We start from the raw sequence: 56841 nt of genomic DNA, 5'->3' as shown, positions 1-56841 counted from the left end.
GATGACCGCGATCAGCGTCAACGCCCATGCTCTGGCGCGTTATGCCGCGCTGTGCCAGGCCGCGCAGATCGTGCCGATCGTCGAGCCGGAAGTGCTGATGGACGGCGACCACGACATCGATCGCTGTTATGAGGTGACGACCCGCGTGCTCAACAAGACGTTCCAGGAATTGCGGGTGCAGCGCGTCGCGCTCGAAGGCATGGTGCTGAAGCCGAACATGGCCATCTCGGGCAAGAAGTGCCCGAAGCAGGCCTCCGTCGAGGACGTCGCAGAGAAGACAATCCGACTGTTGAAGGCCTGCGTGCCGGCGGCGGTGCCCGGCATCGCCTTCCTCTCCGGCGGCCAGTCGGACGAGGAGGCGACCGCGCATCTCAACGCCATGCACAAGCTCGGCCCGTTGCCCTGGGGCCTGACCTTCTCCTATGGCCGCGCGCTGCAGGCGGCGCCGCAGAAGGCCTGGTCGGGCAAGGCGGAAAACGTCACGGCCGGACAAAACGCATTCAGCCACCGCGCGCGCATGAACGGCCTCGCCTCGAAGGGCGAATGGCAAAGTAGCCTGGAACAGAAGGCAGCCTAGATCTTGTCGAACAAATCGCCTCCGCCGCGCCCGCCGCCGCGGCTCTATCTCGCGACGCCGCTGGTCGATGATCCCGCTTCGCTCGTCGCGGAATTGCCGGGCCTGCTCGCTTCCGCCGATGTCGCGGCCGTGCTGCTGCAGCTCAAGGAGACGGACCAGCGCACCATGATCTCGCGCATCAAGGCGCTGGCGCCGGTCGTGCAGAATGCGGGCGCCGCGCTGCTCGTCGACGGTCATCCCGACATCGTCGCGCGCGGCGGCGCCGACGGTGCACATCTCGCAAACATCGCCGCGCTGGAAGACGCGATGCCGACGCTCAAGCCCGATCGCATCGCCGGTGTCGGCGGGCTGGAGACGCGACACGAGTCCATGAGCGCCGGTGAGACTGGCGCAGACTATGTGCTGTTCGGTGAGCCCGATGCCAAGGGGCAGCGGCCGTCGTCGCAAGCCATCGCCGAACGGCTGGACTGGTGGGCGGAACTGTTCGAGCCGCCCTGCGTCGGCTTTGCTACCTCGTTCGAGGAAGCCCACGACTTCGCCGCCAGCGGCGCCGATTTCGTGCTGGTCGGCGCGTTCATCTGGGCCGATCCGCGCGGGCCCAAGGCCGCCCTGATCGAGGCCGACGCTGCGATCAAGAACGGCTATGCAGCCCTTCCCGCGGGCCAGGGCTAGCGCCCGAGATGAAATTATCGCGCATCACGCTTCTTGCAACGCTGCTCTTGACCGCGCCCGTGGCGGCACAGCTCCAGATCACGCCCCCGGTCGCGACGCCGAGCCCATCGGCTGAAAAGGCCAAGGCCAAGCCCGCAACCAAGCCGCACACCATCACCAAGAAGAAGGAAGCCGCACCGGCGCCCAAGCCGTCGGCCTCGCCGACCCCGGCGCTGCCTGCGACTGTGATCCCCGCGCCTCCGGCCGACAATTCCAACGTCGATCTGGTGTTCGGCGCCTATCAGCGCGGCCAGTACAAGACGGCGTTCGAGCTCGCCACTGCGCGCGCCAAGACCGGCGATGCCAAGGCCATGACCATGCTGGGCGAGCTCTATTCCAACGCCATGGGCATCAAGCGCGACTACGCCAAGGCGGCCGAATGGTACAAGCGCGCGTCCGAGGCCGGCGACCGCGAGGCGATGTTCGCGCTCGCGATGCTGCGCATCGCCGGCCGCGGCGGCCCGATCGACAAGGGCGAGGCCGTCAAGCTGATGGCGTCCGCCGCCAAGCTCGGCGAGCCCAAGGCCGCCTATAATCTCGCGCTGCTTTATCTTGACGGCCAGACCCTGCCGCAGGACGTCAAACGCTCCGCGGAGCTGTTGCGCCAGGCCGCGGACGCCGGCCTGCCCGAGGCGCAGTACGCGCTGGCGACGTTCTACAAGGAAGGCACCGGCGTGCCGAAGGACCCCGAAAGAGCGGTGCGGCTGCTTCAGGCGGCAACGCTGACCGACAATGTCGATGCCGAGGTCGAATATGCCATTGCGCTGTTCAACGGCACCGGCACGCCGAAGAACCAGCCGGCGGCCGTGGCGTTGCTGCGCAAGGCCTCCCGCCAGGGCAGTGCGATCGCGCAGAACCGGCTGGCCTGGGTCCTGATCAACGGCATGGGCGCGCCCGTGGACAAGGTCGAGGGGTTCAAATGGCACCTGGTGGCAAAAACCGCCGGCAAGGGCGATCCGGAGCTGGACAAGCAGCTGGCCGATCTGCCTGCCGACGACCGCGCCAAGGCGGAAGCTGCCGCGAGGAAATGGCTCGGGAGCAAATGACTTGACGTTGCGGCCCTCGCAGGGCACCCAATCCCATCAAATGGCGCGGGTTTGCGTCCCTTTCCCCGATCAAGACCAGAGCTCATGCTGTATTCCGCCACTATCAACGTCATGGTCAAGGCGGCGCGCCGCGCCGGCCGCAGCCTCAAGCGCGATCTCGGCGAGATCGAGCATCTCCAGGTATCGCTGAAGGGGCCGGCGAACTTCGTCTCGCTCGCCGACAAGCGTGCCGAAGAGATCCTCTACCAGGACCTCGCCAAGGCGCGGCCCGGCTACGGCTTCGTCGGCGAGGAAGGCGGCACGCGCGAGGGCAGCGACAAGAGCCACACCTGGATCGTCGATCCGCTCGACGGCACCACCAACTTCCTGCACGGCATCCCGCAATTCGCGATCTCGATCGGCCTCGTCCGCGAGGGCACGGTGATCGCAGGCGTGATCTACAACCCCGCCAATGACGAGCTCTACATCGCCGAGCGCGGCAAGGGCGCCTTCCTCAACGACCAGCGCCTGCGGGTCGCGGGACGCCGCCAGCTCAACGAATGCGTGGTGGCCTGCGGGCTGCCGCATATCGGCCGCGGCGACCACGAGGAATTCCGCCGCGAGATGACCGCGATCCAGGACCGCGTCGCAGGCCTGCGCCGCTTCGGCGCCGCCTCGCTCGATTTAGCCTTCGTCGCGGCCGGCCGCCTCGACGGCTATTGGGAACGCAATCTGTCCCCCTGGGACATCGCCGCCGGCCAGATCATGGTGCGCGAGGCGGGCGGAACGGTGAGCGACATCGACACACCAGGCGACGCGCTGGTCACCGGGCACGTCGTGTGCGGCAACGAGTTCGTGCACGGGGAGCTGGCGAAGGTGTTGCGGAAGTAGGGCGCCGTCGCAGGACGGGTCGATGCGCCACGGCTAAGAATCGTCGTCGTCCGCTTCCTCGTCCCGATATTCACCGGCGATGGTCAGGCCCTCGATGGTGGTGGCACCTTTCGGCTTGATTACGCGGCGAAGCGGGACCGAACTCTCGGTTCGCAAGGCCTCCATCAGTTGTTCCGAATGCGTGACAATCCAGATGTCTGCGCGGCGTGACGCCTTGGCGACCAGCCGCGCCAATGGCGCGAGCAGCGAGGGATGCAGGCTGGTCTCCGGTTCGTTCAGCGCGATGAAGGGCGGCAGCCGATAGCCCATGAACACTGCGAGCAGGCAGATGTATTTCAGCGTGCCGTCGGACAATTCGTGGGCCCTGAACGGCCGCGGCATATCCGCCAGCTGCAAATCAAATTCGCACCAACCATTTTCTTGCCATGCGCGGAGCTCAGCGCCAGGGAATGCATCCTGGATCGCCTCCTGCAAGTCGGTGGCATCTTCGCGAATCGAATAGAGCGTCGCCAGGGCGGCAGCCAAATCGGTTCCGTCGGCACTGAGCGAGGGCGTGGTGATCGCCAGACACGGCTTTCGGATCGGCGACGCCGGATCGGTGCGAAAATCATGATAGGACCGCCAGCCCAGCATCGCGTTTCTGATCAGGTCGATCTCAGGGCATTCCTTGCCACCGGAAAAATCCGCAAGTGCCGTCTCTGACGGCAGCAACGCATCCTTGTGGCTGATCCAGGCGCCGCTCTCGCCGCGGACACTGACGAGCGAATTCGTTCGCGCCATCAGCTGAACCTTGCGTTTGCCCTGTGTCGTCTCGATACTTTCAGCCTTGATCATCGGCTCGCCGGAAAATGCCGCCTCGACCGGGCTCGGAAATCCAAGCTCAATGGAATATCTGAGAGTATCGAATTCGACCGACAAACGCAGTCGCCCATCTTCTCCTCGCTTGCGAAGGCCGGACCAGCACACGGAATTCAATCCGCCTTCCTCGGCGATCGTGCGAGTGATTCGACCTGCCGCGGCGTCGCGCAACAGCGACAGGGACTTGTAGAGATTGGATTTGCCGACACCATTCTCACCCACAAACACCGACAAGGGGTGGATGGGCATCGAGAGCTGCCGAATAGAGCGATAGTTGGAAATCGCAACATCGGTCGGACGCATCACACGCTCTCAATCGGCAGGTTGGCTATGCATTCGCGCTAGGGTGCGAATACATCTTCGTTCAATCCAGAGCTGTATTCTGGATGGACAATCCCGAGAAAGCAAGCCGACTCGGCCTCTCCCGCTTGCGGGAGAGGCCGACGAGCCCCGGGCGATGCGAAGCATCGTCCCGCGCGCGGCGGGTGAGGGCTCTCACCACGCAGCGACAATCTCCGCAATTCTCGACAATCCCGACGCGGAGATACCCTCTCCCCAACCCTCTCCCGCAAGCGGGAGAGGGAGCCCACTGCCGATGCCGCCCCATCGTGCACGCCGTAGGCGATGACCCTGTTCAGTGGCCGGCCGTCGCCGGCGCGGGTGGCCCATAGATCTCGGCCTTGTTCTCTGCCTGCTGCTCCCGATCCCCCGCCAACACCCGCTGCACCGAGACGAAGAACACTGGCACCATCAAGAGCGCCAGGATCACCACCGCGATCATGCCGCCCATCACGACGGTACCGAGCGATTGCTGGCTGGCGCCGCCGGCGCCATGCGCGATCGCCATCGGCAGCACGCCGCAGATGAAGGCGAGGCCGGTCATCAGGATCGGGCGAAAACGGAGACGGCAGGCCTCGATCGTGGCGTCGACCAGTGGCTTGCCCTCCTTGCGCAGGTCCCTGGCGAACTCGATGATCAGGATCGCGTCCTTGGCCGCAAGTCCGATGATGGTGATCAGGCCGACGGTGAAATAGACGTCGTTGGGCAGCCCGCGCAGCATCGCCGCGACCACGGCACCGACGATGCCGAGCGGCACCGTGAGCAGCACCGCGAGCGGAATGGTCCAGCTCTCGTACAGCGCGGCGAGACACAGGAACACCACGAGCACCGACAGCGCCAGCAGGAACGGCGCCTGCGAGCCCGAGAGCTTCTCCTGAAGCGATTGTCCGGTCCATTCATAGCCGAAGCCGCGCGGCAATTTGCCCGCAAGCTTCTCCATCTCGGCGATCGCATCGCCCGAGGTAAAGCCGGGCTTGGCTTCGCCGGAGACGCGCACCGCCGGATAGTAGTTGAAGCCCGCGATCTGCGTCGGCCCGCGCGCCCACTCGATGGTCGCGAAGGACGAGAACGGCACCAGCTGGCCGTGGCTGTTCTTGACGTTGTAGTTGAGGATGTCCTCGGTCCGCATGCGGTCGCGGCTGTCCGCCTGCACCACGACGCGCTGCATGCGGCCGCGATTGGGGAAGTCGTTGATGTAGTTCGAGCCGAGATTGGTCGAGATCGTGTTGTTGATGTCCTCGAAGGTGACGCCGAACGCGCCGGCCTTCTCGCGGTCGATCACGAGATTGACCACGCCCGCCTCGGGCAGGCCTTCGACATAGACCTTCTGCAACACGGAACTCGCATTTGCGTCCGCGATCAATTGGTCGGCGGCGCGCATCAGGGCCGGATAGCCCTTCTGGCCCCGGTCCTGGAGCCTGAAGGAGAAGCCCGAGGAGTTGCCGAGATTGTCGATCGGCGGCGGCTGCAGCGCGGAAATCTTGGCGTCGCGGATCGACGACGACAGATCGCGATTGATGTCGGCGACGACAGCGGCGGCGGACTCCTTCGGGCCGCGCTCCGACCAGTCCTTCAGCGTGATGAAGGCCTGCGCGGTGTTCATGCCCTGGCCGGAGAAGCTGAAGCCGGTGAGGAAGGTGACGTTGTCCACGCCCGGCCGCTGCGCCAGGTAGTTTTCGACCTTCTCGATCACGGCCTTGGTGCGGCCATAGGACGAATCCGACGGCGTCTGCACGTCAGTGGTGACAAAGCCCTGGTCGTCGACCGGCAGGAAGCCGCCGGGCAAATTGACGAACGCCCAAGACAGGCCGGCGAGCAGCGCGAGATAGACCAGCATCAGCCGTCCGGTGCGCTTCAGCGAAAAGCCGACGGTGCGGGAATAGCCTTCCTTGCCGCCTTCGAGCATGCGGTTGAACCAGCCGAACACACCCCTCTTCGCATGGCCGTGGCCGGCTGCGACCGGCTTGAGCAAGGTCGCGCACAGCGCCGGCGTCAGCGACAGCGCCAGGAAGGCGGAGAAGCCGATCGCGGCGACCATGGTCACGGAGAACTGGCGGTAGATGATGCCGACCGAGCCCGGGAAGAACGCCATCGGCACGAACACCGCCATCAGCACCAGCGTGATGCCAATGATGGCGCCGGTGATCTGCGACATCGCTTTCCGCGTCGCTTCCTTCGGTGGCAGGCCCTCCTCCGCCATGATGCGCTCGACGTTCTCGACCACGACGATGGCGTCGTCGACGAGGATGCCGACCGCAAGCACCATGCCGAACATCGAGAGGATGTTGATGGAGTAGCCGGCGAGCAGCAGCGTGGTGCAGGCGCCCAACAGCGCCACCGGCACCACGATGGTCGGGATGATAGTGTAGCGAATGTTCTGCAAGAACAGGAACATCACGACGAACACCAGCACCACCGCTTCGAGCAGCGTCGTCAGCACCTTCTTGATCGACGCCTCGACCACCGGCGTGATATTGTAGGGGATCTCGTAGGAAATATTCGCCGGGAAGAAGCGCGATAGCTCCTTCATCTTCGCTTCGACCGCGCCCGCGGTCGCCAGCGCATTGCCGGTCGGCGACATCAGCACGGAGAGACCGGCGGTCGGCTTGCCGTTGAGACGGGTGTTGAACTGGTAACTGAGGCCGCCGACCTCGATGCGCGCGACATCGCGCAGCCGCACGGTCGAGCCATCCGCATTGGCGCGCAGGATGATCGAGCCGAACTCATCCGGCGAGGACAACTGGCCCTTGACCAGCACCAGCGCGGAGGTGCGCTGGCTGCCGGTCGACGGCTCGGCGCCGATGCTGCCCGAGGCAACCTGGGCGTTCTGCGCCGCGATCGCCTTGTTGACGTCGTCGGCGGTAAGCCCGTAGCCGACCAGCTTGGCCGGATCGACCCAGACGCGCAGCGAACGTTCGGTCGAATAGAGCGTGGCGCGGCCGACGCCGGGGATGCGGCGGATCTCGCCGAGCACGTTGCGGATCATGAAGTCGCCGAGCCCGACCTCGTCCAGACTGCCATCGGTCGAATTCAGCGTGATGATCTGGAGTACGGCGCTGGAGGCTTCCTCGATCAGGATGCCCTGCTGGATCACCGCGCGCGGCAAACGGGCTTCGACCCGCTTGATGCGGTTCTGCACCTCGACGGAAGCTGCACTCGTATCGGTACCCGGCACGAAATTGGCCGTGATCTCGACCTGGCCGAGCGAGTCGCTGGTCGATTCGAAATTGAGAATGCCGGAGGCGCCGTTGAGCTCCTCCTCGATCAGCCGGGTGACGCTGTTGTAGAGATTTTCCGGCGACGCGCCGGGATAGCTGGTCGAGATCGAGATCGAGGGCGGCGCAATGATCGGATATTGCGCGATCGGCAACAGCGGGATCGAGATCGCACCGATCAGACAGATGAACAGCGCGACGACCCAGGCGAAGATCGGCCTGTCGATGAAGAAGCTCGCCATCGCGCTTTACCGGGTCAACTGGGCGCGTTGGGCGTCCGCGGTCGCGTCGGCTTCGGCCCAGGATTGCGGCTTGACCTTGTCGCCGGCCGCGAACTTCTGGAAGCCTTCGACCACGACCTTGTCGCCGGCCTTCAGGCCCTCGGTGACGAACCAGACTCCGTCCTGCACCGAGCCGGTGCGCACCGGCTGCACCGCGATGCGGTTGTCGTCCTTGACGACGAACACCTCGCTGCCGCCGCCGCCATTGCGCTGGACCGCCTGCTGAGGCACCGCGATCGCGTCGGAGTCCAGCCCCTGGTCGATTCGCACGCGGACATACATGCCCGGCAGCAGCTCGCGCTTCGGATTTGGAAACTCGCCGCGCAGCGTCACCTGCCCGGTCTGGGCGTCGACCTTGGCGTCGGAGAACAGCAGCTTGCCGTCGAGCGAATAGATCGAGTTGTCGTCGAGCACGAGCCGCACCTTGGCGGCATCGGCCGCGATGCGCTCGAGGTCGCCGCTCTCGAAGGCGCGGCGGAGCTGGTTGAGCTCGGTCACCGACTGGGTGAAATCGGCATAGATCGGATCGAGCTGCTGGACGGTGGCGAGATTGGTCTCGTTTTGCACGACCAGCGCGCCTTCGCTGACCAGGGCCGCACCGACCACGCCGTCGATCGGCGCGCGTACGGTCGCATAGTCGAGATTGAGTTTGGCGCGCGCGAGATCGGCCTTGCGGCCCTCGAGTTCGGCCCGGGCCTGGCGTTCGGCCGCGATGGTCTTCTCGTTCTCGGCCTCCGGCGCGGCGCGCTGGCTGGTGAGCGTGGCGATACGGCGCGCCTGCTGCTGCGCCTGCATCAACGCAGCCTCGGCCTTGTCGACCGCGGCGTCGTTGGCCATGACCTCGACCTCGAACGGCCGCGGATCGATGCGGTAGAGCGCATCGCCCGCCTTCACCTCGCTGCCTTGGCGGAACAGGCGCTCGACCACGATGCCCGACACGCGAGGGCGCACTTCAGCGACGCGGGTCGGCGCGATCCGGCCGGGCAGCTCGCGCACCACGGCACGGGCTTGCTGCCTGACGGTGACGACGCTGACATCGGGTTCGGAGGGTTGGGCGGCGGAGACGGCGGAGCTGGATTGATCACAAGCCCCCAGCAGCGGCGCAACGGCCGCGAGCATGATTGCAACGCATGCCGATCGCGCGTGAAGTCCTGACATGAAGTGGAGTGCCCCGATGTTGTTGAAACTGGTCGCGCTCCGCGCGGCGCCCGTCCTGGACAATTCCGCGCGGATGATGGCGTCAAAATAGAATGGACTCGCTGCGGCGCAACGCGTGGCCCGGGCGGCTCAATGTCACACGCGTCTATCTGACTGAGCGCACGACACTTTCGCGAACTCACCGGATCGTGAGTCGGGTTCCGCGGGTGCGTACTGCGACAGAACATCGCGATGGTGATGAACGCCTCGCCTGACCTTGGGTCCGTCCGCCGTCAGCCGCCTTATGTACACTTTTGGACAATTGATGGAACCGAGCGCGTCCGAGTCGCTTAGCTCACCGGAGCACTGCAAGGCGGCAGCAGGGGAGAAGGTGAAGTGAGTGACTCCGTCACGGTGCTGGTCGTCGAGGACGACGGGCTCATTCAGGTTATGATCCAAGAGGCCCTTTCGGCTGGCGGTTTTGAGTCAACTGTTACGGGCTCGGGCGAAGAAGCGATGACGTTTCTTCAAACCAACACGACACAATTTCGAGCGATCGTGACCGACATCAATCTGAGCGGAAAGTGCGACGGATGGGAGGTCGCCCAGCGCTCACGCGAGCTCGACCCCGCCATGCCGGTGATCTATATGACAGGCACCCACGCCGAAGATTGGGCGTCGAGGGGCGTGCCGAACAGCGTGCTGTTGACCAAGCCATTCGCGCCGGCGCAGCTTGTGACGGCGCTTTCCAATCTGCTCAATGCGGCCACCCCGCCGAGCGCATCAACCGAATAAACTGTCTCGGCGAGCGGCGGGATGGCGAGCGAACCTATCGCTTGGCAGGCGGACCGCTCTTGTTGCCCGGCAATCCCTTGACGTTCGCCGGATCCTGCTCCTGCACCGATTGATTTTGCGACGCCGAGCCGACCGTACCGCTATGAGCCGGAGGCCCGTTCTTGTTGCCGGGAGCACCCGCAATTCCCGCGCCGGAGTTTTGCGCGCTCGGCGCCGTTGCCGCGCTGTCCGTCGCCGCGCGAGCAGGGTTACCCGGGATATGAGAGGCCGAGCCGGGCTTGTCCTGCTCGGAGACGTATCCCGACGCACCGGAGTTCTCGGTCTTGATGCCTTTGTCGGCTTCGTTTTGAAGGTTGTGCGATGGCGAAGCCTGCTGCGCCATCGCCGGTGCCGTCAGGCCGGCCACCACGGCAATTGCTGTGAGCGCGAGATACCGCATGGTGTTTCCTCCTTGGGTTAACCGGCGATAACAAAGCAGGAGCCCGACGTTTCCGATGGCCACGGGAATTCTTTGTCAGCCGGTCCACTCCTCCTCGGATTCCTTTGTCCTACGCGGCCGTTGCTGCGGCAGTATGAGCCAATTGGAACTGTTGCCTTCCCGACATCGTCGTGTAGAAGGCTCCCGGGTGCTCGCTGCAAGGAGCAGTGACAGGTCAAGCGATGGTCGGGCCGCCACGCAGAAAGCGCGTGCCCATGAACGATCAGCTGCCAGGCAGAGACCTGTCCAAATCCAAGCTCGCCAAGCGTGCGATTGGAACGATCCAGCATTACCTGCATGTCGAAGCCGTCAGCGGCGCCGTGTTGCTAGTGGCCGCAATGGCCGCAATGCTGTGGGCGAACTCGCCTTTTGCCCACGCGTATCATGATTTCTGGAACCATCCCGTCGTGTTGGGATCAGGCGACTTCGCCTTCACCACATCCTTGCACTTCTGGATCAATGACGCGCTGATGACGATCTTCTTCCTGGTCGTGGGCCTGGAGATTCGTCGCGAGCTCCATGAGGGTGCACTCAGCAAATTCGACCAGGCCGTGCTCCCGGTTGTGGCGGCTCTCGGCGGCATTGCCGTTCCCGCCCTGATTTATCTGGGCTTCAACAGCGTGGCGGGACGCGGCCATGGCTGGGCAATACCCACGGCCACAGACATCGCGTTCGCCGTCGGCGTGCTCGCACTGCTCGGACGTTCGATCCCCGCCAATGTCCGGGTCTTTCTGCTCGCACTGGCCATCATCGACGACATCGTTGCGGTTCTGATCATCGCCATGTTCTACACGAGCGGGCTCGATCTCAGCGGCTTCATCATCGCAGCGGCCGGCATGCTGATGGTTCTCTGGTTCCAGCGGCTCGGCTTTCCCTCTGCATTCGCCTACATCCTTCCGGCTGTCATCGTCTGGACCGGCCTGCTCAAGGCCGGCATTCACCCGACGCTTGCAGGCGTGGTGCTCGGCTTGATGACGCCGGCCCGATCTGAGCAGGAGACATCTCCGCCTGTCGTTCGTGTTCAGACCGCACTTCATCCCTGGGTCGCCTACGGAATTATGCCGCTGTTCGCGCTTGCGAATGCGGGGGTCAGCTTCACCGGCACGGAACTCTCGGGCGGGGCTCAGTTCGTGACGCTCGGCGTCGGACTTGCACTGTGCGCGGGAAAGCCGATCGGCGTGATCGCCGCGACGTGGCTCGCGGTGCGCACGGGCTGGTGTCGGCTGGCTCCCGGCGTGTCCTGGGGCGGGGTCTGCCTGATCGGCCTGTTGGCCGGTATCGGCTTCACGATGTCGATCTTCATCGCCATGCTGGCGTTCACCGACGACAAGCTGCTGGATGCAGCGAAGCTCGGCGTCGTGCTCGGCTCTCTCGTCTCCGTCACCCTCGGCCTCGGATGGGGAGCGGAATACGCGCACCGGCAGCGAAGAAAATCAGTGGAACGATAACGCCCCTACCCCGCCGCCTTCATCCGGTAGTGGCTCACGCCCCATTCGCTGCCGTCGGCGTGGCCGAACAGCCCGGCGGTGGCGAGGAAGAACCAGCGCCAGCGCCGCATCCACAAGGCCGTGTCCTCGCCATAGACGGGAAGCAAGGACGCTTCGATTGCATCGCGATGCGCATCGAAATTGGCGAGCCAGTCATGGGCCGTGTGCTGATAATGCGTGCCGCTCCAGCGCCATTCCTTCTCGATTGTAAAGATGTCGTCATATTGCCGGACCAGCTGATGGCTCGGCATCACGCCGCCGGTGAAAAAGTGCTGCGCGATCCAATCCTCGCGATTGGCGCGCTCGAACAGATAGGAGCCGGAGCGATGGGTGAAGACGTGCATGAAGAAGCGTCCCTCGGGCGCGAGCCATGCATGCACGCGCGTCATCAGCTTGCGCCAGTTCATCATGTGCTCGAACATCTCGACCGAGACGATGCGGTCGAACCGGCCGTCCGGCGTAAACATGTTCATGTCGGCGGTGACGACGCGCAGATTGAGCAGCCCGCGTAACCGCGCCTCCTGCTCGATATAGGCACGCTGCGACTGCGAGTTCGACACCGCCATCACCCTGGCATGCGGAAACTGCCGGGCCATCCACAGCGACAGCGAGCCCCAGCCGCAGCCGAGCTCGAGGATGGTTTGACCATCGGCGAGAGCGGCATGCCCGGCGGTCTGGCGCAGCGCCTCCTCTTCAGCCTCCTGCAATGTGCTCGCATCCGTCTTGTAGAAGCAGGACGAAAATTTGCGGTTGGGGCCGAGCACCTGCGCAAAGAAGCTCGACGGCACGTCGTCGTGCCGGGTGTTAGCGGCGTCCGTGCGCTCGGCGATCGGCCGCAGCATCATCCGCCCCGCGAAGGCGGCATCGTCGGGGGCATCGTGCGCGGCGAGACGTGTCGCGGTGCGCGCGCAGAGCTGCTGGATCGCGGCGCGGACCACGATGTCAGGCAGCGGCACGCGTTCGGCAGTTCCGATGATCGTTGAGACGACGCTCATGCGGCCACTCCGTCTTTTGGGCAGCAGGGGGAAAGTACGACCTAAACCTGTGGAATGCCGACGATTTCCGGACCGTGTCATTATCAAAGCGCGATTTCAGCCTTGGGTTCCCCATGCCGCCCCGAAATCGGCACATCCGGCGCTTTTTTTGGGCCGGCGCTGTGCCATAGTGCGCACTGCAAGCAAGCTTTCGTAATGGATGATACCGGCCATGCCGCCAGGCCCCTCGCCCCGCTCCACCATCGACATCGACTACACCAAGCTCTCCTCGCCCAGCGTCTTCCTGGTGCGGATGCTGGTGTTCCTGGTGCTGTGCGCGCTGGTGGGCGTGGTGCTGTACAAGCAGATCATCCAGGCCTTCTTCGCCAATCCGGGCCTCAACGCCCTGATCGGCGGGGTGCTGTTCATCGGCATCATCCTGGCCTTTCGCCAGGTGATCCGGCTCTATCCCGAGGTCTCCTGGGTCAACAATTTCCGCATCGCCGATCCCGGCCTGGCGCCGGCCCGGCACCCCAAGCTGCTGGCGCCGATGGCGGCGATCCTGGGCGGCGAACGCTCCGGGCGGATGACGATCACGCAGACGACCATGCGGCATCTGCTCGATTCGATCGCGACCCGCCTGGACGAGGCCCGTGACATTTCCCGCTACATGACCGGGCTATTGGTCTTCCTCGGCCTGCTCGGCACCTTCTGGGGCCTGATCGAGACGGTCGGCTCGGTCGGCAAGGTGATCGACGGTCTCAAGGTCGGGGGCGATTCCGGCGCGTTGTTCGATACGTTGAAGGAAGGTCTCGCCGCGCCGCTCGGCGGCATGGGCATCTCGTTTTCGAGCTCGTTGTTCGGCCTTGCCGGGTCGCTGATCCTCGGCTTCCTCGACCTGCAATCGAGCCAAGCCCAGAACCGTTTCTACACCGACCTCGAGGACTGGCTCGCCACCACCGTGCGCGAATATGGCAGCGGCGAGGTGGTCGCCGCAGCGAGCGGCGGCGTTGCCAGCGGCGAGCTCCAGGCCGCGGTCGAGCGGCTGCGCAGCGTGCTCGAGGAAGGCACCGCCAGCCGCAGCACCACCGCGTCGATGGCCAGTCTCGCCGAAGCGATCCAGGCGCTGGTCTCGCACATGCGCACCGAGCAGCAGATGATCCGCGAATGGGCCGACGGCCAGGGTGAGCAGAACCGCGAGATCCGGCGCCTCTTGGAACGCATCGCGCGCCAGCCTGAGAAGAGTTGAGCATCATGGCTTTAGCCCGCGGCCGGCGCAGCGAAGGCGCCTTCAACTACTGGCCCGGATTCGTCGACGCGCTGTCGACGCTGGTGCTGTCGATCGTGTTCCTGCTCTCGGTGTTTTTGGTCGTGCAGTTCTTCCTGTCGCAGGAGGTCACCGGCAAGGACAAGGCGCTGGAGCAGCTCAACGCCAAGATCGCGCAGCTCAACGAATTGCTCTCGCTGGAGAAGCTCGGCAAGCTCTCGCTCGACGACCAGGTCTCGCAGCTGAAAGCCGGCCTCGCCTCGGCCGAATCCGAGCGCGACCGCATGAAGGGCCTCTATGAGGGCCTCGCCAATGCCGGCAACGACGCGCAGGGCAAGACCGCCGAGCTCGGCAAGGCGCTCGACTCGGAGAAAGCGGTCTCGGCGCGGGCGCTGGCGCAGATCGAGGTGCTGAATCAGCAGATCAGTGCGCTGCGCCGGCAATTGGCGGCGCTGGAAGAAGCGCTCGACGCCAGCGAGAAGCGCGACAAGGAATCGCAAAATCGAATTGCCGATCTGGGGTCGCGCCTGAATGTCGCGCTGGCGCAGCGTGTGCAGGAATTGTCCCGCTACCGCTCCGAATTCTTCGGCCGGCTCCGCGCCATTCTCGGCAACCGGCCGGATATCCGCGTGGTCGGCGACCGCTTCGTGTTCCAGTCCGAAGTGTTCTTCGATACCGGGCAGGCCACGCTCCTGCCCGAGGGCCGCGCCGAGCTCGACACCGTGGCGAACGCGCTGATCGAGCTCGACAAGAAGATCCCACCGGAGATCGCCTGGGTGCTCCGCGTCGACGGCCACACCGACGTGCGCCCGGTCAATGGCCCGAACTTCAAGTCGAACTGGGACCTGTCCGCGGCGCGCGCGATCTCGGTGGTGCAATATCTGATCTCGCTCGGCGTGCCGGCCCAGCGCCTGGTCGCCGCCGGGTTCGGCGAATTCCAGCCGCTCGACCCCGGCAACACCGAAGAGGCCTACAAGCGCAACCGTCGCATCGAGCTGAAGCTGACGGAGCGGTAGTGAGCGCGCTCCACCTCCGCCCCTATCGCGACGCGGACGAGGCGGCGGCGATCGAGCTCTGGCACCGCACCTGGCAGCAGGCCTATCCGCAGATCGACTTCGCCGCGCGGCTGGGCTGGTGGCGCGAGCGCTGGCGCAAGGATCTGGTGCCGAAGGCCTCGATCGTCGTCACCGAGCAGGATGGCGCGCTGACCGGCTTCGTCACGATCGACGGCGACGGCTATCTCGACCAGCTGGTGGTCGACCCCAATCATTGGGGCTCCGACGCGGCAAGGCTGCTGGTCGAGGAAGCCAAGCGCCTGTCACCGTCAGGCGTCACGCTGCTGGTCAACAAGGACAATGCCCGCGCCATCCGCTTCTACGAGCGCAACGGCTTTGCGCAGGCCGGCGACGATGTGAATCCGACCTCAGGGCGGCCGGTGTTGAAGATGATTTGGCGGCCGTGACGTCTGTCACTGAGAGATGCCACGATCTTTGCTATCCGTGGCGGATGGGAAGCAGATGGAGACGACCGATGAAGCTGAGCGATCTGGCCAAGGGCTCTTCGGTGTTGCTGGGCGTCATCGTCGCCGGATATCTGTCCACGACCTATGTGGACCAGCACTTCGCCGCGCCGCCGAGGACAGCAAGTGCGCCTCATCCGGCGAGCAGCCCTGCCCCGTGCGTCGATGAGGACGGCAGCTGGAAGAACTGGCCGTGGGCGAACGTCCCGGCGCTCTCGCCGAAGTGCCGCTAATCGCGGATGAGGCGGCGCCTCACGCCCCCTCGAACTGCAGCCTCGCCAGCCTCGCATAAAGCCCGTTCACCGCGACCAGCTCGGCATGCGTGCCCTGCTCGACGATCCTGCCCTGGTCCATCACCAGGATGCGGTCGCAAGAGAGCACGGTTGCCAGGCGATGCGCGATCACCAGCGTGGTGCGATGGCGCATCAGCTCCTCGAGCGCGGTCTGTACCAGCGTCTCGCTTTCGGCATCGAGCGCGGAGGTCGCTTCGTCGAGCAGCAGCAGCGGCGCATCGCGCAGGATGGCGCGCGCGATCGCGATGCGCTGGCGCTGGCCGCCGGACAGCGTCACGCCGCGCTCGCCGAGCGGGGTCTCGAAACCTTCGGGCATGCGGCGGATGAACTCGGTGGCGTGCGCCAGCTCGGCGGCACGCTCGACCTCGGCGTCGGTCGCATCGGGCCGGCCGAAGCGGATGTTCTCGCGGGCGCTCGCGGCGAACACGGTCGATTCCTGCGGCACCAGCGCGATGCGGGCGCGGAACTCGCGCGGATCGGCCGACCTGACCGGCACGCCGTCGAGCGAGATGGCCCCGCCCCGCGGATCGTAGAAGCGCAGCAGCAGATGAAAGATCGTGCTCTTGCCGGCGCCCGACGGGCCGACGATCGCCACCTTCTCGCCCGGACGCACGCTGAACGAGACGGCATCGAGCACGTTGACGTCGGGCCGGGTTGGATAGGCGAAGCTGACGCGGTCGAAACCGACCTCGCCGCGCGCCGGCACCGGCAGCGCGCGCGGCACCGCCGGCGCGGCGATGTCGGGCTGCACATGCAGGATCTCGAACAGGCGCTCGGCGGCGCCCGAGGCGGCCGAGACCTCGCCCCAGACTTCGCTGAGCTGGCCGAGACCCGCGGCGGCGAACGCCGCATAGAGCACGAACTGGCCGAGGCGGCCCGGGGTGATGGCGCCGGTGAGCACGTCATGCGAGCCGATCCAGAGGATCGCGACCACGCTTGCGAACACGATGAAGATGATGATGGCGGTGAGCACCGACCGCGCCTGGGTCGAGGTGCGCGCCGCCTCGTAGGCCTGCTCGACCTCGCCGCCAAAGCGCTTCGCGGCCAGCCCTTCGCTGGTATAGGCCTGCACGGTGCGGATCGCGCCGACCAGCTCGCCCGCATAGGCCGAGGCCTCGGCGAGCGTGTCCTGCGCATTGCGCGACAGCCGCCGCACCCAGCGGCCGAAGGCGACCAGCGGCAGCACGATCAGCGGAATCGCGAGCAGCACGAAGCCGGAGAGGCGCGGGCTCGTGATCACCATCATCGCCGCCGCGCCAAAAAACATCATGACATTGCGCAGCGCGATCGAGACCGAGGCGCCGACCGCGGATTTGATCTGGGTGGTGTCGGCGGTGAGGCGCGAGACGAGTTCGCCGCTGCGCGCGGAATCGAAGAAGGCCGGCGACAGCGACAGCAGATGGGCGAAGACATCGCGGCGCAAATCCGCGACGATGCGCTCGCCGATCGTCATCACGAGGTAGTAGCGCGATGCACTTGCGAGCGCGAGCACGCCGACGACCGCGATCATCACGGAGAAGTAGCTGTTGATCAGCGCGATGCCTTCCGGCGTCAGGCCGAAATCGATCATCCGGCGCACCGCGACCGGCACCAGCAGCGTGGTCAGAGCGGCAACGGTCAGCGCCACGAAGGCGAGCGCCGCCCGGCCGCGATAGCGGGCCACATAGGGCGCGAGCGCCAGCAGCGGCCGCAGCTTGGCGCGGCCCTTCGCAGGCTGCTCGATCAGATCGGCCTCGATGGACGGGGCCTCGCCGGACATTTGGAGGCCCTCGTCGCGGTACTGGTCGTCAAGCCGTTCGACTGCGCTCATGAGATCGGACCCAGGGGATAAGTGTGCTCCACATAGGCCGCCACAGGGGGAGTGGCAAATCCGGGATATCCCTTAGGTGACCGCCCGGTTCTCCTTGTCCCACAATGGCTTGTTTTAGGGCGGCCAGCTTGTCTTTGGGGGGTCTCTGGGGTATAGAGCCGCCAAATCCGTCATCGATCATCACTCAAGCGAGCGGCGCCGTCGCCCTAGGAATTGCCATGAAAGCCGAGATTCATCCGAATTATCATACGATTAAGGTCGTGATGACCGACGGAACCGAGTACCTGACCCGCTCCACCTGGGGCAAGGAAGGCGACACGCTGAACCTCGACATCGACCCGAAGTCGCACCCGGCCTGGACCGGCGGCAACGCCCAGCTGATGGATCGCGGCGGCCGCGTCTCGCGCTTCCAGAAGAAGTTTTCGGGCTTCCTCAAAAAGGATTGATCCGGCCGCACGGCGGGATACGAAAAACGCCCCCGGGAAGCCGGGGGCGTTTTTGTTTTGGGGGGCTCTCGTCATTGCGAGGAGCACTTGCGACGAAGCAATCCAGACTGCCTCTGTGGAGACCTTCTGGATTGCTTCGCCTCGCTCGCAATGCGGGGGTTGGCGCTTACCGCTCGAACGCGGCCTTCAGCGCGTTGAGGTGCGGCACCAGCGGATTGCCGATCATCGGCTGTTCGGCCGGTGGGGTGTGGATGGTGGTGTCGAGGCGGCGCACGCGGGTCTGAAGGCTCATCGAGCGATGGATCAGGTCCTGCAACTGCGACGGCAGCTTCTCGATGGTGTCCGCGGCACCGGGATCGGCGGCCGAAAGCTTGACCTTGGTCTTCTCGCGATTGGCCTGGCCCAGCGTCATCTCGCCTTCCTTGACCGCGCGATGCAGCAGCAGCCATGAGGCGAGCTGCATCAGGCGGGTGGTGAGACGCATGCTCTCGGTGGCGTAGGTGAGGCTGACGGCGCGATCGAGCGCTTTGGCCTCAGTGCGGCCGGCGCCGTCGAGATAGGCGGCGGTCTCCTCGACGAGGTCCATGCCCTCGCGGAACAGGACGCCGAAGGCCGCAGAATTGGTGAACCGCTCGCTGAGTTGAACGAGAGCGCCCTCGGCTTGCAAACGTTCCATGGTTAACGCCCCTTACGCAACTGTTTACCTGCCCGGCTTTGGCGCCGGCTTATGATGAACAAATCATTGCGCGGGCGGGAGCGGGAGTCCAGCGACAAGCGCGGATATGGTTTCCGCGGGTCTTTCCTCGAAATTCAACCGGAATGAGACACAAAAAAGAGCCGCCGGAAAACCGGCGGCTTTGAAAGTTGATAACAGGGAGGCGTCAAACAGAGTGGACAGGAGCCACTCGGTGTCCAAACGAGGACGTTCCAGTCATAAACCCGAAAGCTTAATGTCGAGTAAACGAGCGAATTTTTTGAGGGTTCGTTAGCCATGTCGGCCAGTGGCCGAGCGGGTGGCGGAACAGAGGCTGGCGCAACACCTTTCGCTGTCGTCCCGGACAAGCCTCAGCGCAGATCCGGGACGACGCCTGTTTTGTCTCACTAAGACTTGAACACGCTGTTGGCCGCATCGCGCGAGGCGCGCTTCCTGGCGGCGGCTTGCTCCAGTCTCGCGATCTCGCTGTTCAGCAGCGCAACGCGCTCGGTCAGTTCCTCGAGCGACAACAGTGAGAGATCCTGTCCGATCTCGTGGGTGACTTTCTTGCGCGGGCGGTCGTCGTCTTCCGTCGCCATATCGTTCCTCCTGCGTTCGCGCTGGTCGGTCCGCAGCTGAGGCGGTTGCCAGCCTCGGCCGCGCTGGCTAAGCAATGGCCTCGTTGCATCCCGCACCTTTGCTCAAGGACACATCATGGACAAGCTGCCCGCGCAAATGACCGTGGTCGCCATCTCCAAGCCCGGCGGACCGGAGGTGCTGGTGCCGGAACAACGGGCTCTGCCGCAGCCCGGCCCGGACGAGATCCTGGTCAAGGTGCAGGCCGCCGGCGTCAACCGGCCCGACGTGGCGCAGCGCTCCGGCGCCTATCCGCCGCCGCCCGGCGCCAGCGACCTGCCGGGCCTCGAGATCGCCGGCGAAGTGGTGGCGGTCGGCAGCAACGCCAAGCGGCACAAGATCGGCGAGAAGGTGATGTCGCTCGTCGCCGGCGGGGGCTATGCGCAGTACTGCATCGCCCAAGACGCGCAGGCGATGAGCGTACCGCCGTCCCTGTCGATGACGGAAGCCGGTGCGCTGCCGGAAACCCTGATGACGGTCTGGCACAATGTGTTCGAGCGCGGCGGGCTCAAGGCCGGCGAGACGCTGCTGATCCATGGCGGCTCCTCCGGCATCGGCACCATGGCGATCCAGCTTGCGAAAGCGTTCGGCGCGAAGGTATTCGTCACCGTCGGCTCGCAGGACAAGATCGACGCCTGTCTCAAGTTGGGGGCTGATCGCGCCATCAACTACAAGACCGAGGACTTCGTCGCCGTGGTCAAGGCGGAGACCGGCAATGGCGGCGTCAATCTGATCCTCGACATGGTCGCCGGCGAGTATGTCGATCGCAATTATGACGCCGCCGCGGTCGATGGCCGGATCGTCCAGATCGCAACCCTCAACGGCCCCAAGGTCACCGTCAACATCGCCAAGGTGATGGTGAAGCGGCTGACCCATACCGGATCCACGCTGCGCCCCCGTACTAATGCGGATAAGGCAGCGATGGTCGCGGCGATCGAACAGAAGGTCATGCCGCTTTTGCGCGAAGGTCGCGTCAAACCGCTGATGGACAGCTCATTCCCGCTGGAAAAGGCATCCGACGCGCACCGGCGGATGGAGACCTCCGCACATATTGGCAAAATTGTGTTGGAGGTCTAGGTCTCCACCCACAGGGCAAGCCGGAAACCCTTTGATTCTCCTTGCTTTCGTGGCATCTATCGCCACGCACCGAACCACCTTGGTCCGGTCTGAAATCGCCTTTACGTGCCAGCATCGCACTCAGAGTTTGCGTCGAACGCGGAGAACTGACCTTGGGTCTGATCAGGTGCCTCGCGCCCTTCGCGCTGGGCCTCATGATTCTTGTCGCCGCGTCACCTGCGCGCGCGCTTGACGCTGTCAGCGTCCGCGGCGACGCGCCCGCGATCGACCTCACCGGCGTGCTCGAGCACCAGCGCAGCGATGCGGATCGGATCCAGGTCTCCACCGCGCCCGCGACCGACGGCATCGTGCGCCGCATCGAGGTGCGCGCCCGCGAAGGCGGCCAGAACTGGGTGGTGTTCGCGCTCGCCAACAACACCGACGACCAGCTCGACCGCCTGATCGTCGCCCCGCATTACCGCATCGTCTCCTCTGGGCTGTTGTGGCCCGACCTCGGGCTGTCGCGCATCGCGACCATCACGCCCTCGACCGGCGACCGGCCGGAGCGGCAGGAAAGCCCGACCGCCGACGTCTTTCGCGTCACGCTCGATCCGGGCGCCGTCATCACCTTCGTCGCGGAACTGCGCACCGACAAGCTGCCGCAGCTCTATCTGTGGGAGCCTGAGGCCTACAAGGACAAGGTCAATTCCTTCACGCTGTACCAGGGCATCGTGATCGGCATCTCCGGGCTCCTCGCTCTCGTTCTCACCATTCTGTTCGTGGTGAAGGGCAGCATCATGTTCCCGGCGGCGGCGGCGCTGGCTTGGGCGGTGCTGGTCTATATCGGCGTCGATTTCGGCTTCTGGGGCAAGGTGCTCGATATGTCGAACAACGCCGAGCGCATCTGGCGCGCGGCGGGCGAAGCGATCCTGGCCGCGACGCTGCTGGTGTTCCTGTTCGCGTATCTCAATCTCAGCCGCTGGCATGTGCGCTATTCGCACATCACGGTGGGCTGGCTCGCCTTCCTGGGCTCGCTGGTGGCGCTCGCTCTGTTCGACCCCGCCGTCGCCTCCGGGATTGCGCGCATATCGCTGGTGCTGATCGCGTTCGCCGGCTTCGCGCTGATCGTCTATCTTTCGACCCACGGCTTCGACCGCGCGGTGCTGCTGATCCCGACCTGGTTCCTGCTCGTGGTCTGGGTGGTCGCAGCCGGCATGGCGGTCGCGGGCTCCGTCACCAACGACATCGTCGGCCCCGCTTTGCTCGGCGGCCTGGTGTTGATCGTGATGCTGATCGGTTTCACGGTCATGCAACACGCTTTTGCCGGCGGCGGCGCCACCACCGGAATCGTGTCCGATATCGAGCGCCGCGCGCTGGCGCTGGCCGGTTCCGGCGATCTGATCTGGGACTGGGACGTCTCCGCCGACAAGGTTTTCACCAGCCCCGAGACCGAAGCCCTGCTCGGCCTCAAGCGCGGGACGCTGGAAGGCCCGGCGGCGTCGTGGCTGGAAGTGCTGCACCCGCTCGACCAGGACCGTTTCCGCGCCGCGCTCGACAGCGTGCTCGACCAGCGCCGCGGCCGTCTGGTGCAGGATTTCCGCCTGCGCACGCCGGACGGTCACTTCATGTGGTTCGCGCTGAAGGCGCGCCCCGTGGTCGGCTCGGACGGCGAGGTCTCGCGCGTGGTCGGCACGCTCACCGACGTCACCGAGCTGCGCAACGCCGAAGAGCGCCTGCTGCACGATTCCGTGCATGACAACCTCACCGGCCTGCCCAACCGCAAACTGTTCATGGACCGGTTAGGCGCGGTGGCGCATTTCGCCAAGACCATGCCGACGCTGCGGCCGACGCTGATGGTGATCGATCTCGACCGCTTCAAGCAGGTCAACGATTCCGTCGGCATCGCGGTCGGGGATTCCATCCTGCTGACGCTCGCCCGCCGCCTCACCCGCATCCTGAAGCCGCAGGACACGCTGGCGCGGCTTGCCGGCGACCAGTTCGGCCTGATCCTGCTCTCGGAACAGGACCCGGCCCGCATCACCGCCTTCGCCGAGACCATCCGCAAGACCATCCGCGCGCCGATCGCCTTCAACGACCGCGAGATCTTCCTGACCGCGTCGATCGGCCTCGCTTTGTCCGATCCGCAGGTTCAGCTCACCGACGAGATCACCAAGGACGCCGAGCTTGCGATGTACCATTCCAAGCGAATCGGCGGCGACCGCATCGACGTCTACAAGCCGGCGATGCGCGCCCGCAAGACCGACCGCCTGACGCTGGAAAGCGAGCTGCGCCGCGCCATCGAGCGGCAGGAGCTCACAATCCTGTACCAGCCGATCGTCCGGCTCGAGGACCGATCGGTCGCGGGCTTCGAGGCACTGGTGCGCTGGGATCACCCGAAGCTCGGGCGCATGGCCCCGTCGGAATTCATCACCATCGCGGAAGAGACCGGCCTGATCATCGACCTCGGCATGTTCGTGCTCGACCAGACCGCAAAGCAGCTCTCGATTTGGCAGCGCGCGATGCGCTCGCGCGAGCCGATCTTCGCCTCCGTCAACGTCTCCTCGCGGCAATTGCTGCGTCACGATTTGATTCACGACATCCGCACCGTGCTGTCGCGCTCGTCGGTGGCGCGCGGCACGCTGAAGCTGGAATTGACGGAATCGCTGGTGATGGAAAATCCCGAGCACGCGGCACAGATGCTGACGCGGATCCGCGAGCTCGGCACCGGGCTGTCGCTGGACGATTTCGGCACCGGCCATTCGTCGCTGGCCTATCTGCAGCGCTTCCCGTTCGACACCATCAAGATCGACCAGTCGTTCGTCCGCACCACCACGCGCGGCACGCGCCCGGTGATCCTGAAGTCGATCATCGCGCTTGCGCATGATCTCGGCATGGACGTGGTGGCGGAAGGCGCCGAGACCGATTCCGACGCGGTCGAGCTCTACCAATTGGGCTGCGAATACGCGCAGGGCTTCGCCTTCGGCGAGCCGATGGACGCCGACGCCGCGATGCGACTGCTGACGGAAGTGCGGCTGGAAGCGGCGAGCTGACTGTTTTCCCTCTCCCCTTGTGGGAGAGGGTCCGCTCGCGAAGCGAGCGGGGGTGAGGGGTCTCTCTCCAAGAACGCAATCTCTCAATTGCGGACACAACCCCTCATCCGGCGCTTCGCGCCACCTTCTCCCACAAGGGGAGAAGGGAAGAAGAGCTTGTGGCGCTCAGCCGGGTCGCCGCCGGTCGCTCTTCTGCTTCGTGAACCGCACGCTCTGGCCGTCCGGCATCCGCGTCGCCTTGAAACCCGCAGCGAGGCAGGCTTCGCGCTGCGGCATCTGGATGTCGGGGCTGCGCGAGGTGTCCCACCATGAGGCACGATTGGCCGCGCGCGGCAGGGCCGCACCGACGATCTCCTCGATCTGCTCGTAGCTCAGCACGAATTCCGTCTGCTTCTGCCGCATCAGGTAATCGCGCAATGCGTCGTAGTCGTTCACCGTCATCCTCGATCGCTCATCGGCCCCAACCTTGGGATCCCGACCTTGCCGAAAAGTGCTAGCCCCGGAAACCGTTTCTTAACTCATTGCGACAGCGCCGTCCCGCCTTAAACACTACGCAAGCTTTCGGGCGCATCCACTAAGGCCGGGAGCAAAGGATGCTGTCTCGATGGCGCGATGTCACGGCCCGGCGGCCGTGGCGGATTTCGGCGAAGCTGCTGATCATCTCGTCGGTCGTGACGGTGATCGGCTTTTCCGCCATTTGCGTCAACGTCATGCTGGACATGCGCCGCGGCGAGGAGGCGCTGGCCCGCCAGACGCTGGAAAACCTGGCCACGTCGATCGAAGCCGACATCAGCCGCAATATCGAGATCTACGACCTGTCCCTGAAGGCGGTCGCCGGCAACGTGCTGTTGCCCGAGATCGCCACGGTCTCGAAGCCGATCCGTCACCTCATCCTGTTCGATCATGCGACCACGGCCCGGCATTTCGGCGCCATCCAGGTGTTCGATGCCGACGGCCGGCTGACGATTGACGCCTCGACGCTCGATGCCCAGCCGGAGAACCGCAGCGACGAGGAGTATTTCAAGGTCCATCGTGACCACCCCGACGCCGGACTGTTCATCAGCCGCCCGATGCTGTTCCGCGGCGCCTATTCGATCGTGCTGAGCCGACGCGTCAGCGACACCGACGGCGGCTTCATGGGCGTCGTCGCCGGCTCGATCCGCTTCAGCTATTTCCATGAGCTGTTCGAACGGCTGAACCTCGATCCCGCGGACACCATCACCGTGCTCAAGCGCGACCGCACCATCATGATGCGGCGGCCGTTCGACCTCGACATCATCGGCAAGAATCTCGGGACCCAACAGAACTGGAAGCCCGAGAATCTCAAGGCTGGCGGCTCCTTCGCGGGCCAGGGTCCGGTGGACGCGACGCCGCGCCTCTACGTGCGCAGCAACGGCTCCGGTCCGATGTTCGTCGTCGCAGGCAAGCAGCTCAGCGCCGTGTTCGAGCTGTGGCAAAGGGAAGCTTATCGCATCGGCGCCGTGGTGCTGGCGCTGATCCTGTTCGTGCTGGCGTCGACCCTGGTGCTCGCCCGCGAGATCGGCCGCCGCGCCGATGCCGAAAGCAGGCTCGAGGAGATGGCGACGACGGACGCGCTCACCGGCCTGCGCAATCGCCGCAAGTTCGACCAGGCGATCGATCTCGAATGGCGGCGCGCCATGCGGCAGAATACGCCGGTCGCGCTGCTGATGATCGATGCCGATCATTTCAAGGCGTACAACGACACGTTCGGCCATCAGGCCGGCGATCAGGTGCTGGTCGGCATTGCCATCTGCATCTCCGATTCCGTGCGCCGCGCCGGCGACTGCGCCGCGCGCTATGGCGGCGAGGAATTCGCGGTGCTGCTGCCGGACACCGCGGCGGAGGACGCGTTCAAGATCGCAGAGACCATCCGCCGCAAGGTTCAGGGCTGGTCCGACGCCCAGGCCGGATCGACCGTGTCCTGCGGCGTCGCCAGCCTCGTTCCTACCGCCGACGTGGACTGGCCGATCCTGGTCGCCGCTGCCGACAAGGCGCTCTACGCCGCCAAGGCCGGCGGCCGCAACCAGTCCGTGGTGGCGAGCTTGCCGAAGCTGTCGCTGGTGGCGTGAACGGCGGCTCTGTCGCCGTCATTGGGCGCGACGCAATCGCAGCACTCTCAGTGTCGTCCCGGCGAAGGCCGGGACCCATAACCACAGGGAGAACTTTTGCGAAAGCTGGTCGTTCGGGATTAGTATTAACCGCAATCGACGGATCACGCGATGTGGGTCCCGGCCTTCGCGGGACGACTAGCCGCCCTACTGCCCCAGATACCTCTTCATCTCCGCGATCAGCCCGTCACGCAGCTCAGGTCGCTTCAGGCCGTAGGCGATGTTGGCGCGGAGGAAGCCGGGCTTGGAGCCGCAATCGTGACGCTCGCCCTCGAATTCGACGCCGTAGAATCTCTGCGATCTCGCGAGCCCGATCATGGCATCGGTAAGCTGGATCTCGCCGCCGGCGCCGCGCTCCTGGGTCTCCAGGATCTTGAAGATCTCCGGCTGGAGAATGTAGCGGCCGGTGATCGAGAGATTGGAGGGCGCGGTGCCCTTGGCCGGCTTCTCGACCATGCCGTCGACCTCGAACATCCTGCCGGTGCGTTTTCCCACGCCGCAGATGCCGTATTGATGGGTGAGATGGTCGGGCACCGCCTCGACCGCGATGACATTGGACTTTTCGCCAAGCTTGCCGGCCGTCTCGATCATCTGCTTCAGGCAGCCCGGCGTGTTGAGCACGAGCTCGTCGGGCAGCACGACCGCGAACGGCTCGTTGCCGACGATATCGCGCGCGCACCAGACCGCGTGGCCGAGACCGAGCGGCGCCTGCTGGCGGGTGAAGCTGACGGCGCCGGCTTCGGGCTGGTTCTCCGCCAGAATGTCCTGCTCCGCCTTCTTGCCGCGCGCGGCGAGCGTCGCGTCGAGCTCGAACATCCGGTCGAAATGGTCTTCGATGACATTCTTGTTGCGGCCGGTGACGAAGATGAAGTGCTCGATCCCGGCTTCCCTGGCCTCGTCATAGACATACTGGATCAGCGGCTTGTCGACGATGGTCAACATTTCCTTTGGCATGGCCTTGGTGGCGGGCAGGACGCGGGTGCCGAGGCCGGCGACGGGGAATACAGCTTTGCGGATTTTCATGTGATTGATCGAATACCTCGGGACACATGTGAAAGAAGCAATGGCATCTTGCTAACCGTTTTGCAGCCGCTAACAAAGGCGGATATAGGGCTCCGCCCGTGGAATTGAGAAAAAGGCCGCCACCGAAATTTCACCTTTGTTAAGCTATTGGCAACCGTAACGAGGCCTCCTGATGGCGGATTTTCGGCCGGACGGGTGGGATATGATGCAATCGATGGCAGGACTGGCAAAACGGGCTGGATCGCTGACCGGCGCAACCATGATTGCGGCGGCGTTGCTGTGCCCCGTTTCCGCGCAGGCGCAAAACGGCCTGTCGAACCTGTTTGGCGGCGTCTTTTCGGGCTCGAACCCGGCGCCCTCGCAGCCTGCCCCCGGGCCCGGTGGCGGCCAAACGGGAGCTCAACCCTGGAGCGGTGAGGACGGGGCCTCCGGCCATCCGCTGATGACCGCGGCGGCGATCCGCGAGGCGGCAGCGAATTTCGACGCTTGCGTCGCCGGGATGTGGCCCGATGCCGCACGGCGCGGCATCACGCAGGAGAATTTTCAGCGCTTCACCGCAGGGCTCACCCCCGATCTGCGCATCATGGACCTGATGGATTCGCAGCCGGAGTTTTCCAAGTCGATCTGGGACTATCTCGACATCCTCGTGAACGACAACCGCCTCGCCAAGGGCAAGGACGTGCTCGCCACATACAAGGCGCAGTTCGACGCCACCGAAAAGGCCTATGGCGTCGATCGCTATATCATCGCCGCGATCTGGGGCATCGAGTCCAACTACTCGACGCAGATGGGCGACCGCAGCGTGCTGCAATCGACAGCGACGCTCGCCTGTATCGGCCGCCGCCAGGCCTATTTCAAGGACGAGTTCCTGTCCGCGCTGGAGATCCTCAACCGCGGCGATCTCAGGCCCGAGCAGCTGCGCGGCTCCTGGGCCGGCGCGTTCGGACCGACCCAGTTCATGCCGACCGCGTTCAAGCGCTTTGCCGTCGACGGAGATGGCGACGGACGGCGCGACGTCGTCGACAATCCAACCGACCTGATCGCCTCGACCGCGAACAATTTGAAGAAGGACGGCTGGCAGACCGGCCAGACCTGGGGTTTTGAAGTCGTGGTGCCGCAGGGCTTCAACTACATGCTGGCCGACCGCGCCAAGGCGATGTCGATCGCGCAATGGGAAAAGCTTGGCCTCAAGCGTCCGGCCAATCAGCCCTTCCCGCATCCTGCGGAAAAAGCCTATCTGCTGGCGCCGGCCGGCGCGCAAGGCCCGGGCTTCCTGATGATGCAGAACTTCCGGGTCATCATGAAATATAATCCGGCCGAGGCCTATGCGCTGGCGATCGGCCATTTCGCCGACCGCCTCCGCGGCGGCCAGCCCTTCGTGCAGCCCTGGCCGCGGCAGGAACGGGAGCTGTCCCGTACCGAGCGACTGGAACTGCAGCAACTCCTGGTCCAGCGCGGCTTCTACAAGGGCACGCCGGACGGCCAGTTCGGCGGCCAGACCCGGGAGGCGCTGCGCAGCTTCCAGGCCTCGATCGGGGTGCCGGCGGACGGATTTGCCTCCTCCGACGTGCTGGAACGGCTGCGCGGACGGTAAAATCGCGCCGAAACTAACCCTGAACAGGGATTTTGGCAGGCGGCCTTGACGGAGGTGACTGATCCCCGGTGTATGGGACCAGATTCTGCAAAGAGAATTTGCCCGTTTGCGGCCTGATTCCGTTAGTATACCGCGCCTGTTCCGATCCCCGTTGCACGCGCCCGAGATCGCATGTCGAAGCACAAGTCCCTGTTCAAGGCGCTGACCGAGACCGGCCCGTTGATCGCGCTGGGGACGGCGCTCGCGATGCTGGTCCTGATCGCGGGGCCCGCTTCGGCGCAGTTCTTCAACTTCCCGGGCTTCGGCGGTCCGCCGCAGCGCGCGGCGCCACCGCGCAGCGGCGGAGGCGGATGGTTCGGCGGCGACTTCTTCGCGCCATTTCAACAGCAACAGCAGCAAGCACCGCGGCAGGATTTTTCGCGCGCACCTGCGCCGGCGAAGCGCGAGACGATCCCCGACAAGAACGTGCTGGTGATCGGCGATGCGATGGCGGACTGGCTCGCCTACGGCCTGGAAGACGCCTATCTCGAACAGCCCGACATGGGCGTGATCCGCAAGCACAAGACCACGTCCGGCCTGATCAAGTACCAACCGAAGGGCGAGCCCTCCGATTGGGCGGCCGCAGCGAAGGGCATTCTCGAGACCGAGAAACCCGACGTCATCGTCGTCATGCTCGGGCTCAACGACCGCATCTCAATGCGCGAGCCTGTCGCAGACAAAACCGACAAGCCGGCCGACAAGGACAGCAAGGACAAGAAGAACGACAAGGGCGCGCGGGCAAAACCCCAGGCCAAGCCGGGCGATACCAAGCCGGGCGATGCAAAGCCCGGCGACACCGCAGCCAAGCCGGACGACAAGCCCGCGGACGCCGACCTGCCGCAAGATGATGCCGACAACGCCGATGCGCCGGTGACCGCGCCCGAAAAGACCGCCCGTAACCCGAACGGCATCTACGAATTCCGCGACGACCGCTGGGTCGAGCTCTACAGCAAAAAGATCGAGGAGCTGGCCAACGTGCTCAAGGCCAAGGGCGTGCCGGTGCTCTGGGTCGGCCTGCCCGCGATCCGCGGACCGAAGGGAACGGCGGACATGCTGTTCCTGGACTCGCTCTATCGCGAGGGCGCGGCCAAAGCCGGCATCACCTATGTCGACGTCTGGGACGGTTTTGTCGACGAAGCCGGCCGCTTCCTGCAGAAAGGTCCGGACTTCGAAGGCCAGATCCGTCAGCTCCGCAGCTATGACGGCGTGTATTTCACCAAGCCCGGCGCACGCAAGCTCGCGCATTATGTCGAGCGCGAGATCACCCGCCTGCTCGCAGGGCGCTCCGGCCCGATCGCGCTACCGAGTGAGCCGGCGACGCCCGACACCAGTGCTGAACCCGGCAAGCCCGCGCCGCGACCGCTGGCGGGCCCGATCGTGCCGCTGGTTGCCGCCTCGATCTCGACCGATCAATTGCTGGGCGGACCGGGCTCGCGTCCCGCCTCTGTCGATGCGCTTGCCGCGAAGACGCTGGTGAAGGGCGAGCCGCTGGCCGCGCCCGCAGGCCGTGCCGACGATTATGCCTGGCCGCGCCGCGAGGTCGGCCGCGAGCAGGCCAAGGGCGACACGCCGATGGCGGCGACCACGCCCGGCGGCAATGCTGCTCCGGGGACGCCCGGTGCTGCCGCCGCGATCGCGCCGCCAAAGCTCGCACCGAAGAAGCCGGGACCGGCGCAGCCGGCGCAGGCAACGCCCTCAATTCGCGATTTCTTCGGCTTCGGCTCGCCGCAGCCAGCACCCCGGCAATTGGCGCCGGCGCCAGGGCCGCGCAATCCAGCTCAAAACCCGGCGGTCCCGCGGCCCCCTGGCAACGTCGGGCGATCGGCTGAAGTGATCCGGTAGTTGGACTTTTGTCCGGAAGGCGGCGCGGGCCGCGACCCTGCCGATGCGCACCCCACAAAGAATATGCCCCGGCTCGGCAACGCGGCCTTTCCGAACGATGCACCGCATCGCCTGGGCCACATTGCGTCCGGGGCACGAAAACAGGCTGAGCTCCTCGCTGAGCCTTAATAGCGCCAGCGCGGCGGAGGGCGACGCGCGGGGCGCGACATCAGAAGCGCGAGTGCGAAGCCGATGCCGCCTGCGACAAGCAGCGCGCCCAGGGGATTATCCTGCACCTTCTGGGCAATCGCCTGCGTGCCGTCGCGGAACGTCTCGCCGCTGTTCTCGTAGGCGTCCTTGGCGTAACCGGCCGCAGTGTCGCTGGCGTCGCGCACGGCATCCTTGGCCTGGCCGTAGAGATTCTGCACGGTGCCGGCAGCCTCCCGCGCCTTGCCCGATGCCTGCGTCTTCGCATCGCCTGCCATGTCGCCGGCCGCACCTTCCGCGCGTCCGGCGAATTCCTTGGCCGATCCAACAATCCGATCCGTGTCCATGATGATCCTCCTCGGGGGTCAGCCAAAGTAACCGATCAGACGGTGTGCAGTTCCCTCTACTTCCTGTGTTGATTCAAAGAATAAGCCCGCCATCGACGACCAGCGTCTGCCCGATGATGTAGGACGACAGCGGCGATGCGAGGAACAGCGCGGCGCCCGCCATATCGGCCGGCGTGCCCAATCGCCGCAAGGGAATGCGCGACAACGCGCCTTCGAGCCGCTTGGGATTGTCCGTCGTCACTTTCGTCATCTTGGTGTCGACGAGGCCGGGCGCGATGCCGTTGACGCGGATGCCGTCCTCGGCCCAGGCCTCACCCAGTGTCCGCGTCAATCCGACCGCGCCGGTCTTCGACGCATTGTAGGCGGGATTGCCCATGGTGGAATGATAGGCCGCAGTCGATGACACGATGATCAGCGCGCCCTTCGCATCCCGCAACATGGAATGAAACCGTGTCGCACACGCCATCAGGCTCATCAGATTGACCTCCACGACTTTCCGAAAGCCACTCATCTCGAATTCGCCGCGGCGATAGAGCACCGCGCCTTGCGCGAGCACGAGCACGTCGAGCCGATCGAAGGACGGCTTGAACGCCTCGATCGCGCCGGCATTGCCGACATCGAGCTGCGCATAAGCAAGACCCGTCAGATCAGAGCCTTCCTCCGGCGAATAGTCCGCAGGCTGGGCCCGCGTGCCGCAGACCGCGACAGTCGCGCCCCTGGCACGAAAGGCCTGCGCGATGCCATTGCCGATGCCGCTGGAACCACCGACGACCAGCACCTGCTTGTCCGTGAAATCCAGCTCGTTCACCATCACGTCCTCCCCTTTTGTTTTGCTTGTTTGACCTGTCTGCGGATCGATGCCAGCCTTGTCAATCGCATAACAAGAAACGAAACCACTCGGGGAAGCAGCATGTCCGAATTCAAGCAGCTCAGCCGCTCCGTGCAGGGCCTCACCGTTCTCGTCACCGGTGCAGCGAGCGGCATGGGCCGCGCGACCGCGCGCGTGTTCGCGGCCGAAGGTGCGCACGTCGCCGCGACCGACCATGACGAGCGAGGCGCGCTGGCCGTCGCGAAAGAGATAGCCGCGGGCGGCGGCTCGGCCAAGGCCTGGAAGCTCGACGTCGCCGACGGCGGCGAGATCAAGCGCGTGGTCGATGATGTCGCGGCGCATTTCGGCGGGCTCGATATCATCGTCAACAATGCCGGTATCTCCGTGCGCGTCGCCATCGATGACGAGGCGTACGAGGACGCCTGGGCCAAGGGCATCGCGGTGATGCTGACGGCGCATCCGCGCATCGTCCGCGCCGCGCTGCCTCACCTGCGCAGATCAAACAGCCCGCGCATCGTCAACATCGCCTCCACCGAGGCGCTCGGCGCGACCGCGTTACATAGCCCTTATTCGGCAGCGAAGGGCGGCGTGGCGAGCCTGACCCGCTCGCTGGCGGTGGAGCTTGGCCGCGAGGGCATTACCGTCAACTGCATTTGCCCGGGCCCGATCCGTACCGCAATCACCGATCGCATCTCCGAGGAGCACAAGACCATCTACGCAAAGCGCCGCACCGCACTCGGCCGCTATGGCGATCCCGAGGAGGTCGCGCACATGACGCTGAGCCTGTGCCTGCCGGCAGCCTCCTTCCTCACCGGCGCGGTGATCCCGGTCGATGGCGGCCTGATGGCCCGCAACGCGTGAGAGCCATGCACGGCCAGCGTTGACAACGCCGATCGCCGGAGTAGCTTTTTCGTCAACAGAGCGGGACCAACCGCTCGCGGTTCGCGGGAGAAACGCCATGACGATCGCCATCCGGCAGCTTCAGAAACATTTTGTCGGCGAGGTTTCCGGTCTCGATTTGCGCAAGCCTCTCACGGAGGGCGAGGCGCGCGAGGTCGAGGCCGCCATGGACAAATATGCGGTGCTCGTGTTCCACGATCAGGACATCAACGACGAGCAGCAGATGGTCTTCGCGCTCAATTTCGGCCAGCGCGAGGAAGCTCGCGGCGGGCACGTCATGACCAAGGACGAGTACCGGCTGTCGTCGAAGCTGAACGATGTTTCCAACCTCGGCAAGGACGGCAAGCCGCTGCCCAAGGACAGTCGCACGCATCTGTTCAATCTCGGCAATTGCCTCTGGCATTCCGACAGCTCATTCCGCCCCATCCCCGCAAAATTTTCGCTGCTGTCGGCGCGCGTGGTGAACCCGAAGGGCGGCAACACCGAATTCGCCGACATGCGCGCGGCCTATGATGCGCTCGACGACGAGACCAAGACGGAGATCGAGGACCTCGTCTGCGAACATTCGCTGATGTATTCGCGCGGCTCGCTCGGCTTCAGCGAATATACCGACGAGGAGAAGGAGATGTTCAAGCCGGTGCTGCAACGGCTGGTGCGCACGCATCCGGTGCATCGCCGCAAGTCGTTGTATCTGTCGTCGCATGCGGGCAAGGTGGTCGGCATGAGCGTGCCGGAGGGGCGGCTGTTGCTGCGCGATCTCAACGAGCACGCGACCCAACCGGAATTCGTCTACGTCCACACATGGAAGCTGCATGACCTCGTGATGTGGGACAACCGCCAGACCATGCACCGCGTCCGCCGCTACGACCAGTCCCAGCCCCGCGACATGCGGCGTGCGACGGTTGCGGGGACCGAGCCGACGGTGCAGCAGCAGGCGGCGGAGTAGGCGGCATTCACCGCTGTCGTCCCGACGAAGGGGTCGAAGAGGATTCGGCGCGAGATGATGAAAGCACGGCCGTCTCAACAAACTCCGTCATTGCGAGGAGCCCTTGCGACGAAGCAATCCAGAATTCCTCCGCGGGAACAGTCTGGATTGCTTCGCTACGCTCGCAATGACGGCTGAGGGGGCTTTGTCACGCCAACCACACAACTACGCGTGGCCGGCCTCGTTCGACAGCATGCCCGGGTCGATGCCGATCTTGCGCAGGGCGCGGCCGTACTTTTCGTCGACGTCGTCGCCGAAGATCAGGTCGGCATCCGCATCGCAATGCAGCCAGCCATTGCTCTGGATCTCGGTCTCGAGCTGGCCTGGCGCCCAGCCGGCATAGCCGAGCGCGAGGATGGCGTGCTTTGGTCCGGAACCCTTTGCGATCGCACGCAGAATATCCACGGTCGCAGTGAGGCAGACGCCGTCGTCAATCCTGAGCGTCGCGTTGTCGATGTAGAAATCGCTGGAATGCAGCACGAAGCCGCGGCCGGTATCGACGGGGCCGCCGCGCAGCACCTTCATGCTCTCGGCGTTCTCCGGCAGCTTGATCTGCTCGCCCTTCTTGATGATGCCGAGCTGCACCAGCAACTCCGGAAAATCGATGCTTCCGGCCGGATGGTTGACGATGATGCCCATCGCCCCTTCCGCCGAATGGGCACAGAGATAGATCACCGAGCGCTCGAAGCGGGAATCGCCCATCACCGGCATCGCGATCAGGAGCCGGCCGTCCAGATAGCCGGCCGAATTGGGAAATGATGAGCCCGCGCCCCGGGTGCTGTCGCCAGTCCTTTTGCCAGTAGGAGCCATCGGTGAAGCACTCCGGTTTCGATTCCTATCCTGATGTCGGCCCTGGCCGCTGTCAAATCAAGGCTTGCAGCGATCGATTCCAGTGCATCCATCACAAGCAATTCAATGGTTTGCCCCGGGGCGACCCTGTAAAGACGTACCATGCTCAGCATAGTTCCCCTGCGTGCGGCGATTGGCGTCGCGACCACCCTGGTTGCGTCGTCGCTGGCGCTTACCGCGCGCGCCGACGACGCTTCACCGTGGCAGCGCGACGGACATTCCGCGGTGCGCCTGCTCGCGGGATCGCGTAGCGGCGCAGTCCTGCTCGGCGGTATCGCCTTCCAGATCCAGCAGGGTTGGAAGACCTACTGGCGCACGCCCGGCGATTCCGGCGTTCCGCCGCGGTTCGACTTCTCGAAGTCGGACAATGTCGAGGCGGTCACGATCATGTGGCCGGCACCGCTGAAGTTCGACGACGGCGCGGGCGGCCATTCGATCGGCTATCACGATCAGATCGTGCTGCCGCTCCGTATCGTTCCCAAGACGGCCGACAAGCCGGTGACGCTGCGGGCCGAGATCAATTACGCGGTGTGCGAAAAAATCTGTATTCCGGTAGAGGCCAGCGTCGAGCTTGGCTTCAACAGCGTCGCGTCGACCGAGGACGCCAATCTGCGTGCGGCGCTCGACACCGTGCCGAAGCCCGCGAATATCGGCGATCCCAATCCGCTGACCATCCGCGACGTCAGGCGCGACGGCGCCAAGAATGTGATGGTCGATGTGGTTGCGCCGGACAACAGCAACATCAATCTGTACGTGGAAGGACCGACGCCCGACTGGTCGCTGCCGATTCCCGCGCCGGTGGAGCACAGCCCGCCAGGGGTGAAACGCTTCTCCTTCGAGCTTGACGGGCTGCCGCCGGACGCCAAGCCCGATGGTGCAGCGCTGAAATTCACGCTGGTCGGGCCGGAGAAATCGTACGAGTTCAATACGAATTTGGAATGATTGTCGTCCCGGACAAGCGCAGCGAAGCGGAGCGCAGATCCGGGACCCATACGCCGCAGCAATAGTTTTGCGAAAATCCGGAGTTACTAGCTTCCCGCCGCAACGTCTCCCTGTGGTTATGGGTCCCGGCCTTCGCCGGGACGACACCGGGGATGGTGCAGCACCATACCTCCACCCAACCGAATCTTAACGAATGGTTGCTAATTCCGAGGGCCGCCGCAGCATGCGGGGCGCCCAGGGATCTTCGACGTGGCCGTGATGGATGCAGAGCCCGCTTCGACCGGATCAGCCGGCCTGATCGCGCGGTTGCGCGGCAAGCTGACGGGCGGATCGAGCGAAGCGTCGCTGACGCGGCGGCTTGCCGGCACCATCTTCATTATCCGCGTGATCAGCGCGGGTCTCGCCTATTTCGCGCAGGTCCTGCTCGCGCGCTGGATGGGGACGTCCGACTACGGAATCTATGTCTATGTCTGGACCTGGGTGCTGCTGCTCGGCAGCATGATGGATTTCGGCATCTCGGCCTCCGCGCAAAAGATCATTCCGGAGTACCGCACCAGCGGCGATCATGCGCTGTTGCGCGGCTTTCTCTCCGGCAGCCGCTGGCTCACCTTCGCCGTTTCCGCGTTGATGTCGCTCGCGCTGGCCGGCATCGTCAAGCTGCTGTCGCCGTGGATCGATCCCGCCGAAGCGCTACCGCTCTATATCGGCTGCATGACACTGCCGGCATTCGTCGTCGCCAACACCCAGGACGGCATTGCCCGCTCGCATGACTGGATGCGGCTCGGCCTGATGCCGCAATTCATCATCCGGCAGGCGCTGATCATCGGCATCACCGCCTGCGCCTTTCTGCTTGGCTATCATCTTGGCGCGGTGGCCGCGATGGTCGCCAGCGCCGGCGCAGTGTGGATTGCGATGACCGGACAGATGGTCGTGCTGAACCACAAGCTGGCCCATCATGTCGAGCCCGGCCCGAAGGCCTACGACGTCGCTGGCTGGCTCGCCGTGTCGCTGCCGATCCTGCTGGTCGAGAGCTTTTACCTGCTGCTGTCCTACACCGATGTGCTGGTGCTTCAGCAGTTCCGCCCCTCCGACGAGGTCGGCGTCTATTTCGCGGTGGTGAAGACGCTGGCGCTGGTCTCCTTCATCCACTACGCGATGTCGGCGACGACCGCGCATCGCTTCGCCGAATACAATGCGCTCGGCGACAAGGCACGGCTGTCGGCCTATGTGGCGCACGCCATCAACTGGACTTTCTGGCCGTCGCTGGCGGCAACGGCCGTGCTGCTCGCGCTCGGCAAGCCGCTGCTCTGGCTGTTCGGACCGCAATTTGTGGTCGGCTACGACATCATGTTCGTCGCCGCGATCGGGCTCGTGGTGCGCGCCGCGATCGGTCCGGTCGAGCGCCTGCTCAACATGCTCGGCCAGCAGAAGATCTGCGCGCTGGCCTACGCACTGGCCTTCGTGATGAACCTCGTGCTCTGCATTGCGCTGGTGCCACGCTTCGGCGGCCATGGCGCCGCGGCCGCGACCTCGATCTCGCTCAGCTTCGAGACGGTGTTGCTGTTCTGGATCGTGCGGCAGCGGCTGGGGCTGCACGTGCTGGCGTTTGGACGCTAGCGTAGCCGCTCGCCGCGGAATGGCATTTCGCGACACGGCCTCGGAAGAGGCAAAACGGCTGTCCATTTATCATCAGCAGCACAAATTTTCTTATTCCACCCAAGCAGTTGCACGGCTGGGAAAGTTTATTCTACGTCGTATTGCCCTATTGACGAGATAAACCTAAGATTCCCCAGACCATGATTGATCCACTCTATGTCGCCTCGGGATTTGCCGTCGGCCTGCTTGTCGGGATGACCGGTGTCGGAGGCGGTTCGTTGATGACGCCGCTACTGATCCTGCTGTTCGGCATCCATCCCGCCACCGCGGTCGGCACCGACCTGCTCTATGCCGCCGCCACCAAGACCGGCGGCAGCATCGTGCATGGCTGGTCGCGTAGCGTGCACTGGCCGGCGGTACTGCGGCTCGCCTGCGGCAGCATCCCGGCGAGCGCGCTCACGCTGCTCGTGCTGTGGAAGCTCGATCTCAGGAGCGATTCCGAGCGCAATCTCGTCAATCTCGTGCTGTGCTTTGCTCTGATGCTGACGGCGACGTCGCTGATCTTCCGCAAGTCGATCATGGAGCGCTATCGCCGGCGCCTGGAACAGATCGACGAGCGCAACACCGCCATCGCGACCGTGATCACGGGGATCGTGCTCGGCGTGCTGGTCTCGATTTCATCCGTCGGCGCCGGTGCGGTCGGTGTCACCGTGCTGCTGCTGCTCTATCCGCGCCTGCCGATGGCGACTATCGTGGGCTCCGACATCGCGCATGCGGTGCCGCTGACATTGGTGGCCGGCGCCGGGCACTGGATGCTCGGCTCGGTCGACTGGCATCTGATGGGCGTGCTGCTGCTGGGGTCGCTGCCCGGAATTATCCTCGGCAGCTACAGCGCGACGCGCGTGCCGGAGACGGTGCTGCGGCTGACGCTCGCCTGCGTCCTTTTCGTGGTCGCCGGCAGGATCATGTTCGCGGAATTGAACCTGTCGACCGCCATTGTGACGGCCCTGGCCTGGAGCCGTTGAACAGGAACGGCAGCACGATTCTCGCCGTATCGCCCGGTTTGACCGGGCGATCCAGTACTCCGAGACGGCTGTGATTGAACCGAGACGCCGCGGCGTACTGGATGCCCCGGTCAAGCCGGGGCACGACAGAACGCCGCCCTACTCCGCGGTCCAGCCGCCGTCGATCGAGAGGTTCGTCCCGGTGATCTGCGCGGCATCGTCGCTGCACAGGAACAGCGCCAGTGCTGCGACTTGCTCGGAGGTGACAAACTCCTTGGTCGGCTGCGCATCGAGCAGCACGTCGTTGATGACCTGCTCGCGCGTGAGATTGCGGGCCTTCATGGTGTCGGGGATCTGCTTCTCGACCAACGGCGTCCAGACATAGCCGGGGCTGATGCAGTTGCAGGTGATCTTGTTGGTCGCGACTTCCAGCGCCACGGTCTTGGTCAGGCCGGCGATGCCGTGCTTGGCCGACACATAGGCCGACTTGAAGGGCGAGGCGACCAGCGAGTGCGCCGACGCGGTATTGATGATGCGGCCCCAGCCGCGCTTCTTCATGCCGGGCACCGCGGCGCGGATGCCGTGGAAGGCCGAGGACAGATTGATCGCAATGATCTGGTCCCACTTCTCGATCGGGAATTCCTCGATCGGCGAGACGAACTGGATGCCGGCATTGTTGACGAGGACGTCGACCGAGCCGAAGGTTTTTTCGCCGAGCGCGATCATCCCGGCGATCTCGGCCGGCTTGGTCATGTCGGCCGGCGAATAGATTGCCTTCACGCCAAAATCGGACTCGATCTTGGTGCGCTCCTTCTCGATGTCCTCCGGCGAGCCGAAGCCGTTGATGACGACATTGGCGCCGGCCCCCGCAAAGGCGCGCGCATAAGCGAGGCCGATGCCGCTGGTCGATCCGGTGACAACGGCGTTCTTGCCTGACAGACTACCCATGTTATTCGCTCCTTTTTGCCGGGGGCGCACTGACGTCCCCCGTGAGATCGTAGGTCACCATGGTCTCGTCGGACTGCGGCCGATCGAGCCAATCCTTGTGGCGCATCGACAGATGCACGTCGCGTACACCGCTTTCCCAATGCTCAACCATGGCAACATGCGAGAAATCGTAGTCCTTGGACGAGGATTCGTAGTTCTTGCTGCGATAGATCAGGTGCACCACGGTGACGGTGCTTTCGCGCGACGCCTTCGCCAGGTATTCGACGGACGGATCGTTCTTCAAATAATCCGGCAATTTGCCGATCAGGTCGCGCACGGCCCTGCGGGCGTTGTGGACCTGCTTGTTCTTGTCGGTGTTCATCCGCGTGCGGCTTGAAAAGCGGATGTCCTTTTCGCGCTCGGCGGCCTCGAGCAGAGAGGTCGGCAAATCGCCGCGGGCGCTGAACAGGTCGACCTGGAAAATCAGGAGGTCGCGGTCGATCTCGGCATCGAGCACGAAGTCGAGCGGCGTGTTGGAGGCAATGCCGCCGTCCCAATAGTGCTCGCCGTCGATGACGATGGAGGGAAAGCCCGGCGGCAGCGCGCCGGAGGCCATGATGTGCTCGGGGCCGATTTTCTTGCCGAGCTTCTTGAACTCGTAATTGTCGAAATATTTGAAATTGCCCGAGGTGACGCCGACGGCGCCGACCGACAGGCGCGTCTTCAGGTCGTTGATGCGGTCGAAATCGACCAGCCGCTCCAGCGTCTTCTTCAGTGGCGCGGTGTCGTAGTAGCTCTGCGCCTGCGGGCTGCCCGGCGGCCAGAGTGGCGCGGGAGGCAGGCGAGGCACGAAGAAGCCCGGCACCCCGAAGGTCGCGATCAGCGCGGCGCTGCTGGAGTTGAACAGCTCACGGCTGTGATCGCTCTTGCCGATCGGCTTCCACGGCACCGGCGCCGAGACCATCTCCCAGAATTCCTTGAGCCGCTTGACCCGGGTGTGACCCTCGTTGCCGGCGATGATGGCCGCATTGACGGCACCGATCGAGATGCCGGCGACCCATTCGGGCTCGAAGCCATAACCGCATAGCGACTGATAGGCGCCGGCCTGATAGGAGCCGAGCGCGCCGCCGCCCTGCAAGACCAGGACGCGCTGTGCGTTGGCGGGGACGCTGACGGCTTCGGGATTGTGATCTGTCATGCGGGAACACTAGCAGATGGCGAGCGGCCATGGCGACAGTTCGCCACGGCGTTAAGGCATCCCGGGGATCAAGTCTGGCTTATCGGGGCTCTGTCGAGGCCAGGATCATGGTCCAGAACACCTTGTACTTGGTGCCTGGAGCATAGGCGGCTGCTATGCCCAATTTTGTGACACCGCTCTTGAGCATGTTGGCCCGGTGCGGAGGCGAGTCGCGCCAGCCGGAAAATGCTTCCGCCAGCGTATGATAGCCGGCCGAGACGTTCTCGACGGCTACGGTTGCGGGATAATTGCCGGCATTGAGGCGTTTGGCGAGCGGCGCGCGGACGTCATGGTCCATCTTGTTGGCGGCCGCCATGGCCTCGGACTGGGAGTCCGCAAGTCGCATCAGGTCGGGATCGATGACAACGGTGCCGAGGCCGTTGTTTTGGCGATATTGCGAGATCATGATCGCCGCAGCCTGCGCATCGAGCTTCGAGCCCGGGACGGACATATCCGCATACATGGACGGCTGCTGGACCGGCGCTTCGTTGCCGGCACAGCCGGCGAGTAGCAAAGTGATTGATATCGCGGCCGCGGCGCGCATGTACAGAAGCCCCCAATGAGGGGCCGTTGTTGCATACCAACCGTGGCTGAAAGGTGAATTTTGCGGAAAATCGTTGCTGTCATTCCGGGGCAGCGCAGGGCGCTGAACCCGGATTCTCGCGCCACAAACGCGAGATTCTCCGGTGCGCAATTGCGCACCATAGTTGGATGCTACGCATCGCCCGGAGTGACGGCGGACGCCTCAGCCCGCAAATATCCGGTAGCGGCGGGGATTAAGGCCGATGGCGTCGCCGGCGCGGAGTTCCTTGTCGCGTGGTGCATCGATCTCGATGGTCTCACCGCCGAGCAAGGCGATTTCGGCCCGCTGCACCGGACCGAAATTCCGGACCTGCTGCACGGCGCCCTCGAAGGCGCCGCTGCCGGGCGGGCCGACCAGCATGTCATGTCGCCGCACGAACAGTTTTGACGCGCCAGGCGCAAGCCCGTCTGCGGCAAGGGCGAGCGCACGTTCGCCGAGCCGGACCACGCCGCCTTCGATCTGGACCGGCAGTTCGATCGATTCGCCGATGAACCCGTGCACGAAGGCGGTCGCCGGGCTTTCATAGACGTCACTGGGCGAGCCGATCTGCTCGATCCTGCCCTTGTCCATCACTACGACACGGTTGGCGACTTCCAGCGCCTCCTCCTGGTCGTGGGTGACGAAGATCGAGGTAACGTTGATCTCGTGATGCAGGCTGCGCAGCCATTTGCGCAGTTCTTTCCGCACTTTCGCATCGAGCGCGCCGAACGGCTCGTCGAGCAGCAGGATGCGCGGCTCGATCGCAAGCGCGCGCGCGAGCGCGATGCGCTGGCGCTGGCCGCCGGAGAGCTGGCTCGGATAGCGGTCGGCCAACCAGTCGAGTTGCACGAGATCGAGCAGCTCCTTGACGCGGGCACGGATGGTCGCTTCGTCCTTGCGGATCGCGCGCGGCTGCACGCGCAGGCCGAAGGCAACGTTCTCGAACACGGTCATGTGGCGGAACAGCGCGTAGTGCTGGAACACGAATCCGACGTGACGTTCGCGCGCGCCCTGCGCCAGCGCGTCCTCGCCATTGAAGGCGACTTCGCCTGAATCGGGCCAATCGAGCCCGGCGATGATCCGCAGCAGCGTGGTCTTGCCGGATCCGGAGGGTCCGAGCAGCGCGAGCAGCTCGCCATTGTCCACCTTGAGGTCGACGCCGTCGAGGGCCTTGAAGCTGCCGAACTTCTTGACCAGATTCCTGACTTCAATGGTCACGGGCTTCGTGTCCTTCGTCCAGATGACGTTCGAGAAGGGTCTTGGCGATCAGCGTGATCAGCGCCAGCATCGCCAGCAGCGAGGCGATCGCGAACGCTGCGACGAACTGGTATTCGTTGTAGAGGATCTCGACCAGTAGCGGCATGGTGTTGGTTTCGCCGCGGATGTGGCCGGAGACGACCGAGACCGCACCGAACTCGCCCATCGCGCGCGCGTTGCAGAGCAGGACGCCGTAGAGCACGCCCCATTTGATATTGGGCAGCGTGACACGGAAGAATGTCTGCAAGCCGGAGGCGCCGAGAGAGATCGCAGCCTCTTCTTCCTGCGTGCCCTGCTCCTGCATCAGCGGTATCAGCGCGCGCGCCACGAACGGGAAGGTGATGAAGGTGGTGGCGAGCGCAATACCGGGCACCGCGAACAGGATCTGGATGTCGTGATCCCTGAGCCAGCCGCCGAAATAGCCTTGCGCGCCGAACAGCAACACAAAAACAAGGCCCGAGATCACCGGGCTCACCGAGAACGGCAGGTCGATCAGCGTGATCAGGAAGGTCTTACCTGTGAACTCGAACTTGGCGATGGCCCAGGCGGCGACCAGGCCGAACATGAGATTGAGGCCGACCGAGATCGCGGCAACCAGCAGCGTCAGCCGGATCGCCGAGAGTGCTTCCGGGTCGGAGAGCGCGGCGAGATAGGCAAGAATGCCCTTCGAGAACGCCTGCGCGAACACCACGACCAGCGGCAGCACCACGAACACGCTGAGGAACAGTATCGCCAGCGCGATGATGGCGATCCGCACCGCCTTCGGCTCGGTGCGGAGATTGTTGCGCGCTGCTGCCGCATACACGCGCGCCCTCGCATCGGAAGCCGGGAGCGAGACTGAATCGGCGATCTGCATCGTCATCGCGTCCTCCTCAGCGCGCCGGAATCCGGCTCTGCGCCCAGCGCTGGAGCCGGTTGACAGCGAAGATGACGACGAACGACACCACGAGCATCACGACCGCGATCGCCGTCGCATCCGCATAGCGGTATTCGGACAGCCGGATCACGATCAGGAGCGGCGCGATCTCGGAGACGTTCGGCAAATTGCCGGCGATGAAGATCACCGAGCCGTATTCACCGACGGCGCGGGCAAAAGCGAGCGCGAGGCCCGTCAGCAGCGCCGGCGCGAGCGAGGGCAGGATCACGCGGATGATGGTCTGCCAGCGGCTGGCGCCCAGACTGCCCGCGGCTTCCTCGATTTCGACATCGAGATCCTGAAGCACCGGCTGCACGGTGCGGACCACGAAGGGAATTCCGATGAAGATCATGGCGACGAAGATGCCCACCGGCGTGAACGCCACCTTGATGCCGAGCGCCGCGAGCGGTGCGCCGAGCCAGCCCTTCTCGGCAAACAGCGAGGTCAGCGCGACGCCCGCGACCGCCGTCGGCAGCGCGAACGGCACGTCGACGATGGCATCGAACAGCCGCCGCCCGGGAAAGCGGTAGCGCACCAGGGCCCAGACGATGATGCTGCCCATCACCAGGTTGACACAAGCGGCTGCGAAGGCGAGGCCGAACGAGACCCTGAGCGCATTGAGGGTGCGGCGGCTGGAAAGGATGGCCCAGAACTGTTCCGGACTGAGCTCAAGCGATTTCAGGAACAGGCCGGCGAGCGGAATCAGGATGATGACGGACAACCAGGACAGCGTCAGCCCCATGGTGAGACCGAAGCCCGGCAATGTCCGGCGTCGTGCTGCGATTGCGCTCACCAGGCCCCCTGCTCATGCCCCTCCGACAGCGCCCGATCAGTTCTTGTAGATCTGATCGAAGACGCCGCCGTCGGCAAAATGTTCCTTCTGCGCCTTGGTCCAGCCGCCGAAGACATCGTCGATTGTGAAGAGTTCGACTTTGGCAAAGGCGTTTTCGTACTTCTTGGCGATCTCGGGATCGCGCGGGCGGTAGAAGTTGCGCGCGGCGATCTCCTGGCCTTCCCTGGTGTACCAATATTGGAGATAGGCATCGGCGGCGTTGCGGGTGCCTTTTTTGTCGGCAACCTTGTCCACGATCGCGACCGGCGGCTCAGCGAGGATTGATTGCGGCGGCGCCACAATCTCGAACTTCTCCGGACCAAACTCCTTCAGCGCGAGATAAGCCTCGTTCTCCCACGCCAGCAGCACGTCGCCGACACCGCGCTCGACAAAGGTCACCGTGGCGCCGCGCGCACCGGTGTCGAGCACCGGCACCTGCTGGTAGAGCTTGCCGATGAAATCCCTGGCCTTGTCGACCGAGCCATATTTCTTCTGCGCGAATCCCCACGCGGCCAGATAATTCCAGCGCGCGCCGCCGGAGGTCTTCGGGTTCGGCGTGATCACGGCGACGCCCGGCTTGAGCAGATCGTCCCAGTCCTTGATGCCCTTCGGATTGCCCTTGCGCACCAGGAACACAATGGTCGACGTGTAGGGCGAGGAATTCTGCGGCAGCCGCTTCTGCCAGTCCGCCGCGGTGAGGCCCTTGGACGCGATGGCGTCGATGTCGTAGGCGAGCGCGAGCGTCACGACGTCGGCCTGCAATCCGTCGATCACCGCGCGTGCCTGCGAACCGCTGCCGCCATGCGACTGCTTGATCTCGACGCTCTTGCCGGTCTCCTTCTGATAGGCATTCGCGAACGCCTTGTTGAATTCAACATAGAGCTCGCGGGTCGGATCGTACGACACGTTCAACAGATTGATGTCAGCGGCGAGAGCCGAGCTTGCCAGGACGCCCGTCACGAGCAGGGCTGCCGCGAGCGGAACGATACGGCGGATCATGTCCATCTCCATTCACCTCGACGACATCGGCGTCATCGATGGCACACGGGCATAACTCGGGGCGAAACGCGCTCAAGTCAACGGAACCGGATTTCCTTGTTGGCGACGTTGCAGCCTGACTGTGCTACGAAATCTTCATGGTGTGGATGCCGCATTCTGTCTTGGCGCGACCGCGCCACCGACCGGCGCGCTCGTCCTCGCCTTCGGCCGTTCGGCTGGTGCAAGGCATGCAACCAACGGAGAGAAATCCGGACGCCCCCAAAGGATGCCGCGGCAATTTGGCGCGGACGAAAATCGCCTCGAGCTCCTCGCGCGAGACATTGGCGAAGGGATTGAATTTCAGCCGCGCGCCGTCGTCCTCGACCACCGGAATCTCGGCACGCGCATTGCCCTGGAAGCGCTTGCGGCCGTTGATCCAGGCCGAGAACGGCTTCAGCGCACGCGCCAGCGGTTCCACCTTGCGAATACGGCAGCAGGCGTCGGGATCTGAGAACCAGAGGTCACGGTCGGGATCCTCGCGCGACAGCGTCTCTTCCGCGGGCTTGATTGAACGGACATCCTTCAGCCCCAGCGTCGCGACCAGCGTGTCGCGATAGGCCAGCGTCTCCTCGAACAGCCAGCCGGTATCGAGGAAGATCACCGGGATCGCCGGGTCGACATCCGCCATCACCTTGAGCAGCGTCGCCGATTCCGTGCCGAACGAGGACACCAGCGCAAGCTTGTCGCGGCCGACCGTCTTCAGGGCCGCGGCGATGATCTCCGCGGGCGAGGCATCGCGCAAGGCGCGGTCGAGCTGCTCCGCCGAGGGCAGCTCGGAGATTGACGAGACCTGAGGCGCAATCGCGTTCACGTGCCGACACCTTCCGAATGCCGCAACTGCATGCGCCGGTGCAGCGCCGTGATCCGGCCGTCACCGGTCGGCTGATAGAACACCGAGTAGCGCTTCGCGGTCTGCATGAAGGCTTCCGCGTCGGCCTGCTTCTTGACCTCGAAGGAATCGAAGCCGGCGCGCAGCATGAACACGAACTGGTCGCGCAGCACCTGGCCGGTGGCACGCAGATCACCGCGATAGCCGTAGCGCTCGCGCAGCCGCCGGGCCTGGCTGTAGGCGCGGCCGTCGCGGAACGTCGGGAACACCAACGCGACGACGGCGGTCTTGCCGAGATAAGGCACGAGCTCAGCGATGTCGCGGTTGTTCGGCCAGATCACGCCGACCTTGCCGCCGCGCTTCAGCAGCGCGTCGGCATCGGTCAGGAATCGCTCGGCCGGCACCAGGATGTCGCCGCCCTCCGGCAGCGGGGTGTCGACGGCGAGCTTGACGAAGCTGTCGTCGACGATCTTTCCGCCGTTAACGAGTGGCATAGACGCGCTCCTTGAAGGGTTCGACGCCGAGGCGTTTCACCGTGTCCATGAAAAGCTCTTCCGGCCGCTCGCGCAGCGCCAGATAGGCTTCCACGATGTCCTCGACGACGTCGGCAACCTCGTCGAACTTGACGCCGGGCCCGATCAGATTGCCGAGCGCGGCGTTCTCGTCGGCGCGGCCGCCGATGGTGATCTGATAGACCTCCTCGCCGTTCTTCTCGACACCGAGAATGCCGATGTGGCCGACATGGTGATGGCCGCAGGCATTGATGCAGCCGGAGATGTTGATGTGCAGCCGGCCGATCAAATTGGCGAGTTCATGATTGGCGAAGCGCCGCGTCAGCTCCTGCGCGATCGGAATCGAGCGCGCGTTCGCCAGCGAGCAATAGTCGAGCCCCGGACAGGCGATGATGTCGGTGATCAGGTTGACGTTCGGCGTGGCCAGGCCAAGCTTGTCGAGCGCCTTCCACAGCGCAGGGAGATCGCGCTTGGCGACATGCGGCAGCGCCAGGTTCTGCTCGTGGCCGACGCGAATTTCGCCGAACGAGTATTTGTCGGCGAGATCGGCGAGCGCATCCATCTGCTCGGCGGTGGCATCGCCGGGAGGCGCACCGATCGGCTTCAGCGAGATCGTGACGATGGAATAGCCCTGCACCTTGTGCGGGGCGACCGAGTTCTTGCGCCAGGCCTCGAAATCCGCATCGGCCGCAGCCTGACGCAGCTCGTCGGGATTGTGCGGCAGCTTCTCGTAGGCAGGATAGGTGAAGCGCGAGCGGATGTCCTCGATCACCTCGTCGTCGATCTGCAGCGAGGAGTTGCGGATATGCTGCCACTCCTCCTCGACCTCGCGGGAGAATTTCTCGATGCCGAGCTCGTGCACCAGGATCTTGATGCGCGCCTTGTAGATATTGTCGCGGCGGCCGTACTGGTTGTAGACGCGCAGGATGGCCTCGATATAGCTCAGGATGTCGCGGCCATGGACGAAGTGCTTGATGGTCTTGGCGATGAACGGCGTACGGCCGAGGCCGCCGCCGACCAGCACCTCGAACCCGGTCTCGCCCTTCTCGTTCTTGATCAGGCGCAGGCCGATGTCGTGAATCTTGATCGCGGCGCGATCGTGCTCCGACGCGGTGATCGCGATCTTGAACTTGCGCGGCAGGAACGAGAATTCGGGATGCAGCGTGGTGTGCTGGCGGATCAGCTCCGACCAGATCCGCGGGTCCTCGATCTCGCCGGGCGCGACGCCCGCCCACTGGTCCGAGGTGACGTTGCGCATGTTGTTGCCGGAGGTCTGCATCGCATGAATGCCGACCTCGGCGAGATCGGCCAACGCATCCGGCAGCTCGGCGAGCTTGATCCAGTTGAACTGGATGTTCTGCCGCGTGGTGAAATGGCCGTAGCCGCGGTCGTATTTGCGCGCGACATGGGCAAGCTGCCGCAACTGGTTCGACGCCAGCGTCCCGTAGGGGATCGCGACGCGGAACATGTAGGCGTGCAATTGCAAATAGACGCCGTTCTGGAGCCGCAGGATCTTGAACTCGTCCTCGGTGAGCTCGCCAGAAAGGCGCCGCTTCACCTGGTCGCGGAATTCCAAGACGCGTTCGTTGACCAGCGTGCGGTCGATTTCGTCGTAAGCATACATAACGGAGTGCCTTAAGCCTGGACCGGCGATCCGATGGTGACGCCGGTGCGGCGGATCTGTTCACGCAAATTGCCGGGCTGGACCTTGCCGTCGTCGCCGATCTGCACCGGGGCGATATAGGGGCCGATCGCGCCGACGTCATCGGCCACGGACTCGGCAAGCAACGCCTTCGCCTCGTCGGAGTTGCGCACGATCGCGGCTTCCGAGAGGTCCGCGGACCAACCCTTTGCGGTGGTGCGGTAGACCACGATGCCATCCCAGGTGCGGTTGGCGGTCACGACCGAGGGGCCGGCGATTTTGATCTTCTTCTGTTCGAGCGGGGAGGTCATTCGGCTGCATCCAATAGGTCAGAGATGATTTGCTTTGGGGTTTTCTCGGATGTGTCGCGGCGAAGCGAACCGGCATGCCGGACCACGTCGCCGATGATGAGGATGGCTGGACCGCCCTGGGTCCGCCGCACGAGCTCGGGCAGATCGCGCAGCGTGCCCATCGCGCCTTGCGCGTCGGAACGCGTGACGCGGGCAAACACGCCGACCGGGGTCTCCGGCGAGCGGCCGGCGGCAAACAGGCCGGCGCGCACGGCGGGTGCCGCGGTCATGCCCATATAAACGACGACGGTCATCTTGGTGTCCGTGAGCGTGGACCAATCCACCGCCTCCGCATCACGCGCCCTGTGCGCGGTGAGGAAGGTGATGCGGGTCGCTTCATGACGGTAGGTAAGCGGCACCTCGAAATCCGCGGCGCCGCCGAGCCCTGCGGTGATGCCGGGAATGATCGAATAGGCCACGGCGGCGGCACGCAGCGCCTCGACCTCTTCACCGCCGCGGCCGAACACGAAGGGATCGCCGCCCTTCAACCGCACCACACGCTGGCCCGATTGCGCGGCCTTGATCATGCGCTTGTTGATGGCGTCCTGGCCGATGCCGGGCTTGCCGACGCGGCGGCCGACCGCGACGCGCGTGGTGTCGCGGCGGATGCGGTCGAGAATTTCGGGTGAGACCAATTCGTCATGGAAGACGATATCGGCATCCTGGAGCGCGCGCAGGGCCTTGATGGTGAGCAAATCCGGATCGCCGGGGCCGGCGCCGACCAACGCGACGGAGCCTTCCGGCTTGTCGGCCCGAGCAAACGCAGACGGATCGGAGATCGTCTTGAGCGCGGCTTCCGCCTCGCCCTTGCGGCCGGCGAGCACGGCGGCCCCGATCGGACCGTCGATCACGCGCTCCCAGAAGCGGCGGCGCAACGGAAACTCGGCGATGCGCTCGTTGACGGATTTGCGGAAGCCGCCGATGAACCCGGCGAGCTCGCCGATCCGCGCCGGCAGCAGCGCCTCGATCTTCTCGCGCACGCGCCGCGCCACCACCGGCGACGTACCACCGGTGCCGACCGCGACCACGACGTCGCCGCGATCGACAATCGCCGGGAAGATGAAGCTGGAATGCTCGAGGTCGTCCATGACGTTGACAGGAAGACCCAGCGCCTTGGCGCGCACCGACATTGCGACGCCGACATCGCCGGCGCCGGCGCAGACGATCGCGATCACGCCGGAAAGATCGGCGGTCAGCGGATCGCCATCGGCAAAAGTCACCCGCGCGGTGTCATCGGACCCGAGGCCGAGATCTTGATTGCCGTCGATCGCATGCACGCGAATGCGCGCGCCGGCGGCGGCGAGCACGCGCAGCTTGGCGCGCAAAAGCTCTCCCGCACCGATGAGGACCACCAGACCGGCCTTGAGATCGAGGAATACCGGCAAGAAGCGCATGCGATACTCGTTTCCCCGAGATACGGGGTTGACTGGAATTATTTTCTATATATGTCTCGTTTCGACCGCGCAAAGAGAAAATTTCTTCTTCTCTCCCGCGACGCAACTATAGAATTTTCGCCTCCAAACGCAAAGTGGCAGAGATGCATCTTCTCAAGGACGATTCCGCTGCTGATCGAGTGAGCAGCCCCGCGTTCATCGATCGCGCGCGCTCTGAAGAATTTTCTGCCGAGCTTGCCCCCAGCATGGACCACCTCGACCAGCTCGAGGCGCAAAGCATCTATATCTTTCGCGAGGCCTTTGCCCGCCTGAAGAAGATCGCGCTGCTGTGGTCGCTGGGCAAGGACTCCAACGTCATGATCTGGCTGGCGCGGAAAGCGTTCTTCGGCCGCCTGCCGTTCCCGGCGCTTCATGTCGACACCGGCAAGAAGTTTCCGGAGATGTATCGCTTCCGCGACCATTACGGGAAAGAGTGGGATCTCGACCTGCGAGTCGAGCCCTGCCCGCCCATCGATGCCGTCGATCCAACGCTGCCGCCGGCCGCCCGTTCCGCCGCGCGCAAGACCGAGGGCCTCAAGATGGCGCTCGGCAAATACGGTTTCGACGGCCTGATCGCCGGCATTCGCCGCGACGAGGAGGCCACGCGCGCCAAGGAGCGGGTGTTCTCGCCGCGCGGCCTGGAGGGCAATTGGGACGTGCGCGACCAGCCGCCGGAGTTCTGGGATCACTTCAATGCGTCGCCGCCGCAAGGCGCGCATTTGCGCATTCACCCGATCCTGCATTGGACCGAGTCCGATATCTGGGCCTACACCAAGCGCGAGAACATCCCGATCATCCCGCTCTATCTCGCCAAGGACGGCAAGCGCTATCGCTCGCTGGGTGACCAGGACATCACCAATCCGGTCGCTTCGACCGCGTCGAACATCGACGAGATCCTGGCCGAGCTCGAGCAGACCAAGGTGCCGGAGCGTGCCGGCCGTGCGCTCGATCACGAGACCGAAGACGCCTTCGAGCGCCTACGCGTCGCCGGCTATCTCTGATTTTCAAGGACGCACCGCGGCTATGAACATGATCGTCACCCCCGCTTCGCCCGCCCCGAACGACACCAGCTCGATGCCAAACGGCACGACGTCGATGCCAAACGGCACGACGCGACCGCAGGTCCGCATCGTCATCGTCGGCCATGTCGACCACGGCAAGTCGACACTGGTCGGCCGCCTCCTGCATGAGACCGGCAGCCTGCCCGACGGCAAGCTGGAGATGCTCAAAGCCGTCAGCGCGCGGCGCGGCATGCCGTTCGAATGGTCGTTCCTGCTCGATGCGCTGCAGACCGAGCGCGACCAGGGCATCACCATCGACACCACCCAGATCCGCTTCCGCACCAATTCGCGCGACATCGTCCTGATCGATGCGCCCGGCCATGCGGAATTCCTGCGCAACATGATCACCGGCGCCTCGCAGGCCGACGGCGCGGTGCTGATCATCGACGCGCTCGAAGGCGTGCGTGACCAAACCCGGCGGCACGGCTATCTCCTGCATCTGCTCGGCGTGAAGCAGGTCGCGATCGTCGTCAACAAGATGGACCGCGTTGATTTCTCCGCCGAGCGCTTCAAGGCGATCAGCGAGGAGATTTCGGCGCATCTGCAAGGCCTCGGCGTGAAGCCCACGGCTGTGATCCCGATTTCCGCCCGCGACGGCGACGGCGTCGCCGAGCGCACCGACCGAATCGGCTGGTACAACGGGCCGACCGTGGTCGAGGCGCTGGACCGGCTGGAGCCGGCGCGCCCGCTGGAAGCGCTGTCGCTGCGCCTGCCGGTGCAGGCGATCTACAAATTCGACGATCGCCGCATCGTGGCCGGCCGGATCGAATCCGGCAGCCTCATTGCCGGCGACGAGATCGTGATCATGCCGGCCGGCAAGATCGCCAGGATCAAGACGGTCGAGAGCTGGCCGATCACGCCGGTCGCCGGCCGTCAGGGCGCCGGCCGCTCGGTCGGCATCACACTCGACCGCGAGCTCTTCATCGAGCGCGGCGACATCATCGCGCATGCGAACGCCGCTCCGCGCGAGACGCGACGGTTGCGCGCGCGCATCTTCTGGCTGCACGACAAGCCGCTCGCCAAGGGCGACCAGCTCCTGGTGCGTTGCGGGCCGAAGGAAAGCCGCGCCACCGTCGTTGCGATCGAGAAGGCAGTCGACCCCGGCGAGCTCTCGAGCATCGAGAACAAGGCAATCGGCCGCAACCATGTCGGCGAGATCGACATCTCCCTGTCCAATCCGATCGCGACCGATCCCTACACCGAGAATCCGCGCACCGGCCGTCTCGTGATCGAGGTGTCCGGGCGCATCGCCGGCGGCGGCCTCGTGCTGTCGGTCGATGCCGGCCAGCGCGCCGTGCCCGTCGATATCGTGCCGGTGGAATCGGCGCTTCGTCCTGACGAGCGCTCCGCGCGCTACCAGCACGATGGCGCGGTGGTCTGGCTCACCGGCCTGCCGGCTTCCGGCAAGTCGACGCTGGCCAAGGCCTTGGAGCGGCGGCTGTTCACCAACGGCGGCTCGCCGATCCTGCTCGACGGCGACACGGTGCGTGCCGGGCTCAACAACGATCTCGGATTCTCCGCCGCCGACCGCAGCGAGAACATCCGCAGGCTTGCCGAGGTCGCGACGCATCTGGCGCGCAATGGCCATATCGCCATCGTCGCCGCTGTCTCGCCCGCTCGCGAGGACCGCGCCACCGCACGCCGCATCGCCGACACTGCGTTTCGCGAGATCCACGTCGCGACGCCAGCCGAGGTTTGCGAGGAGCGCGATCCCAAGGGCCACTACAAAAAGGCCCGCGCCGGCACGCTCGCGTCGTTCACCGGTATCGGCAATGACTACGAGGCGCCGCAGGCGGCCGAGCTCGTGATCGACACGTCGAAGCGGACGGTCGCCGAGGCCGCGGACGAGATCGAACAGATGCTGAAGGCGACCGGCGTGCTGTTCGACGAGGTCGTGGATCTGGCCGCGAATATTTGAGGCGGTCCTACTCCCTCGCTGTCGTCGCCCGGCTTGACCGGGCGACCCAGTATTCCAGAGAGGGCGTTGGGATACGGAGAAGCCTCGGCGTACTGGATTCCCGCCTTCGCGGGGAATGACAGCGGTCCGTGAGGCTGCCGCCCACCCTTCATTGACATTTTGACAGACGCCGGGGCCCTTCTCACGGCCCCGATTTTGGGGCTAATAGGACCTCGAAAGCCGCCCTTTGCGGGCGCATTTTGCTGCTGTCGGGTCAAGAGCAGCCAAAAACAGCCATTTCCAACAAGAAAGACCATCATGAAACGCGTCGACGCCCACGGATTGAAGATCGCCCCGGTCCTGTTCGATTTCATCGCCAAGGAAGCGGCCCCGAAAACAGGGATCGCGCCGGATGCGTTCTGGGCCGGGCTGGCCGCTATCGTCAAGGAGCTGGGGCCGAAGAACCGCGCGCTGCTCGCCGTCCGTGACACGCTCCAGGCCAAGATCGACGAGTGGCACCGCGCCAACAAGGGCAAGGCGTTCGACCTCAATGCCTATACCGCCTTCCTGAAGGAAATCGGCTATCTCGTCCCCGAACCTGCGACGCAGAAGGTCGAGACCGCCAATGTCGATGAAGAAATCGGCACGATCTGCGGTCCGCAACTCGTCGTGCCCCTGACCAATGCGCGCTATGCGCTGAACGCCGCCAATGCGCGCTGGGGCTCGCTCTATGATGCCTTCTACGGCACCGACGCCATCCCGCACGATGCGTCCGAGAGCGGCAAGGGTTACAACAAGGCGCGCGGCGACAAGGTGATCGCGAAAGCAAAAGCCTTCCTCGATGCCGCCGTGCCGCTCGCCACCGGCAGCCATACCGACGTGACCGCCTACAGCGTGGTCGCAGGCCAACTCGCGGTCAAGCTGAAGAGCGGCAACGCCACCGCGCTCAAGAACGCTGCGCAGTTCGCCGGTTTCCAGGGCGATGCGGCAGCGCCGTCGGCCGTGCTGCTCGCCAACAACGGCCTGCACGTCGAGGTGAAGATCGACCGCAGCAGCACGATCGGCAAGGACGATCCGGCCGGCGTCGCCGACATGATCATGGAATCCGCGGTCTCCACGATCCTCGACATGGAGGACTCGGTGGCGGCTGTCGATGCCGAAGACAAGGTGCTGGTCTACCGCAACACGCTCGGCCTGATGAACGGGACGCTGTCGGCCGATTTCGAGAAGGGCGGGAAGACGCTGACGCGTTCGCTCAACGCCGACCGCAGCTACAAGACGCCTGATGGCAAGGGCGAGGTCAGGCTGCACGGCCGCAGCCTGCTCCTGATGCGCAATTGCGGTCACCACATGTTCACCGATGCGGTGCTGGACGAGACCGGCGAGGAGATTCCGGAAGGCCTGCTCGATGCCGCGGTCTCGGGCCTTCTCGCCATCCATGACTTGAAGGGCAATTCCAAGGTCAGGAACAGCCGCACCGGTTCGGCCTATATCGTCAAGCCGAAGATGCACGGCCCGGACGAGGTGTCGCTGACCTGCGAGATCTTCGATCGTGTCGAGAAGATGCTGGGCCTCCCCGAGAACACGCTCAAGGTCGGCATCATGGACGAGGAGCGGCGCACCACCGTCAACCTCAAGGCCTGCATCCAGCGCGCCTCCAAGCGCATCATGTTCATCAACACCGGCTTCCTCGACCGCACTGGCGACGAGATCCACACCTCGATGGAAGCGGGCCCGATGATCCGCAAGAACGAGATGAAGGCGCAGGCCTGGATCAAGGCCTATGAGGACTGGAACGTCGACATGGGCCTGACCTGTGGGCTGCCCGGCCACGCCCAGATCGGCAAGGGCATGTGGGCTGCGCCGGACAAGATGGCGGACATGCTGCAACAGAAGCTCGCGCATCCGCAGGCCGGCGCCACCACCGCCTGGGTGCCGTCGCCGACCGCGGCGACGCTGCACGCCCTGCACTATCATCAGGTCAATGTCACCGCGCGCCAGCAGGAGCTGACCAAGGCCGGACCTCGCGGCAAACTTTCCGACATCCTCACCATTCCGGTGTCGAAGTCGAACTGGGCGCCCGACGACGTCAAGCAGGAGATCGACAACAATTGCCAGGGCATTCTGGGCTATGTCGTTCGCTGGATCGACCAGGGCGTCGGCTGCTCCAAGGTGCCTGATATTCACGACGTCGGCCTCATGGAAGACCGCGCCACCTTGCGCATCTCGAGCCAGCACCTCGCCAACTGGCTGCACCAGAGTGTCATCACCGAAGCGCAGGTGATGGAATCGCTCAAGCGCATGGCCGTCGTCGTCGACAAGCAGAACGCGGGCGACCCAATCTACAAGCCGATGGCCCCTGCCTTTGACGGTGTCGCCTTCAAGGCCGCCTGCGACCTCGTCTTCAAGGGCCGCACGCAGCCGAACGGCTACACCGAATACATCCTCACGGCACGCCGCCGCGAGGCCAAGGCGGCCGGGTAGCAAGACGGCCGGCTAAGCTCGACCGCTCCACACCAAAGCCCCGGCTCACGCCGGGGCTTTTTTGTTGGAGCAGTAGCCCGGATGGAGCGCAGCCTAATCCGGGGCCGCTATCGCATGGAGCAAGACCCGGATTGCGCTGCGCTCCATCCGGGCTACGAAAGCCCGGCTAAAACACCGCGAGATATTTTAGCAGCGAGACGATGCCGATGATGATGACGACCACCCGCGCGATCTGCTTGGCGCGGCCGTCCATCGGGAGCATGTTGATGAGATAAAGGACGAGAATGACGACAAGAAAGGTGACGAGTACGCCGACCAGCATCGCGAGGACCCCCCTTAAGGCAAATTGCTGACAATGTCTTAACGCGCAACCCGGGCGCTGGTTCCATAGAGGCAACCCTCTGCAACTTCTCGTAAATACGTACTTCTACCGGGCTCTCGGCTGCCTAAACCTTTACCCTTTTTGTTTCAGATGCAGAAACCGTTTGTGGTGTGCCGCGAGCGGCATGCGATGGCCGACCATGCGGCGCCTCCCTGTTTTCGCAGTTGCCTGGGAGCGCCTTAGATTTTGAATTTTTTGCTATTGGGGGCTTCGATGCTGAATCGTCTGACCGTATCCGCGTTGCTGAAGGCGGTGATCGCGATCACGTCGGTCTGCGTGGTGATCGCGCTCTCGCTCACCGCCCACGAGTCCTGGGGTCGCCTCAAGGCCACCAACCGTATCTCGCAAGTTGCGGATGCCTCCGCCGATCTGTTCAAGGCGATGCACAATCTGCGCACCGACCGCTCGACCACCACGCGGCTCCTCAACGCGACGGAGCCGATGGATCCGGACATCGAGAAGTATCTCCGCGCCTTGCGCGACGCCCAGATGCCGGCGATGGCGCGCGCCCTCGAGTTGTTGCCGACCATCGACTTCCCACAATCCGGCACGCTGGTGCCGGAGCTCGCGCGTCTCTTCAAGCTGCTGACGGACGAACAGAAGCAGTTCTGGGAGGACGTCGCGAAACCCAGGGACCAGCGCCGCGCGGGCCTGCCGAAGGAATATATGGAGACGACCCAGGGCCTGCTCGACACGCTCGACAAGCTCTCGAACATCCTGGCCGCTACCGTCAACCATCAGGACGCGGAGATCGACCAACTGCTGTCCATCAAGCAGAACGCCTGGCTGCTGCGCAACACCGCGGGCGAAGCCTCGCTGATCGTCTCGATCGGCCTCAACGCCGGCAAAATCTCACCGGAGACCCGATACGCCTACACCCAATATGTTGGCGGCACGAGCGCGATGTGGAAGGCGCTAGAGCTGTCGACTTCGGGCATGCAGCTGCCGGCAGAGCTCGCCTCGGCCATGGCAGCCGCGAAGGCAGCCTATTTCGAGCCGCCATATCTGGCTCTGCGCGACCGCCTCGCGGATGCGCTGGTCAAGGGCGAGAAGTCCGAGATGACGGCGAACCAATGGAGCCCGCTCACGGTCGGCCGCATGGCGAGCGCGGTCGCGGTCGCGGAAGGCGCGCTCGACGCCGCCAAAGCGCATACAACGGAGCAGCGCGGCGCCGCGCAGCGCGCGCTGACCGTGCAGCTGGTGCTGCTGGCGCTCGCAATTGGCCTCGCCGTCGGCGCGATCATGCTGGTCAGCCGCCGCGTCATCCGTCCGCTCAACACCATCCGCGATGCGATGCTCAAGGTCGCCGGCGGCGATCTTGCCGTCGAGAGCGGCTATCTTGACCGCAACGACGAGATCGGCGCGCTTGCCGGCGCGCTCGAAACGTTCAAGCAACAAGCCGGAGACAAGCTCAAGATCGAAGAGCACGAGCGCGAGCGCAATGCGGGCGCCGTTGCGCGGCAGCGCGCGATCGAGGCTTATGTCGGCGAATTCGAAGGCGCGGTGCGCAAGACGCTCGGCGAATTGAGCGACGCCTCCGGCGAGATGCGCAAGACCTCGGGCGATCTCTCCGCAGTGTCGCGGCAGACCAATGAACGCGTCGAGGTCGCGGGCAAGGCGTCCCATGACGCCTCCATCAGCGTCGACAGCGTCGCGGCCGCCGCCGAGGAGCTGAGTG

Annotated in this window: 51 protein-coding genes (1 of these 51 only partly in view); 25 read left to right on the top strand and 26 right to left on the bottom strand. The window is 64.7% G+C overall.

Features of this window, described 5'->3' with window-relative positions; all coding sequences use genetic code 11:
* From AC0L2O_RS30135 to AC0L2O_RS30120, 4 genes are all read left to right on the top strand, one after another.
* A protein-coding gene (locus AC0L2O_RS30135) for a class I fructose-bisphosphate aldolase (protein WP_473372307.1) crosses the window boundary here: on the top strand, window positions 1-577 show its 3' portion. It extends 449 nt beyond the left edge of the window; only the last 577 of its 1026 coding nucleotides appear in the window; the start codon falls outside the window, past its left edge; it ends in the stop codon at window positions 575-577.
* A gap of 3 nt (window positions 578-580) precedes the next feature.
* Complete coding sequence (locus AC0L2O_RS30130; protein WP_473372306.1) at window positions 581-1249, top strand: thiamine phosphate synthase; 669 nt, start codon at window positions 581-583, stop codon at window positions 1247-1249.
* Between the two features lie 8 nt (window positions 1250-1257).
* On the top strand, window positions 1258-2334 hold the full coding sequence (locus AC0L2O_RS30125) for a tetratricopeptide repeat protein (RefSeq protein ID WP_473372305.1): 1077 nt from the start codon (window positions 1258-1260) through the stop codon (window positions 2332-2334).
* Window positions 2335-2418: 84 nt separating this feature from the next.
* Window positions 2419-3204 carry an inositol monophosphatase family protein gene (locus AC0L2O_RS30120; RefSeq protein WP_473372304.1) on the top strand — a complete coding sequence of 262 codons (786 nt, stop codon included), beginning with the start codon at window positions 2419-2421 and terminating at the stop codon, window positions 3202-3204.
* A gap of 33 nt (window positions 3205-3237) precedes the next feature.
* On the opposite strand, the gene AC0L2O_RS30115 is transcribed toward AC0L2O_RS30120, so the two are convergent.
* The 3 genes from AC0L2O_RS30115 to AC0L2O_RS30105 form a co-directional block, all read right to left on the bottom strand.
* Window positions 3238-4365, bottom strand: coding sequence for an AAA family ATPase (locus AC0L2O_RS30115; protein ID WP_473372303.1), 1128 nt, complete (start codon window positions 4363-4365; stop codon window positions 3238-3240).
* A gap of 331 nt (window positions 4366-4696) precedes the next feature.
* Window positions 4697-7858, bottom strand: a complete 3162-nt coding sequence (locus tag AC0L2O_RS30110) for a multidrug efflux RND transporter permease subunit (RefSeq protein WP_473372302.1) — start codon at window positions 7856-7858, stop codon at window positions 4697-4699.
* A gap of 6 nt (window positions 7859-7864) precedes the next feature.
* Entirely contained in the window at window positions 7865-9055 is a 1191-nt protein-coding gene (locus tag AC0L2O_RS30105; protein WP_369726430.1) for an efflux RND transporter periplasmic adaptor subunit, read from the bottom strand.
* A 375-nt stretch (window positions 9056-9430) separates the two neighbouring features.
* Between AC0L2O_RS30105 and AC0L2O_RS30100 the strand changes: the two genes are divergently transcribed.
* Entirely contained in the window at window positions 9431-9829 is a 399-nt protein-coding gene (locus AC0L2O_RS30100) for a response regulator (protein WP_473372301.1), read from the top strand.
* A 34-nt stretch (window positions 9830-9863) separates the two neighbouring features.
* On the opposite strand, the gene AC0L2O_RS30095 is transcribed toward AC0L2O_RS30100, so the two are convergent.
* Window positions 9864-10088, bottom strand: a complete 225-nt coding sequence (locus AC0L2O_RS30095; protein ID WP_369726535.1) for a hypothetical protein — start codon at window positions 10086-10088, stop codon at window positions 9864-9866.
* A 434-nt stretch (window positions 10089-10522) separates the two neighbouring features.
* Here AC0L2O_RS30095 and nhaA point away from each other — a divergent pair, with 434 nt between their 5' ends.
* Entirely contained in the window at window positions 10523-11755 is a 1233-nt protein-coding gene (gene nhaA / locus AC0L2O_RS30090; protein ID WP_473372300.1) for a Na+/H+ antiporter NhaA, read from the top strand.
* 5 nt (window positions 11756-11760) lie between these two features.
* Here the strand turns inward: nhaA and AC0L2O_RS30085 are convergent, their stop codons facing one another.
* Window positions 11761-12789, bottom strand: a complete 1029-nt coding sequence (locus AC0L2O_RS30085; RefSeq protein ID WP_369726536.1) for an SAM-dependent methyltransferase — start codon at window positions 12787-12789, stop codon at window positions 11761-11763.
* A 211-nt stretch (window positions 12790-13000) separates the two neighbouring features.
* Here AC0L2O_RS30085 and AC0L2O_RS30080 point away from each other — a divergent pair, with 211 nt between their 5' ends.
* The 4 genes from AC0L2O_RS30080 to AC0L2O_RS30065 all read left to right on the top strand — a co-directional run bounded on the left by AC0L2O_RS30080 (window position 13001) and on the right by AC0L2O_RS30065 (window position 15787).
* Window positions 13001-14017, top strand: coding sequence for a flagellar motor protein MotA (locus AC0L2O_RS30080; protein ID WP_473372299.1), 1017 nt, complete (start codon window positions 13001-13003; stop codon window positions 14015-14017).
* Window positions 14018-14022: 5 nt separating this feature from the next.
* Window positions 14023-15051 (top strand): peptidoglycan -binding protein, encoded by a 1029-nt coding sequence (locus tag AC0L2O_RS30075; protein WP_369726434.1) that lies wholly within the window; start codon window positions 14023-14025, stop codon window positions 15049-15051.
* On the top strand, window positions 15051-15497 hold the full coding sequence (locus tag AC0L2O_RS30070) for a GNAT family N-acetyltransferase (protein ID WP_473372298.1): 447 nt from the start codon (window positions 15051-15053) through the stop codon (window positions 15495-15497). The genes AC0L2O_RS30075 and AC0L2O_RS30070 overlap by 1 nt, the downstream gene beginning before the upstream one ends.
* A 68-nt stretch (window positions 15498-15565) precedes the next feature.
* Entirely contained in the window at window positions 15566-15787 is a 222-nt protein-coding gene (locus AC0L2O_RS30065) for a hypothetical protein (protein WP_473372297.1), read from the top strand.
* Between the two features lie 19 nt (window positions 15788-15806).
* Here AC0L2O_RS30065 and AC0L2O_RS30060 read toward each other — a convergent pair whose 3' ends face one another.
* The gene (locus AC0L2O_RS30060; protein ID WP_369726437.1) at window positions 15807-17657 is read right to left on the bottom strand and encodes an ABC transporter ATP-binding protein/permease; all 1851 of its coding nucleotides are present in this window, start codon (window positions 17655-17657) and stop codon (window positions 15807-15809) included.
* A 218-nt stretch (window positions 17658-17875) separates the two neighbouring features.
* Between AC0L2O_RS30060 and rpmE the strand changes: the two genes are divergently transcribed.
* A complete protein-coding gene (gene rpmE, locus AC0L2O_RS30055) occupies window positions 17876-18103 on the top strand; it encodes a 50S ribosomal protein L31 (RefSeq protein WP_007599895.1) in 228 nt (75 codons plus the stop codon).
* Window positions 18104-18269: 166 nt separating this feature from the next.
* Here rpmE and rcdA read toward each other — a convergent pair whose 3' ends face one another.
* Together rcdA and AC0L2O_RS30045 are read right to left on the bottom strand one after the other, a co-directional pair.
* A complete protein-coding gene (rcdA, locus tag AC0L2O_RS30050) occupies window positions 18270-18779 on the bottom strand; it encodes a protease adaptor protein RcdA (RefSeq protein WP_369726438.1) in 510 nt (169 codons plus the stop codon).
* Window positions 18780-19204: 425 nt separating this feature from the next.
* Complete coding sequence (locus tag AC0L2O_RS30045) at window positions 19205-19396, bottom strand: DUF1192 domain-containing protein (protein WP_473372296.1); 192 nt, start codon at window positions 19394-19396, stop codon at window positions 19205-19207.
* A gap of 115 nt (window positions 19397-19511) precedes the next feature.
* On the opposite strand from AC0L2O_RS30045, the gene AC0L2O_RS30040 reads away from it, so the two are divergent.
* Both AC0L2O_RS30040 and AC0L2O_RS30035 read left to right on the top strand, forming a co-directional pair.
* Window positions 19512-20510, top strand: a complete 999-nt coding sequence (locus AC0L2O_RS30040; RefSeq protein ID WP_473372295.1) for an NAD(P)H-quinone oxidoreductase — start codon at window positions 19512-19514, stop codon at window positions 20508-20510.
* 152 nt (window positions 20511-20662) lie between these two features.
* On the top strand, window positions 20663-23539 hold the full coding sequence (locus AC0L2O_RS30035) for an EAL domain-containing protein (protein ID WP_369726441.1): 2877 nt from the start codon (window positions 20663-20665) through the stop codon (window positions 23537-23539).
* Window positions 23540-23704: 165 nt separating this feature from the next.
* On the opposite strand, the gene AC0L2O_RS30030 is transcribed toward AC0L2O_RS30035, so the two are convergent.
* A complete protein-coding gene (locus AC0L2O_RS30030) occupies window positions 23705-23974 on the bottom strand; it encodes a DUF7662 domain-containing protein (protein ID WP_473372317.1) in 270 nt (89 codons plus the stop codon).
* A gap of 158 nt (window positions 23975-24132) precedes the next feature.
* Here AC0L2O_RS30030 and AC0L2O_RS30025 point away from each other — a divergent pair, with 158 nt between their 5' ends.
* The gene (locus AC0L2O_RS30025; RefSeq protein WP_473372294.1) at window positions 24133-25629 is read left to right on the top strand and encodes a sensor domain-containing diguanylate cyclase; all 1497 of its coding nucleotides are present in this window, start codon (window positions 24133-24135) and stop codon (window positions 25627-25629) included.
* A gap of 186 nt (window positions 25630-25815) precedes the next feature.
* Here the strand turns inward: AC0L2O_RS30025 and AC0L2O_RS30020 are convergent, their stop codons facing one another.
* Window positions 25816-26691 (bottom strand): UTP--glucose-1-phosphate uridylyltransferase, encoded by an 876-nt coding sequence (locus AC0L2O_RS30020; protein ID WP_473372293.1) that lies wholly within the window; start codon window positions 26689-26691, stop codon window positions 25816-25818.
* Window positions 26692-26896: 205 nt separating this feature from the next.
* On the opposite strand from AC0L2O_RS30020, the gene AC0L2O_RS30015 reads away from it, so the two are divergent.
* Both AC0L2O_RS30015 and AC0L2O_RS30010 read left to right on the top strand, forming a co-directional pair.
* On the top strand, window positions 26897-28285 hold the full coding sequence (locus AC0L2O_RS30015; RefSeq protein WP_473372316.1) for a lytic murein transglycosylase: 1389 nt from the start codon (window positions 26897-26899) through the stop codon (window positions 28283-28285).
* Window positions 28286-28456: 171 nt separating this feature from the next.
* Entirely contained in the window at window positions 28457-30166 is a 1710-nt protein-coding gene (locus tag AC0L2O_RS30010; protein ID WP_473372292.1) for an SGNH/GDSL hydrolase family protein, read from the top strand.
* A 164-nt stretch (window positions 30167-30330) separates the two neighbouring features.
* On the opposite strand, the gene AC0L2O_RS30005 is transcribed toward AC0L2O_RS30010, so the two are convergent.
* Together AC0L2O_RS30005 and AC0L2O_RS30000 are read right to left on the bottom strand one after the other, a co-directional pair.
* Window positions 30331-30699 carry a CsbD family protein gene (locus AC0L2O_RS30005; protein WP_473372291.1) on the bottom strand — a complete coding sequence of 123 codons (369 nt, stop codon included), beginning with the start codon at window positions 30697-30699 and terminating at the stop codon, window positions 30331-30333.
* A gap of 73 nt (window positions 30700-30772) precedes the next feature.
* A complete protein-coding gene (locus AC0L2O_RS30000) occupies window positions 30773-31510 on the bottom strand; it encodes an SDR family NAD(P)-dependent oxidoreductase (RefSeq protein WP_473372290.1) in 738 nt (245 codons plus the stop codon).
* 99 nt (window positions 31511-31609) lie between these two features.
* Between AC0L2O_RS30000 and AC0L2O_RS29995 the strand changes: the two genes are divergently transcribed.
* Window positions 31610-32389, top strand: a complete 780-nt coding sequence (locus AC0L2O_RS29995; RefSeq protein ID WP_473372289.1) for an SDR family NAD(P)-dependent oxidoreductase — start codon at window positions 31610-31612, stop codon at window positions 32387-32389.
* 97 nt (window positions 32390-32486) lie between these two features.
* Entirely contained in the window at window positions 32487-33374 is an 888-nt protein-coding gene (locus AC0L2O_RS29990) for a TauD/TfdA dioxygenase family protein (protein WP_473372288.1), read from the top strand.
* A 204-nt stretch (window positions 33375-33578) separates the two neighbouring features.
* On the opposite strand, the gene AC0L2O_RS29985 is transcribed toward AC0L2O_RS29990, so the two are convergent.
* Complete coding sequence (locus AC0L2O_RS29985) at window positions 33579-34223, bottom strand: YqgE/AlgH family protein (protein ID WP_369726449.1); 645 nt, start codon at window positions 34221-34223, stop codon at window positions 33579-33581.
* Window positions 34224-34364: 141 nt separating this feature from the next.
* Between AC0L2O_RS29985 and AC0L2O_RS29980 the strand changes: the two genes are divergently transcribed.
* From AC0L2O_RS29980 to AC0L2O_RS29970, 3 genes are all read left to right on the top strand, one after another.
* Window positions 34365-35204 carry a protein-disulfide reductase DsbD domain-containing protein gene (locus AC0L2O_RS29980; protein ID WP_369726450.1) on the top strand — a complete coding sequence of 280 codons (840 nt, stop codon included), beginning with the start codon at window positions 34365-34367 and terminating at the stop codon, window positions 35202-35204.
* Between the two features lie 249 nt (window positions 35205-35453).
* Window positions 35454-36821: an oligosaccharide flippase family protein gene (locus AC0L2O_RS29975; RefSeq protein ID WP_473372287.1), complete on the top strand. Its 1368-nt coding sequence runs from the start codon at window positions 35454-35456 to the stop codon at window positions 36819-36821.
* Window positions 36822-37000: 179 nt separating this feature from the next.
* A complete protein-coding gene (locus AC0L2O_RS29970; protein WP_473372286.1) occupies window positions 37001-37825 on the top strand; it encodes a sulfite exporter TauE/SafE family protein in 825 nt (274 codons plus the stop codon).
* Between the two features lie 138 nt (window positions 37826-37963).
* On the opposite strand, the gene AC0L2O_RS29965 is transcribed toward AC0L2O_RS29970, so the two are convergent.
* From AC0L2O_RS29965 to cysG, 12 genes are all read right to left on the bottom strand, one after another.
* Window positions 37964-38752, bottom strand: coding sequence for a 3-hydroxybutyrate dehydrogenase (locus AC0L2O_RS29965; RefSeq protein WP_409190706.1), 789 nt, complete (start codon window positions 38750-38752; stop codon window positions 37964-37966).
* 1 nt (window position 38753) lies between these two features.
* A complete protein-coding gene (locus AC0L2O_RS29960) occupies window positions 38754-39929 on the bottom strand; it encodes a DUF3734 domain-containing protein (protein WP_369726453.1) in 1176 nt (391 codons plus the stop codon).
* A 79-nt stretch (window positions 39930-40008) separates the two neighbouring features.
* Complete coding sequence (locus tag AC0L2O_RS29955) at window positions 40009-40512, bottom strand: CAP domain-containing protein (RefSeq protein ID WP_369726454.1); 504 nt, start codon at window positions 40510-40512, stop codon at window positions 40009-40011.
* A gap of 201 nt (window positions 40513-40713) precedes the next feature.
* Complete coding sequence (locus AC0L2O_RS29950; RefSeq protein WP_369726455.1) at window positions 40714-41748, bottom strand: sulfate/molybdate ABC transporter ATP-binding protein; 1035 nt, start codon at window positions 41746-41748, stop codon at window positions 40714-40716.
* Window positions 41738-42649 carry a sulfate ABC transporter permease subunit CysW gene (gene cysW / locus AC0L2O_RS29945; RefSeq protein WP_473372285.1) on the bottom strand — a complete coding sequence of 304 codons (912 nt, stop codon included), beginning with the start codon at window positions 42647-42649 and terminating at the stop codon, window positions 41738-41740. Before cysW ends, AC0L2O_RS29950 begins: the two co-directional genes overlap by 11 nt.
* 10 nt (window positions 42650-42659) lie before the next feature.
* The gene (gene cysT, locus AC0L2O_RS29940) at window positions 42660-43445 is read right to left on the bottom strand and encodes a sulfate ABC transporter permease subunit CysT (protein WP_369726539.1); all 786 of its coding nucleotides are present in this window, start codon (window positions 43443-43445) and stop codon (window positions 42660-42662) included.
* 87 nt (window positions 43446-43532) lie between these two features.
* Window positions 43533-44534 (bottom strand): sulfate ABC transporter substrate-binding protein, encoded by a 1002-nt coding sequence (locus AC0L2O_RS29935; RefSeq protein WP_409190709.1) that lies wholly within the window; start codon window positions 44532-44534, stop codon window positions 43533-43535.
* Window positions 44535-44658: 124 nt separating this feature from the next.
* Window positions 44659-45384: a phosphoadenylyl-sulfate reductase gene (locus AC0L2O_RS29930; protein ID WP_473372284.1), complete on the bottom strand. Its 726-nt coding sequence runs from the start codon at window positions 45382-45384 to the stop codon at window positions 44659-44661.
* Window positions 45381-45896 (bottom strand): DUF934 domain-containing protein, encoded by a 516-nt coding sequence (locus AC0L2O_RS29925; protein ID WP_473372283.1) that lies wholly within the window; start codon window positions 45894-45896, stop codon window positions 45381-45383. Before AC0L2O_RS29925 ends, AC0L2O_RS29930 begins: the two co-directional genes overlap by 4 nt.
* Entirely contained in the window at window positions 45883-47538 is a 1656-nt protein-coding gene (locus tag AC0L2O_RS29920; protein WP_473372282.1) for a nitrite/sulfite reductase, read from the bottom strand. Before AC0L2O_RS29920 ends, AC0L2O_RS29925 begins: the two co-directional genes overlap by 14 nt.
* A gap of 11 nt (window positions 47539-47549) precedes the next feature.
* Window positions 47550-47867 (bottom strand): DUF2849 domain-containing protein, encoded by a 318-nt coding sequence (locus AC0L2O_RS29915; RefSeq protein WP_369726459.1) that lies wholly within the window; start codon window positions 47865-47867, stop codon window positions 47550-47552.
* The gene (gene cysG / locus AC0L2O_RS29910; protein WP_473372281.1) at window positions 47864-49300 is read right to left on the bottom strand and encodes a siroheme synthase CysG; all 1437 of its coding nucleotides are present in this window, start codon (window positions 49298-49300) and stop codon (window positions 47864-47866) included. The genes AC0L2O_RS29915 and cysG overlap by 4 nt, the downstream gene beginning before the upstream one ends.
* Before the next feature lie 245 nt (window positions 49301-49545).
* Between cysG and cysD the strand changes: the two genes are divergently transcribed.
* The 3 genes from cysD to AC0L2O_RS29895 all read left to right on the top strand — a co-directional run bounded on the left by cysD (window position 49546) and on the right by AC0L2O_RS29895 (window position 54781).
* Window positions 49546-50340 carry a sulfate adenylyltransferase subunit CysD gene (cysD, locus tag AC0L2O_RS29905; protein WP_409192725.1) on the top strand — a complete coding sequence of 265 codons (795 nt, stop codon included), beginning with the start codon at window positions 49546-49548 and terminating at the stop codon, window positions 50338-50340.
* 22 nt (window positions 50341-50362) lie between these two features.
* Entirely contained in the window at window positions 50363-52318 is a 1956-nt protein-coding gene (gene cysC, locus AC0L2O_RS29900) for an adenylyl-sulfate kinase (RefSeq protein ID WP_473372280.1), read from the top strand.
* 297 nt (window positions 52319-52615) lie between these two features.
* Window positions 52616-54781 carry a malate synthase G gene (locus AC0L2O_RS29895; RefSeq protein WP_473372279.1) on the top strand — a complete coding sequence of 722 codons (2166 nt, stop codon included), beginning with the start codon at window positions 52616-52618 and terminating at the stop codon, window positions 54779-54781.
* Between the two features lie 166 nt (window positions 54782-54947).
* Here the strand turns inward: AC0L2O_RS29895 and AC0L2O_RS29890 are convergent, their stop codons facing one another.
* Window positions 54948-55103 carry a Thivi_2564 family membrane protein gene (locus AC0L2O_RS29890; protein WP_007599832.1) on the bottom strand — a complete coding sequence of 52 codons (156 nt, stop codon included), beginning with the start codon at window positions 55101-55103 and terminating at the stop codon, window positions 54948-54950.
* 273 nt (window positions 55104-55376) lie between these two features.
* On the opposite strand from AC0L2O_RS29890, the gene AC0L2O_RS29885 reads away from it, so the two are divergent.
* On the top strand, window positions 55377-56841 hold a 1465-nt coding region (locus AC0L2O_RS29885), incomplete at its 3' end, for a HAMP domain-containing protein (RefSeq protein WP_473372278.1).

The sequence above is a fragment of the Bradyrhizobium sp. Kon10 genome (assembly GCF_055807395.1).
Note: the sequence above shows the minus strand (reverse complement) of the source record. Positions and strands in the feature narration are given on the sequence as shown.

Coding starts and splice junctions, on each gene's coding strand:
- AC0L2O_RS30025 (WP_473372294.1), top strand. CDS start 24,133: ATGCTGTCTCGATGGCGCGATGTCACGGCCCGGCGGCCGTGGCGGATT.
- AC0L2O_RS29990 (WP_473372288.1), top strand. CDS start 32,487: ATGACGATCGCCATCCGGCAGCTTCAGAAACATTTTGTCGGCGAGGTT.
- AC0L2O_RS29920 (WP_473372282.1), bottom strand. CDS start 47,538: ATGTATGCTTACGACGAAATCGACCGCACGCTGGTCAACGAACGCGTC.
- cysT (WP_369726539.1), bottom strand. CDS start 43,445: ATGGGGCTGACGCTGTCCTGGTTGTCCGTCATCATCCTGATTCCGCTC.
- AC0L2O_RS29960 (WP_369726453.1), bottom strand. CDS start 39,929: ATGACAGATCACAATCCCGAAGCCGTCAGCGTCCCCGCCAACGCACAG.
- nhaA (WP_473372300.1), top strand. CDS start 10,523: ATGAACGATCAGCTGCCAGGCAGAGACCTGTCCAAATCCAAGCTCGCC.
- AC0L2O_RS30060 (WP_369726437.1), bottom strand. CDS start 17,657: ATGAGCGCAGTCGAACGGCTTGACGACCAGTACCGCGACGAGGGCCTC.
- AC0L2O_RS30105 (WP_369726430.1), bottom strand. CDS start 9,055: ATGTCAGGACTTCACGCGCGATCGGCATGCGTTGCAATCATGCTCGCG.
- AC0L2O_RS29965 (WP_409190706.1), bottom strand. CDS start 38,752: ATGGGTAGTCTGTCAGGCAAGAACGCCGTTGTCACCGGATCGACCAGC.
- AC0L2O_RS29980 (WP_369726450.1), top strand. CDS start 34,365: ATGCTCAGCATAGTTCCCCTGCGTGCGGCGATTGGCGTCGCGACCACC.
- AC0L2O_RS30020 (WP_473372293.1), bottom strand. CDS start 26,691: ATGAAAATCCGCAAAGCTGTATTCCCCGTCGCCGGCCTCGGCACCCGC.
- AC0L2O_RS29925 (WP_473372283.1), bottom strand. CDS start 45,896: ATGCCACTCGTTAACGGCGGAAAGATCGTCGACGACAGCTTCGTCAAG.
- AC0L2O_RS29895 (WP_473372279.1), top strand. CDS start 52,616: ATGAAACGCGTCGACGCCCACGGATTGAAGATCGCCCCGGTCCTGTTC.
- cysC (WP_473372280.1), top strand. CDS start 50,363: ATGAACATGATCGTCACCCCCGCTTCGCCCGCCCCGAACGACACCAGC.
- AC0L2O_RS29970 (WP_473372286.1), top strand. CDS start 37,001: ATGATTGATCCACTCTATGTCGCCTCGGGATTTGCCGTCGGCCTGCTT.
- cysW (WP_473372285.1), bottom strand. CDS start 42,649: ATGACGATGCAGATCGCCGATTCAGTCTCGCTCCCGGCTTCCGATGCG.
- AC0L2O_RS30085 (WP_369726536.1), bottom strand. CDS start 12,789: ATGAGCGTCGTCTCAACGATCATCGGAACTGCCGAACGCGTGCCGCTG.
- AC0L2O_RS30040 (WP_473372295.1), top strand. CDS start 19,512: ATGGACAAGCTGCCCGCGCAAATGACCGTGGTCGCCATCTCCAAGCCC.
- AC0L2O_RS29935 (WP_409190709.1), bottom strand. CDS start 44,534: ATGATCCGCCGTATCGTTCCGCTCGCGGCAGCCCTGCTCGTGACGGGC.
- AC0L2O_RS30010 (WP_473372292.1), top strand. CDS start 28,457: ATGTCGAAGCACAAGTCCCTGTTCAAGGCGCTGACCGAGACCGGCCCG.
- AC0L2O_RS29955 (WP_369726454.1), bottom strand. CDS start 40,512: ATGCGCGCCGCGGCCGCGATATCAATCACTTTGCTACTCGCCGGCTGT.
- AC0L2O_RS29995 (WP_473372289.1), top strand. CDS start 31,610: ATGTCCGAATTCAAGCAGCTCAGCCGCTCCGTGCAGGGCCTCACCGTT.
- AC0L2O_RS30015 (WP_473372316.1), top strand. CDS start 26,897: ATGCAATCGATGGCAGGACTGGCAAAACGGGCTGGATCGCTGACCGGC.
- AC0L2O_RS30065 (WP_473372297.1), top strand. CDS start 15,566: ATGAAGCTGAGCGATCTGGCCAAGGGCTCTTCGGTGTTGCTGGGCGTC.
- AC0L2O_RS30120 (WP_473372304.1), top strand. CDS start 2,419: ATGCTGTATTCCGCCACTATCAACGTCATGGTCAAGGCGGCGCGCCGC.
- AC0L2O_RS30075 (WP_369726434.1), top strand. CDS start 14,023: ATGGCTTTAGCCCGCGGCCGGCGCAGCGAAGGCGCCTTCAACTACTGG.
- AC0L2O_RS30125 (WP_473372305.1), top strand. CDS start 1,258: ATGAAATTATCGCGCATCACGCTTCTTGCAACGCTGCTCTTGACCGCG.
- AC0L2O_RS29890 (WP_007599832.1), bottom strand. CDS start 55,103: ATGCTGGTCGGCGTACTCGTCACCTTTCTTGTCGTCATTCTCGTCCTT.
- cysD (WP_409192725.1), top strand. CDS start 49,546: ATGGACCACCTCGACCAGCTCGAGGCGCAAAGCATCTATATCTTTCGC.
- AC0L2O_RS30080 (WP_473372299.1), top strand. CDS start 13,001: ATGCCGCCAGGCCCCTCGCCCCGCTCCACCATCGACATCGACTACACC.
- rcdA (WP_369726438.1), bottom strand. CDS start 18,779: ATGGAACGTTTGCAAGCCGAGGGCGCTCTCGTTCAACTCAGCGAGCGG.
- AC0L2O_RS30110 (WP_473372302.1), bottom strand. CDS start 7,858: ATGGCGAGCTTCTTCATCGACAGGCCGATCTTCGCCTGGGTCGTCGCG.
- AC0L2O_RS29915 (WP_369726459.1), bottom strand. CDS start 47,867: ATGACCTCCCCGCTCGAACAGAAGAAGATCAAAATCGCCGGCCCCTCG.
- AC0L2O_RS30045 (WP_473372296.1), bottom strand. CDS start 19,396: ATGGCGACGGAAGACGACGACCGCCCGCGCAAGAAAGTCACCCACGAG.
- AC0L2O_RS30005 (WP_473372291.1), bottom strand. CDS start 30,699: ATGGACACGGATCGGATTGTTGGATCGGCCAAGGAATTCGCCGGACGC.
- AC0L2O_RS30115 (WP_473372303.1), bottom strand. CDS start 4,365: ATGCGTCCGACCGATGTTGCGATTTCCAACTATCGCTCTATTCGGCAG.
- cysG (WP_473372281.1), bottom strand. CDS start 49,300: ATGCGCTTCTTGCCGGTATTCCTCGATCTCAAGGCCGGTCTGGTGGTC.
- AC0L2O_RS29985 (WP_369726449.1), bottom strand. CDS start 34,223: ATGGCTCCTACTGGCAAAAGGACTGGCGACAGCACCCGGGGCGCGGGC.
- AC0L2O_RS30000 (WP_473372290.1), bottom strand. CDS start 31,510: ATGGTGAACGAGCTGGATTTCACGGACAAGCAGGTGCTGGTCGTCGGT.
- rpmE (WP_007599895.1), top strand. CDS start 17,876: ATGAAAGCCGAGATTCATCCGAATTATCATACGATTAAGGTCGTGATG.